Origin of the sequence: Comamonas aquatilis (genome assembly GCF_965139575.1) — a bacterium.
Lineage (GTDB): Bacteria > Pseudomonadota > Gammaproteobacteria > Burkholderiales > Burkholderiaceae_C > Comamonas > Comamonas aquatilis.
The window spans coordinates 1-55,433 of record NZ_CBCSIW010000024.1; the positions used below are offsets into that span (position 1 = coordinate 1).

The 55,433-nt window shown below is 62.0% G+C and carries 54 protein-coding genes (1 of these 54 running past the window's edge); 35 read left to right on the top strand and 19 right to left on the bottom strand.

Annotated elements, in window-relative coordinates; all coding sequences use genetic code 11:
* Positions 1-107 precede the first annotated feature (107 nt).
* Positions 108-983 (top strand): creatininase family protein, encoded by an 876-nt coding sequence (locus ACNAZA_RS19615; protein WP_415798244.1) that lies wholly within the window; start codon positions 108-110, stop codon positions 981-983.
* Between the two features lie 95 nt (positions 984-1,078).
* On the opposite strand, the gene ACNAZA_RS19620 is transcribed toward ACNAZA_RS19615, so the two are convergent.
* Together ACNAZA_RS19620 and ACNAZA_RS19625 are read right to left on the bottom strand one after the other, a co-directional pair.
* Entirely contained in the window at positions 1,079-2,059 is a 981-nt protein-coding gene (locus tag ACNAZA_RS19620; protein WP_120966078.1) for a Bug family tripartite tricarboxylate transporter substrate binding protein, read from the bottom strand.
* Between the two features lie 154 nt (positions 2,060-2,213).
* Complete coding sequence (locus ACNAZA_RS19625) at positions 2,214-2,888, bottom strand: histidine phosphatase family protein (protein WP_415798197.1); 675 nt, start codon at positions 2,886-2,888, stop codon at positions 2,214-2,216.
* A 290-nt stretch (positions 2,889-3,178) separates the two neighbouring features.
* Here ACNAZA_RS19625 and ACNAZA_RS19630 point away from each other — a divergent pair, with 290 nt between their 5' ends.
* From ACNAZA_RS19630 to ACNAZA_RS19640, 3 genes are all read left to right on the top strand, one after another.
* The gene (locus tag ACNAZA_RS19630) at positions 3,179-4,207 is read left to right on the top strand and encodes an extracellular solute-binding protein (RefSeq protein ID WP_415798198.1); all 1,029 of its coding nucleotides are present in this window, start codon (positions 3,179-3,181) and stop codon (positions 4,205-4,207) included.
* A gap of 205 nt (positions 4,208-4,412) precedes the next feature.
* A complete protein-coding gene (locus tag ACNAZA_RS19635; RefSeq protein ID WP_415798199.1) occupies positions 4,413-6,074 on the top strand; it encodes an ABC transporter permease in 1,662 nt (553 codons plus the stop codon).
* Between the two features lie 58 nt (positions 6,075-6,132).
* On the top strand, positions 6,133-6,789 hold the full coding sequence (locus tag ACNAZA_RS19640) for an ABC transporter ATP-binding protein (protein WP_415798200.1): 657 nt from the start codon (positions 6,133-6,135) through the stop codon (positions 6,787-6,789).
* Between the two features lie 16 nt (positions 6,790-6,805).
* Here the strand turns inward: ACNAZA_RS19640 and ACNAZA_RS19645 are convergent, their stop codons facing one another.
* Both ACNAZA_RS19645 and ACNAZA_RS19650 read right to left on the bottom strand, forming a co-directional pair.
* Positions 6,806-7,774: a PhzF family phenazine biosynthesis protein gene (locus ACNAZA_RS19645; RefSeq protein ID WP_415798201.1), complete on the bottom strand. Its 969-nt coding sequence runs from the start codon at positions 7,772-7,774 to the stop codon at positions 6,806-6,808.
* A gap of 178 nt (positions 7,775-7,952) precedes the next feature.
* Positions 7,953-9,131: an aminotransferase-like domain-containing protein gene (locus tag ACNAZA_RS19650; RefSeq protein ID WP_415798203.1), complete on the bottom strand. Its 1,179-nt coding sequence runs from the start codon at positions 9,129-9,131 to the stop codon at positions 7,953-7,955.
* 389 nt (positions 9,132-9,520) lie between these two features.
* Between ACNAZA_RS19650 and ACNAZA_RS19655 the strand changes: the two genes are divergently transcribed.
* Positions 9,521-10,984: an aminotransferase-like domain-containing protein gene (locus tag ACNAZA_RS19655; protein WP_415798204.1), complete on the top strand. Its 1,464-nt coding sequence runs from the start codon at positions 9,521-9,523 to the stop codon at positions 10,982-10,984.
* Positions 10,985-11,170: 186 nt separating this feature from the next.
* Here ACNAZA_RS19655 and ACNAZA_RS19660 read toward each other — a convergent pair whose 3' ends face one another.
* The 8 genes from ACNAZA_RS19660 to flgA form a co-directional block, all read right to left on the bottom strand.
* Positions 11,171-11,887: an RNA polymerase sigma factor FliA gene (locus tag ACNAZA_RS19660; RefSeq protein ID WP_120966093.1), complete on the bottom strand. Its 717-nt coding sequence runs from the start codon at positions 11,885-11,887 to the stop codon at positions 11,171-11,173.
* A 5-nt stretch (positions 11,888-11,892) separates the two neighbouring features.
* A complete protein-coding gene (locus tag ACNAZA_RS19665) occupies positions 11,893-12,780 on the bottom strand; it encodes a hypothetical protein (RefSeq protein ID WP_415798205.1) in 888 nt (295 codons plus the stop codon).
* The gene (gene flhF / locus ACNAZA_RS19670; protein WP_415798206.1) at positions 12,773-14,497 is read right to left on the bottom strand and encodes a flagellar biosynthesis protein FlhF; all 1,725 of its coding nucleotides are present in this window, start codon (positions 14,495-14,497) and stop codon (positions 12,773-12,775) included. Before flhF ends, ACNAZA_RS19665 begins: the two co-directional genes overlap by 8 nt.
* Positions 14,494-16,596 carry a flagellar biosynthesis protein FlhA gene (gene flhA / locus ACNAZA_RS19675; protein WP_415798207.1) on the bottom strand — a complete coding sequence of 701 codons (2,103 nt, stop codon included), beginning with the start codon at positions 16,594-16,596 and terminating at the stop codon, positions 14,494-14,496. The genes flhF and flhA overlap by 4 nt, the downstream gene beginning before the upstream one ends.
* The gene (locus tag ACNAZA_RS19680; RefSeq protein WP_415798208.1) at positions 16,593-17,789 is read right to left on the bottom strand and encodes an EscU/YscU/HrcU family type III secretion system export apparatus switch protein; all 1,197 of its coding nucleotides are present in this window, start codon (positions 17,787-17,789) and stop codon (positions 16,593-16,595) included. The genes flhA and ACNAZA_RS19680 overlap by 4 nt, the downstream gene beginning before the upstream one ends.
* A gap of 936 nt (positions 17,790-18,725) precedes the next feature.
* Complete coding sequence (locus tag ACNAZA_RS19685; protein ID WP_120966102.1) at positions 18,726-19,094, bottom strand: hypothetical protein; 369 nt, start codon at positions 19,092-19,094, stop codon at positions 18,726-18,728.
* A gap of 23 nt (positions 19,095-19,117) precedes the next feature.
* Positions 19,118-19,441 (bottom strand): flagellar biosynthesis anti-sigma factor FlgM, encoded by a 324-nt coding sequence (gene flgM, locus ACNAZA_RS19690; RefSeq protein WP_415798210.1) that lies wholly within the window; start codon positions 19,439-19,441, stop codon positions 19,118-19,120.
* A gap of 114 nt (positions 19,442-19,555) precedes the next feature.
* The gene (gene flgA, locus ACNAZA_RS19695; protein ID WP_120966106.1) at positions 19,556-20,305 is read right to left on the bottom strand and encodes a flagellar basal body P-ring formation chaperone FlgA; all 750 of its coding nucleotides are present in this window, start codon (positions 20,303-20,305) and stop codon (positions 19,556-19,558) included.
* A gap of 204 nt (positions 20,306-20,509) precedes the next feature.
* On the opposite strand from flgA, the gene flgB reads away from it, so the two are divergent.
* From flgB to ACNAZA_RS19755, 12 genes are all read left to right on the top strand, one after another.
* A complete protein-coding gene (flgB, locus tag ACNAZA_RS19700) occupies positions 20,510-20,911 on the top strand; it encodes a flagellar basal body rod protein FlgB (protein ID WP_415798211.1) in 402 nt (133 codons plus the stop codon).
* Between the two features lie 25 nt (positions 20,912-20,936).
* Positions 20,937-21,341, top strand: a complete 405-nt coding sequence (gene flgC / locus ACNAZA_RS19705; RefSeq protein WP_120966108.1) for a flagellar basal body rod protein FlgC — start codon at positions 20,937-20,939, stop codon at positions 21,339-21,341.
* Between the two features lie 16 nt (positions 21,342-21,357).
* Positions 21,358-22,020: a flagellar hook assembly protein FlgD gene (locus ACNAZA_RS19710; protein WP_415798212.1), complete on the top strand. Its 663-nt coding sequence runs from the start codon at positions 21,358-21,360 to the stop codon at positions 22,018-22,020.
* Between the two features lie 33 nt (positions 22,021-22,053).
* Entirely contained in the window at positions 22,054-23,316 is a 1,263-nt protein-coding gene (flgE, locus tag ACNAZA_RS19715) for a flagellar hook protein FlgE (protein WP_415798213.1), read from the top strand.
* Between the two features lie 145 nt (positions 23,317-23,461).
* The gene (locus ACNAZA_RS19720) at positions 23,462-24,202 is read left to right on the top strand and encodes a flagellar basal body rod protein FlgF (protein ID WP_415798214.1); all 741 of its coding nucleotides are present in this window, start codon (positions 23,462-23,464) and stop codon (positions 24,200-24,202) included.
* 18 nt (positions 24,203-24,220) lie between these two features.
* Positions 24,221-25,003 (top strand): flagellar basal-body rod protein FlgG, encoded by a 783-nt coding sequence (gene flgG / locus ACNAZA_RS19725; protein ID WP_415798215.1) that lies wholly within the window; start codon positions 24,221-24,223, stop codon positions 25,001-25,003.
* Positions 25,004-25,182: 179 nt separating this feature from the next.
* Entirely contained in the window at positions 25,183-25,890 is a 708-nt protein-coding gene (locus ACNAZA_RS19730; protein ID WP_415798216.1) for a flagellar basal body L-ring protein FlgH, read from the top strand.
* A 20-nt stretch (positions 25,891-25,910) separates the two neighbouring features.
* Positions 25,911-27,062 carry a flagellar basal body P-ring protein FlgI gene (locus ACNAZA_RS19735; protein ID WP_415798217.1) on the top strand — a complete coding sequence of 384 codons (1,152 nt, stop codon included), beginning with the start codon at positions 25,911-25,913 and terminating at the stop codon, positions 27,060-27,062.
* The gene (gene flgJ, locus ACNAZA_RS19740) at positions 27,059-28,039 is read left to right on the top strand and encodes a flagellar assembly peptidoglycan hydrolase FlgJ (RefSeq protein ID WP_415798218.1); all 981 of its coding nucleotides are present in this window, start codon (positions 27,059-27,061) and stop codon (positions 28,037-28,039) included. The genes ACNAZA_RS19735 and flgJ overlap by 4 nt, the downstream gene beginning before the upstream one ends.
* Positions 28,036-30,003: a flagellar hook-associated protein FlgK gene (flgK, locus tag ACNAZA_RS19745; RefSeq protein WP_415798219.1), complete on the top strand. Its 1,968-nt coding sequence runs from the start codon at positions 28,036-28,038 to the stop codon at positions 30,001-30,003. The genes flgJ and flgK overlap by 4 nt, the downstream gene beginning before the upstream one ends.
* A gap of 31 nt (positions 30,004-30,034) precedes the next feature.
* Positions 30,035-31,249, top strand: a complete 1,215-nt coding sequence (gene flgL, locus ACNAZA_RS19750; RefSeq protein WP_415798220.1) for a flagellar hook-associated protein FlgL — start codon at positions 30,035-30,037, stop codon at positions 31,247-31,249.
* 342 nt (positions 31,250-31,591) lie between these two features.
* Positions 31,592-32,851: an HDOD domain-containing protein gene (locus ACNAZA_RS19755; RefSeq protein WP_415798221.1), complete on the top strand. Its 1,260-nt coding sequence runs from the start codon at positions 31,592-31,594 to the stop codon at positions 32,849-32,851.
* A gap of 102 nt (positions 32,852-32,953) precedes the next feature.
* Here the strand turns inward: ACNAZA_RS19755 and ACNAZA_RS19760 are convergent, their stop codons facing one another.
* The 4 genes from ACNAZA_RS19760 to motA form a co-directional block, all read right to left on the bottom strand.
* Positions 32,954-33,571: a protein phosphatase CheZ gene (locus ACNAZA_RS19760; protein WP_415798222.1), complete on the bottom strand. Its 618-nt coding sequence runs from the start codon at positions 33,569-33,571 to the stop codon at positions 32,954-32,956.
* Between the two features lie 3 nt (positions 33,572-33,574).
* The gene (gene cheY, locus ACNAZA_RS19765) at positions 33,575-33,961 is read right to left on the bottom strand and encodes a chemotaxis response regulator CheY (protein WP_120966119.1); all 387 of its coding nucleotides are present in this window, start codon (positions 33,959-33,961) and stop codon (positions 33,575-33,577) included.
* Positions 33,962-34,034: 73 nt separating this feature from the next.
* Positions 34,035-35,105 (bottom strand): flagellar motor protein MotB, encoded by a 1,071-nt coding sequence (gene motB / locus ACNAZA_RS19770; protein WP_415798223.1) that lies wholly within the window; start codon positions 35,103-35,105, stop codon positions 34,035-34,037.
* A gap of 18 nt (positions 35,106-35,123) precedes the next feature.
* Entirely contained in the window at positions 35,124-35,984 is an 861-nt protein-coding gene (gene motA / locus ACNAZA_RS19775) for a flagellar motor stator protein MotA (RefSeq protein ID WP_415798224.1), read from the bottom strand.
* Positions 35,985-36,414: 430 nt separating this feature from the next.
* Here motA and ACNAZA_RS19780 point away from each other — a divergent pair, with 430 nt between their 5' ends.
* The 5 genes from ACNAZA_RS19780 to ACNAZA_RS19800 all read left to right on the top strand — a co-directional run bounded on the left by ACNAZA_RS19780 (position 36,415) and on the right by ACNAZA_RS19800 (position 42,127).
* Positions 36,415-37,908, top strand: a complete 1,494-nt coding sequence (locus ACNAZA_RS19780) for a flagellin (protein WP_415798225.1) — start codon at positions 36,415-36,417, stop codon at positions 37,906-37,908.
* 303 nt (positions 37,909-38,211) lie between these two features.
* Positions 38,212-39,708 carry a flagellin N-terminal helical domain-containing protein gene (locus ACNAZA_RS19785; RefSeq protein ID WP_415798226.1) on the top strand — a complete coding sequence of 499 codons (1,497 nt, stop codon included), beginning with the start codon at positions 38,212-38,214 and terminating at the stop codon, positions 39,706-39,708.
* Between the two features lie 166 nt (positions 39,709-39,874).
* On the top strand, positions 39,875-41,317 hold the full coding sequence (fliD, locus tag ACNAZA_RS19790) for a flagellar filament capping protein FliD (RefSeq protein ID WP_415798228.1): 1,443 nt from the start codon (positions 39,875-39,877) through the stop codon (positions 41,315-41,317).
* Between the two features lie 94 nt (positions 41,318-41,411).
* Entirely contained in the window at positions 41,412-41,825 is a 414-nt protein-coding gene (gene fliS, locus ACNAZA_RS19795) for a flagellar export chaperone FliS (protein ID WP_415798245.1), read from the top strand.
* Positions 41,826-41,827: 2 nt separating this feature from the next.
* Positions 41,828-42,127 (top strand): flagellar protein FliT, encoded by a 300-nt coding sequence (locus ACNAZA_RS19800; RefSeq protein ID WP_120970621.1) that lies wholly within the window; start codon positions 41,828-41,830, stop codon positions 42,125-42,127.
* Positions 42,128-42,356: 229 nt separating this feature from the next.
* Here ACNAZA_RS19800 and fliE read toward each other — a convergent pair whose 3' ends face one another.
* Positions 42,357-42,671, bottom strand: coding sequence for a flagellar hook-basal body complex protein FliE (gene fliE / locus ACNAZA_RS19805; protein ID WP_415798229.1), 315 nt, complete (start codon positions 42,669-42,671; stop codon positions 42,357-42,359).
* Between the two features lie 171 nt (positions 42,672-42,842).
* Here fliE and fliF point away from each other — a divergent pair, with 171 nt between their 5' ends.
* From fliF to fliR, 13 genes are all read left to right on the top strand, one after another.
* Positions 42,843-44,555, top strand: coding sequence for a flagellar basal-body MS-ring/collar protein FliF (gene fliF / locus ACNAZA_RS19810; protein WP_415798230.1), 1,713 nt, complete (start codon positions 42,843-42,845; stop codon positions 44,553-44,555).
* 39 nt (positions 44,556-44,594) lie between these two features.
* Positions 44,595-45,590, top strand: coding sequence for a flagellar motor switch protein FliG (fliG, locus tag ACNAZA_RS19815; protein ID WP_415798231.1), 996 nt, complete (start codon positions 44,595-44,597; stop codon positions 45,588-45,590).
* Positions 45,583-46,389, top strand: a complete 807-nt coding sequence (locus ACNAZA_RS19820; protein WP_415798232.1) for a FliH/SctL family protein — start codon at positions 45,583-45,585, stop codon at positions 46,387-46,389. Before fliG ends, ACNAZA_RS19820 begins: the two co-directional genes overlap by 8 nt.
* Before the next feature lie 74 nt (positions 46,390-46,463).
* Entirely contained in the window at positions 46,464-47,831 is a 1,368-nt protein-coding gene (gene fliI / locus ACNAZA_RS19825; RefSeq protein WP_415798246.1) for a flagellar protein export ATPase FliI, read from the top strand.
* Between the two features lie 27 nt (positions 47,832-47,858).
* A complete protein-coding gene (gene fliJ / locus ACNAZA_RS19830; protein WP_415798233.1) occupies positions 47,859-48,329 on the top strand; it encodes a flagellar export protein FliJ in 471 nt (156 codons plus the stop codon).
* Positions 48,326-49,663 (top strand): flagellar hook-length control protein FliK, encoded by a 1,338-nt coding sequence (locus tag ACNAZA_RS19835; RefSeq protein WP_415798234.1) that lies wholly within the window; start codon positions 48,326-48,328, stop codon positions 49,661-49,663. Before fliJ ends, ACNAZA_RS19835 begins: the two co-directional genes overlap by 4 nt.
* A 168-nt stretch (positions 49,664-49,831) precedes the next feature.
* Positions 49,832-50,380 carry a flagellar basal body-associated FliL family protein gene (locus ACNAZA_RS19840; protein ID WP_415798235.1) on the top strand — a complete coding sequence of 183 codons (549 nt, stop codon included), beginning with the start codon at positions 49,832-49,834 and terminating at the stop codon, positions 50,378-50,380.
* Positions 50,381-50,395: 15 nt separating this feature from the next.
* On the top strand, positions 50,396-51,400 hold the full coding sequence (gene fliM, locus ACNAZA_RS19845; RefSeq protein ID WP_120966134.1) for a flagellar motor switch protein FliM: 1,005 nt from the start codon (positions 50,396-50,398) through the stop codon (positions 51,398-51,400).
* Positions 51,390-51,818, top strand: coding sequence for a flagellar motor switch protein FliN (gene fliN / locus ACNAZA_RS19850; protein ID WP_120966135.1), 429 nt, complete (start codon positions 51,390-51,392; stop codon positions 51,816-51,818). The genes fliM and fliN overlap by 11 nt, the downstream gene beginning before the upstream one ends.
* Before the next feature lie 25 nt (positions 51,819-51,843).
* Complete coding sequence (locus tag ACNAZA_RS19855) at positions 51,844-52,221, top strand: flagellar biosynthetic protein FliO (RefSeq protein ID WP_415798247.1); 378 nt, start codon at positions 51,844-51,846, stop codon at positions 52,219-52,221.
* Positions 52,214-52,978 carry a flagellar type III secretion system pore protein FliP gene (gene fliP, locus ACNAZA_RS19860; protein WP_415798236.1) on the top strand — a complete coding sequence of 255 codons (765 nt, stop codon included), beginning with the start codon at positions 52,214-52,216 and terminating at the stop codon, positions 52,976-52,978. The genes ACNAZA_RS19855 and fliP overlap by 8 nt, the downstream gene beginning before the upstream one ends.
* A 149-nt stretch (positions 52,979-53,127) precedes the next feature.
* A complete protein-coding gene (gene fliQ, locus ACNAZA_RS19865) occupies positions 53,128-53,397 on the top strand; it encodes a flagellar biosynthesis protein FliQ (RefSeq protein ID WP_120966139.1) in 270 nt (89 codons plus the stop codon).
* A gap of 7 nt (positions 53,398-53,404) precedes the next feature.
* Positions 53,405-54,175, top strand: a complete 771-nt coding sequence (fliR, locus tag ACNAZA_RS19870; protein WP_120970623.1) for a flagellar biosynthetic protein FliR — start codon at positions 53,405-53,407, stop codon at positions 54,173-54,175.
* A 94-nt stretch (positions 54,176-54,269) separates the two neighbouring features.
* On the opposite strand, the gene ACNAZA_RS19875 is transcribed toward fliR, so the two are convergent.
* Together ACNAZA_RS19875 and ACNAZA_RS19880 are read right to left on the bottom strand one after the other, a co-directional pair.
* On the bottom strand, positions 54,270-54,899 hold the full coding sequence (locus ACNAZA_RS19875) for a response regulator (protein WP_415798237.1): 630 nt from the start codon (positions 54,897-54,899) through the stop codon (positions 54,270-54,272).
* 68 nt (positions 54,900-54,967) lie between these two features.
* Positions 54,968-55,433 carry the 3' portion of a hybrid sensor histidine kinase/response regulator gene (locus ACNAZA_RS19880; RefSeq protein WP_415798238.1) on the bottom strand. The gene runs 668 nt beyond the window's last position, so the window shows 466 of its 1,134 coding nt (coding positions 669-1,134); the start codon falls outside the window, past its right edge; the stop codon is at positions 54,968-54,970.

Genomic DNA, 55,433 nt, shown 5'->3' on the forward strand with positions numbered 1-55,433 from the left:
TTGGGGGTGGGTTTGGNGGGGGNGGGCATGGGCTGATTCTGGGGCCAGGCGGTACGGACGGCAACGCCTGTGCCGACACCCAGGCCGTGGGCCGCTACGATGGCGGCATGAATGCATCTGCCGCTTCTTCTGCGTCTTCTAGTACGCCCCAGTCCTTCTGGCCTTCACGCTTCTGGGCCGAGGTCTCGGCCCATGACTTTGCCCAGGCCCAGACCAGCGGCCTGGCTGCCAGCACCGTGGCCGTGCTGCCCGTGGGCGCGGTGGAGCAGCACGGGCCGCATCTGCCGCTCAATGTGGATGCCAAGCTGATCGAAGGCGTGATGGCCGCAGCCCTGCCGCTGCTGCCCGCCGATCTGCCGGTGCTTTTTTTGCCGCCGCAAAACATAGGCCTGTCGGTGGAGCACACCAGCTATGCCGGCACGCTGACGCTCTCGCCTGCCACGCTGATTGCGTTGTGGTCCGAGCTGGGCGCCTGCGTGGCACGCTCCGGCATTAAAAAGCTGTTGCTGCTCAACGGCCATGGCGGCCAGGTCAGCGTGATGGACATCCTGGCCCGCGAGTTGCGCATGCAGCATGGGCTGTTGGTCTATAGCGCTAGCTGGTTCGGTCTGGTGGACGATGCGGCCAATCAGCAGTTCTGCGCCCATGAACACCGCTTTGGAATCCATGGCGGCGAGGTGGAAACATCGATGATGCTGCATCTGGCGCCCGAGACCGTGCATATGGAGCGGGCGCAGAACTTTGCTTCCACGTCCGAAGTGCGCGCCGGCAAATACCACTTCATCGGCAATGGTCGCAGCGCCAAGCTGGGCTGGGCGATCGAGGACTACAACCCCGCCGGAGCCGTAGGCAACTCCGCTGCTGCAACGGCAGAGCGCGGTGCGGCCATGCTTGCCTCATCGGCCGAGGGCCTGGTCAGGCTGCTGGGCGAAATTCATGATTTGCCCCTGAGTACGGTGCAGAACAAACCGCAGCCGCTTTAAATTCAGGAGCGGCTCACGTAAAAACAGCCTGTGTTTACAGGCTGTTTTGCATTAAAAGCTCCTGTTTCCAGTCGCTAGCTGCTCCTGAAAAATACTTACTGCTTCGGAATTTTGGCCGCCGTGATCACATCGCCCCAGCGCTTGATTTCCGACTGCAGCAGCTTTGCGGTCTGCTCGGGCGTGCTGGCCTGGGCTTGCACGTTCAGATCGCGCAGCTTCTTGGTGACCTCGGGGTGGTTGACGGCGGCGTTGATTTCCTTGTTCAGGCGGGCAATCACCTCGGCCGGAGTCTTGCTGGGGGCTGCCAGAGCATTCCAGGAGGAGGCCACAAAGCCTTTCACGCCGGATTCCTGGGCCGTGGGCACCTTGGGCAGCAGGGGCGAGCGCTTATCGCCCGTTACGGCCAGCAGGTTCACGGCCTTGGCATTGATCTGGCCCATGATGGGCGTGAGAATTTCCACGGCCGCATCGATCTGCTTGCCGCGTAGAGCCGTCACCACGGCCGGCGTACCGTTGAAGGGCACGATCTGCACATCGATACCGGCCGTGGTCTTGAACAGCTCGGCCGCCAGATGCTGGGTACTGCCCACATTGATGCTGCCCAGATTGAGCTTGCCGGGATGGGTCTTGGCGTAGCTGACCAGCTCGCCCAGGTTCTTGAACGGCGATTGGGCATCGGTGATCACGCCAATGTCGAAGTAGCCCAGGGTGGAAATCGGGGTCAGGTCCTTGACCATGTCGAAGGGCAGATTGCTGAACAGATTGACCGTCACGGCGCTACCGTTGGACATGAGAAACAGCGTGTGGCCGTCCGGAGCGGACTTGGCCACGGTATCGGCCGCCACAATGCCGCCGGCGCTGGGCTTGTTGTCGATGACCACGGGCTGGCCCAGCTGGGTGGACAGCTGCTGGGCCACCACGCGGGCCGTCACATCGGCCACGCCACCGGCGCCAAAAGGCACGACGATGCGTATGGGGCGGTTGGACAGCCCCTGGGCGTGGGCGGCAAAACCTGCCAGCAAAGCTGCCCCCGCAGCGGTACTGATCAGGGTTTGGGTAAAAGTACGTCTTTGCATGCTGGTCTCGGCAGTCTCAAAATTTGATACGCCACAGTGTCGCTGGAGTCGCTCTTCTCCCATAGTGCGTCGCTGTTCTGTCAGCTATGCCCGCCGGTAATAGCTGAGTAAAAGCGCACTTACGCCTGCATGCGCACCATCTCAGGCTGGCGGCTCAGGCGCTGGTTACCCAGCTGCGGTGCTCCTCGGTATCGAGGTGGTTGAGCGTGTTGAAGGTCTGCAGCATCAGGCGCTTGGGGCTGATGCTGAACTCCGTCACCGCGCTATTGCGCAGCCGCATATTGAGGGCAATCGTCACCTCGGGCGAGGTGCCCAGCACCTGGCCTACGGCCGTGGATATGGGGCCGCCGCTGCTGACCAGCAACACATTGCGGCCGGCATGCTGGTGGCGGATTTGCTCCAGAACGGCGTGCACGCCGTCGGCGAACCCATTCCAGTCCGGCATGCCTTGCGGGCTGATGGTGCCGCCCATCCACTGGGCCAGCGCATCGCAGAGCAGGCGAAAGTGCTGGCGGTACAGTTCGGGCGTATCAGCCTTGGGCAAGGGAGCGGGGTGAATGGCGTGCAGCAGGGCGTCGCTGTCGTATTCGTTGAGCCCCGAGGCTGCTTGCACGGGCAGATCCAGGCCGCCCAGACCCTGGACGATGCCATGCAACGTCTGCTGGTGGCGCTTGAGCGTGCCGGTATAGACCGCGTCGAATTTCTGCCCTCGTTCGCGCCAGTACTGGCCCAGGCGCACGGATTGGGCGCGCCCGCGCTCACTGAGCTGATCGTAGTCGTCCGCACCAAACGAGGCCTGGCCGTGGCGCACAAGATAGAGGGTTCCCATGGGGCGGATTGTGTTGTGCCGCCGCCGGGCCGCGCTGTCATGCGGGCGACCAGCTGGCGCTTGGGCGACAGCGCGCAGGTTCGCATTTCCGCAACTCTCATCTGGATTGGCGTGCGGGCGGTGTTTGCCGCTCGGTTAAGATGGATGCGAGCGATTCTCAAAAACATAAAAACACGCTCCGCTTTCGGTACTGGTTCTTCGGTCTCTTGCATTAAGTTGCAGGAGGCTTGTGGGTTCTGAAGCGGAGCGTGTTTTTTTGTGTCTGCTGCTTTCATCTTCTGGAGCCTTCCATGTTTCGACGTCCCCTGTTTGCACTGGCCGCCGTTGCCAGCCTGTGCGCCCCCGCGCTGTCCGCTCATGCCGAGGACATCACGCTCTACACCACGCGTGAACCGGCGCTGATTCAGCCGCTGCTGGCCGCTTTCACGGCCCAGACCCAGATCGGCGTGAAAACCGTGTTCGTGAAGGACGGTCTGCTGGAGCGCGTCAAGGCCGAGGGCGAGCGCTCTCCCGCTGACGTGCTGATGACGGTGGATATCGGCAATCTGCTGGATCTGGTCGATGGCGGCGTGACCCAGCCGGTCAAGTCTGCGACGCTGGAATCGGCCATTCCCGCCCAGCTGCGCGATGCCGGCGGCCAGTGGTTCTCGCTGTCCATGCGTGCCCGCGTGCTGTATGCGGAAAAAGACCTGAAGATCGGCGCTTTCCGCTATGAAGACCTGGCCAGCCCCAAGTTCAAGGGCAAAGTCTGCTCGCGCGCCGGTCAGCACCCCTACAACACGGCTCTGATCGCGGCCATGATTGCCCATGACGGGGAAGCCAAGACCGAGCAATGGCTCAAGGGTGTCAAGGCCAATCTGGCACGCAAGGCCACCGGCGGCGACCGCGATGTGGCGCGCGACATCCTGGGCGGCATCTGCGATGTAGGCCTGGCCAACACCTATTACGTGGGCCATATGAAGGCCGCCAAGGAAGGCACGGACGCCCGCAAGTGGGGCGATGCCATCAAGGTCGTCAAGCCCACGTTCACCGACCCCAAGAGCGGTACCCACGTCAACATCAGCGGTGCCTCCGTGGCCAAGCATGCGCCCCACCGCGCCAGCGCCGTGAAGCTGCTGGAGTTTCTGGTCTCCGAGCCTGCGCAAAACCTCTATGCCCAGGCCAATTACGAACACCCTGTGCGCAAGGGCGTGGCACTGGACCCCGTGGTGGCCCAGAGCATTGGCGAGATCAAGATCGACCCGCTGCCGCTGACCGAGATTGCCAAGCACCGCAAGCAGGCCAGTGCGCTGGTGGATAAAGTTGGGTTTGATAAATAAGTAACACCCCTGAGGCGCTTTGCGCCTTCCCCCTCTCTTACGCGCTTTGCGCTAGGGGAGGGGGACGATGCCATCGCTGCGGGGCGGCCCTTGCTTGACATCCCTGATTGGGGGCATGCTTGATCAAGCGTTGTGTCCCTTGCGCTGCCCCTTCGATGGGGCATACCTGTTTCTGGGCTTTGGTCTTGGCGTGATTTAGTTGTTGATGTTTTCTTTTCTTCGTTCAGGGCTGCGGCCCGTGGGAGCTGTGTGGCAGGGCGCAAGCTGGTTGATTGCGCTGGGGGTGCTTGCGCCCATTGCATCGCTGGCCTGGCTGGCGCTAGGGGCGGATTTCGCCCACTGGCAGCATCTGCTGCGCTATGTGCTGCCCGATGCGGCGTTGAACACGGGTTTGTTGCTGGCGGGCGTGGGCCTGGTGGTGCTGGTGGTGGGCACGGGTTGTGCTTGGCTGGTGACGGCCTGCGATTTTCCCGGGCGGCGTTTTCTGCTATGGGCGCTGCTGCTGCCGCTGGCCATGCCGGCCTATATCGTGGCCTTTGCCTACCTGGATTTGCTGCACCCCATAGGCCCGGTGCAGGGCGCGCTGCGCTGGTTGCTGGGCTATGACAGTCCGCGCCAGTGGCGCCTGCCCGATCTGCGCTCCATGGGCGGCGCGATCTTTGTGCTGGGCTTCACGCTCTACCCCTATGTGTATATGACGGCGCGGGCCATGTTCATGACCCAGCCGGCTCACTTGATGGAAGCGGCGCGCACCCTGGGCGAGACGCGCTTTGGCGCCTTCTGGCGTGTGGCCCTGCCCATGGCGCGGCCGGCGCTGGCCGTGGGCCTGAGTCTGGCGCTGCTGGAGGCGCTCAACGACATCGGGGCCTCCGAGTTCCTGGGCGTGCACACGCTGACCGTGTCGGTGTACACCACTTGGATCACGCGCTCGGATCTGGCGGGGGCGGCCCAGATTGCCTGCTCCATGCTGGTGATGGTGGTGGCCCTGGTCTGGCTGGAGCGCAGAGGCCGCAGTCGCCAGCGCTTTGGCTCGGCCCAGCGCATGCGCGCGATTGCACCGCGCCGCCTGCGTGGCGGCTGGGCCTGGCTGGCCACGCTGGCGACCGGTCTGCCGGTGCTGATCGGCTTTGCCGCTCCTGCGGCCTATCTGGGCTGGGAAAGCTTCAAGCGCCTGTCGCAAGGTGCGGGCATCTCGGCCGGGCTCTGGGCCAGTCTGTACAACACGCTGGGGCTGGCATTGGGCGTGACGGTGCTGGCGGTGGCCGCTGGCTTGGTCGTGGCCTGGGCTACCCGCAGCGGCATCAGCACCCGTGCGCCCAGGCGCTGGCCGGCGCAACTGGCGGCTCTCGGTTATGCCGTGCCGGGCACGGTGCTGGCCATCGGCCTGCTGACGCCCGCGCTGGCGCTGGATGCCGGTTTTGCCCAGCTGTTCGGCATGGATGGCTTGCCGTTGATGGGGCTGGGCACAGTGCTGGTCGCTGCCTGCGTGATCCGCTTTCTGGTCATGCCCGTGGGGGGGATTGAGGCCGGGCTGTCTCGCATTCCGCCCACGCTGGAGCAGGCCTCGCGCCTGCTGGGCGAAACCAGTCTGGGCACGCTGCGCCGTGTACACCTGCCGCTGCTGCGCCCTGCGATTGCCACCAGCGCCATGCTGGTGTTTGTCGATGCAATGAAGGAGCTGCCGGCCACCCTCTTGCTGCGCCCGGCAGACTTTGACACCCTGGCCACCTGGCTGTATGCCGAGGCCGCGCGCGGCACCTATGAGGAAGGGGCGATTGCGGCCCTGGGCATTGTGCTGGCCGGCCTGGTACCGGTGATCCTGCTGGCCCGCAGCCAACTTTCGAGTCTGCGCCGGGAATTGGATTAAAAATGCCTGAAGTCCATGATTTTCATGCGCTTTATGCTATTGATTTTGAAGTATTTGAATGACTGCCTCTCTTCGCATCGCGCAACTGCATCTGGCCTATGAAACGCCAAAAGGGCTGCACACCGTGGTGCAGGGCTTTGATCTGCAGGTGCCGGCCGGTCATATCGCCAGCCTGCTGGGGCCCTCGGGCTGCGGCAAGACCTCGGTGCTGCGCGCCATTGCCGGGTTCGAGCCGGTGCGCGCCGGCAACGTGCATCTGGGCGAGGTACTGCTCTCAGGCCCCCAGGTGCATCTGCCGCCCGAGCAGCGCCATGTGGGCATGATGTTTCAGGAGTACGGCCTGTTTCCCCATCTGACGTCCGCGCAGAACGTGGGCTTTGGTCTGCGCCGCATGGCCAAACCTGAGCGAGTCCAGCGCGTGCAGCAGATGCTGGACATGGTGGGTCTGGCCGCTGCGGGCAGCAAGTTCCCGCATGAGCTGTCGGGCGGGCAGCAGCAGCGCATTGCACTTGCCAGAGCGCTGGCGCCAGCGCCGGCCCTGTTGCTGCTCGACGAGCCGTTTTCCAATCTGGATGCCACCACGCGCGAGCGCCTGACCCGCGAGGTGCGCGAAATTCTGCGCGCGGCCGGGCAGACGGCCGTGCTGGTCACCCACAACGCGCAGGAGGCTGAAACCATGGCCGATCAGATCTGCGCCATGACGCCCCACGCTTGAGCCGGTTTGCGTTGGATTACAGCAAGACCTGACCGCTGACCAGGGTCAGGGTGTGGCCGCCCACCCAGAGCTGGCCGTTGGCGCCGGTCTGCACATGGACTTGACCGTCGCGGCCCACGCAAATGCCCTGGGCGGCGACATAAGGCGTCTGCAGCAAGCCCTCGCCCGTCAGCCACTGGGCCAGCGCGGCGTTCAGGCTGCCGGTGACCGGGTCTTCGCTGGCGGTCTCGCCGATCAAGGCTCTGACTTCCAGTCGCGGTTGCAGTGTGGCTGCAGGTGCTTGTTCTGCCTCGGCCTGCTGTTTGGCAAAGGCACGGGCCTCGCGGCTGGAGCGGCCAATCAGCGGCGCCTCCTCCTCGGGTTCGCACAGCGCGGCCAGACCGGCCTTGGCGCCCAGCTGTTGCAGTGCCGCAAAGTCGGGCTCCACGCCCAGCACTGTGTCCGGATGATCCAGCAGCAAGCCCAGCCAGGGCGAGCCGTTGTACAGATGGCGGGCCGCCAGCAACTGCTCGCGCTCCAGCCCCAGGGCCTTCAGCACCGGGCCGAGTTCGGCTTCGCTCACCTCGCGCGAGTCCAGGCTTGGCGCCTCAAAAAACAGAGCGCCTTGCGCATTGGCGGTAATGGCTACCAGCCCTTTTTTGCATTGCTGCAGCACCTGATCGGCGTTGCGCGGCACACCGCCCTGGGCCAGCCAGGCATGGCAGCTACCCAGCGTGGGATGGCCGGCAAAAGCCAGCTCGCCGGCGGGCGTGAAGATGCGCAACTGGTAGTCGGCCCCGGCGGCCAGGCCTTCGGCCGTGGGCTGCAGCACAAACGTGGTTTCGGACAGATTGGTCCAGCAGGCAAAAGCCTGCATTTGCGCATCGCTCAGACCATTGGCCCCCAGCACCACGGCGACGGGATTGCCACGCAAGGCGGTTTGCGTGAACACATCCACGGTCATATAGGGGCGAGAGAGGGGACTGGTATGAGCGGGGGCAGACATGGGCAGGGATTGTCGGCAAAAAGCAAAACCGGCGCAGGGCCGGTTGATGAGGCATTGCGCATGCCACGGGGTATCAGAGACAGCAAGCAAGAGCCTAGGCGGCCCCGCCGCCTCGCGGCGAAGCTGTCGTCCCCCTCCCTAAGAGAGAGGGGGAAGGCGCGTAGCGCCTCAGGGGGAGTTATGCATAAGCTTTAATGGCTTCGGCCAGGGCCGCAATGCCCTTGTCGATCTGCTCGGCGGTCACCGTCACATAGGACAGGCGCAGCGTGTTGTTCTGTGGCTCGCCCGCATAGAAAGGCGCGCCGGGCACAAAGGCCATGCCGCGCTCCACGGCGCCGGCCAGCAGTTGCTGGGCGTCCATGCCTTCAGGCAGTTGCAGCCACAGGAACATGCCGCCCACGGGGCGAGTCCAGCTCACGCCCAGGCCGGCCATTTCGCGCTCCAGAGCGTTCAGCATGGCATCGCGCTGTACCTTGTACATGGCGCGGATGGTGGGCACATGGCGGTCCAGGAAACCGTCCTTGATCACCTCGGCCACCACGCGCTGGTTGAAGCTGGGGGTGTGCAGATCAGCGGCTTGCTTGGCCTGGGTCAGCTTGCCGTAGACCGAGGCCGGAGCCACGATGAAGCCAATGCGCAGACCAGGGGCCAGCACTTTGGAGAAAGAACCCATGTAGATCACGCCCTCGGGGTTGCGCGCAGCCAGCGGCAGGGCCGGTTCCTGCTCGTACCAGAGATCGCCGTAGGGGTTGTCTTCCACCAGGGGGATGTTCAGTTCCTTGGCCTTTTCCACCAGTGCCTGGCGGCGCGCTTCGCTCATGGTGCGGCCGGTGGGGTTCTGGAAATTGGGCAGCACATAGGCAACACGGGCCTTGTCGGCACCGCTACCCACCTGACGGGCAAAGTCTTCGATCAGCATGCCTTCGTCATCGCTGTCCACGCCCACGGCCACGGGCTCCATGGGGGTGAAGGCCTGCAGCGCGCCCAGGTAGGTAGGCTTTTCCACCAGCAGGCGGCTGCCCTTGTCCAGAAACACCTTGCCGATCAGATCCAGCGCCTGCTGGCTGCCGGTGGTGATCAGAATTTGCTCGGGGTTCACGTCCCAGGGCAGAAAGTCGGCGATCGCCTGGCGCAAAGGCGCAAAGCCTTCGGTGGTGGAGTATTGCAGGGCTGCGGCGCCATCGCGCTCCATGACGGACTGGCAGGCTGCGGTGAACGCGTCCAGCGGGAAGGCCTTGGGGGAGGGCAGACCGCCTGCCATGCTGATGATGCCGGGGCGATCCGTCAGCTTCAGGATCTCGCGGATCGCGGAGGAATTCATTTTGGCAGCACGTTCTGCCAGCGTCCATGTCGTCATAACAGTACTCGATCTTTTGATGGCCAGCCCTGCGGGGGCCGGCTGGTGTGCGGTCTCATGCCCGGGTAAGACATGTGTTGGCGGGAGCCACAGGCTCTTTTGCCACAGGGGCTGCAGCGGTGGCTGCGGCCTCTGTGCGCCAGCAATATAAGGCTTATTTTGTCGCGCCCGGTTTGCCTGTGTGGGCGGGTGGGCCATTGCGACTTTTTTGTGCACACCGGCCGGTGCAGCCGGTGCGCGTGGCCGAAGCCCTGTGTACAGGACGGCCAAGAAGGGTTGATGGCTTCAATATACGCTTGAGACCATTACAGTTCCTATACAGACAGTCCCACAATGATGCCAGCTGTATTGGTGTTTGAATCGGCACAGTTGCGGTTTCTGCTTTTCCTATGTCCACCTCCCTTTCCCGCCAGGGCTCGCTGACCCTGACCCAGCAGCTGGCCGAGCGTCTGGCCGAGCGCATACGCATGCGGCTCCTGCCCGCCGGCACCCGTCTGCCTTCGGTGCGCGAATGCGCGCGCCAGCAAAACGTCAGTGCCTATACCGTGGTCGCCGCCTATGACTTGCTCCAGGCCCAGGGCCTGGTGGAGGCGCGGCCGCAGCGCGGATTTTTTGTGCGGGATTTTGTGCAGAATCTGCCTCTGCTGCAGGACGGGCAAGCGCAGATAGCTATGAAATCCGCAGCGACGCAAATGCCTGCGGGCCTGACGCCCGGTGCACGCATCAATGCCTCCATGCTGATACGCGGCATGTTTGTGGAAAGCGTGGCCGGCAAGCCCCAGCCCGGCGCGGGCGTGTTGCCCGCCGAATGGCTGGATGTGGGATTTCTGGCCGCTGCCGTGCGCAAGGTCAGCAGCGGCCAGGGCTTGCGCGAATCCATGGTGCGCTATGGCGAGCCTATGGGCGACAGCAGCTTGCGCGAGGCGCTGGCCCGGCGCATGCAGCGCCTGGGCATTGCGGCCTCACCGGCGCAAATCATCACCACCATGGGGGCGACCCAGGCTCTGGATATCGTCAGCCGTGCCCTGCTGCAGCCCGGCGATCCGGTGATGGTGGAAGAGCCGGGCTGGGCCGTGGAATACGCGCGCCTGGCTGCCATGGGCATGCGCGTGCTGCCCGTGCCGCGCGGGCCGGAAGGGCCGGATCTGGCCGTGATGCAACGCTATTGCGAGACCATGGCCCCCAAGCTCTATGTCAGCGTCAGCGTGCTGCACAACCCCACGGGCTACAGCCTCAGTGCCGCCAGCGCCCATGAGGTGCTGCAGATGGCGCAGCGTCACGGCTTTTATGTGGTGGAGGACGACACTTACTGCCATATCGCCCCCGATCACGCCCCGCGCGTGACGGCGCTGGACCGTTTGCAGCGCAGCATTTATATCAGCGGTTTTGCCAAGGTGCTGGTGCCCAACTGGCGCATAGGTTATCTGGCGGCTCCGCCCGAGCTGGTGGAGCGGCTGCTCGACACCAAGCTGCTGTCCACGCTCTCCACTCCCACGCTGATGGAGCAGGCCATGGCCTTGTGCATGGAGCAAGGCCAGTTGCGCCGCCATGCCGAGCGTCTGCGCCAGCACCTGGCCCAGGCCCGCAGCCGCAGCGTGGCCCTGGCCCAGCAAGCCGGTTGCCGCTTTGTGGCCGAGCCCGCCGGCATGTTTGGCTGGGTGGACACTGGCGTGGACACCGAAACCCTGGCCCAGCGCCTGCTGGACGAAGGCTACCTCATCGCCCCCGGTGCCATGTTCCACGCCAGCCGGGGCGCCAATACCTGCATGCGCATCAACTTCGCCACCACCCAGGACGCCGCCTTCTGGCGCGTGTTTGAAACCGCGGTAAAGCAAATGCAGGACGCCGCTTGAGCTATCAAAACTGATAGCTACTTGCGCAATAGATAAAAGGGCTGAGATCGAAGAATGAGAGCTTTGCCAAAACTGGCACGAGCCAAGCCAGAGACGCCGTGCAAGGGCCGCCCCGCCGCACCGGCGTCGTCCCCTCCCGCGCAGCGAGAGAGGGGGAAGCGGCAAAGCCGCTCAGGGGGTGAACCCTCAATGCGCCCGCATCTTGGTCCGCAAGCGCGCAATCGCCTGGCTGTGCAGCTGGCAGACGCGGGATTCGGTCACGCCCAGCACGGCAGCGATTTCCTTGAGGTTCATGTCGTGCTCGTAGTACATGCCCATCACATGCTGCTCGCGCTCGGGCAGGGCCTTGATGGCATCGACCAGGGCCAGGCGCAGGCGCTGGTCGCGCAGCAGCGAAAACGGATCGGCACCGGCATCGGCCACATGGCGGTCGAGGTAATCGTCGCCCGCATCATCGCCGCCGCCTATGTCTTCCAGATACACCAGCTGCGTGCCGCGCACCTTGCCCAGCAGGGACTGGTAATCGTCCAGGTCCATGCCCAGCTCGCCGGCAATTTCGGACTCCAGCGGCGAGCGGCCCAGACGCTGCTCCAGCCGGTTCATGGCCTGCTCTATATCCTTCTGGCTTTTGCGCGAGCTGCGGCTCATCCAGTCGCCCTCGCGCAGCTCGTCCAGCATGGAGCCGCGTATGCGCTGACTGGCAAAAGTCTCGAATTGCACGCCTTGCTCGCTCTCGAAGCGCGACAGCGCTTCAGCCAGCCCGATCATGCCGACCTGGATCAAATCATCCAGCTCCACATTGGGCGGCAGTTTGGCGATCATGTGCAGGGCAATCCGACGCACGAGCGGCGCATGCTGACGAATCAGCGCGTCGCGGTCGAGTTGGCCTTTGGCGGTGTACATGGCTTTCAGTGACTCCAGGCTAACGAGGGCAGCGCAGCGGCGTCCGCACCCGGTACGGCTTGCAGGCCATGCTCATGCATGGGCAATATGCAGGCGGTTTTGAGCATATGCAGGGTCAGCTGATGCAAATCGCTGACCTGACGCCAGCGCATGCGCAACAGCACCGGTGCATCGCCCAGATGGCGCTGCGAACACTGTAGCAGCGCATCCAGTCGCTGTAAGCGAGTTTGCGAATCCTGTGCGGCGCTTTGGTGGCTGCTTTGCTTGCGGCTCCAGTCATAGCGCTGCGGGCCTTCGGGCGGGGCCGAGCCTTCCAGCGCGGCCAGGGTGCAATGGGTATCGGCAAACACGGCCAGATGTTTGATCTGGCGGTAGCTCTCGATCAGGTGCTCGGTATCGGGCGGCAGCACCAGCAGCGGCTGCAGGCTTTGCTCGCCCAGCAGCGGGGTCAAGGCCTCGGCACTGGCGTAGATCAGCACGGTGGAATAGCCGCGCACATAGCGCTGCAAGGCGGCCAGCGGCGCCAGGCCGTTGTCCTGCGCCGACTGGCGCAGTCTGGCCAGGCCCAACCTGGCGGGCAGGGTGGCCACGCGGCGGCTTTCGGTATTGCGTTCGGCCATGCTGCGCAGCTCGGTGGCGGCTTGCCAGGCGGTTTGGCTCAGCAGCTGGGCCAGGCCCGGCGTACGTGCCGATTCGTTCTGGCTGCCGTCGATGACCAGCACGGACTGGCCCAGGCGCTGTAGCTGGGCGCACAGCGGCCAGAGCAGGGAATGTTCGGCCTGGCTGGCGGCCGCATGGTGCAGCATGGCCATGATGCGCAGGCCCGAATCGCCGGGGCTGCCATGCAGATGCAGACCCATGCCCTGGTGAGGGGGGGAGTAAGACTCAAGCATGGGCGGTCTCGGCCAGCTCGGTGGATTGCGCCACTGGGGCTGCTTGGGCCGCTTCCGTGGGTTCGGTGGATGGAGCCGCCTCGGCAGTCTGGGGAGCGGCGGGGGTAAAGAAGAAATCCAGATCAAGGGCCTCGGGGTCGAAGGCCGATGGCGCGGTGGCACGCATGGAGGCCGAAGCCAGAGCCTGTGCGTTGGCGCGCTCCCAGTCTTCGGGTACGCGCTGACCGTTGGTCACGCCGCACAGCTGCATCTGGTGGCGGATCAGTGAGTCCACCGAAGGGCCGATCTTCACGGCTTCGTCGACCTTGGTCAGGATGGCATGCTGCGAGCCGCGGGCCTTGAAGGCGCGAATCACATCATCCTGGGCATCGCCCTGGGCGGCGGCATTGACGGCCAGCAGCTGCTGAACGCCTTCAATGTCCAGCACATCGATGATTTCGTCCTTGCGCGGATCGCGCGGGGCCACGCCCGTGGTGTCGATCAGCACGATTTTCTTGTTCTGCAGCAGACCCAGTAGGTCTTGCAGGGCGGCCTTGTCATGGGCCTGGTGGGCCACCATGCCCAGCATGCGTGCATAGCTGCGCAGCTGTTCGTGGCCGCCGATACGGTAAGTGTCCAGCGTGATCAGGCCCACGGAGGCGGCGCCGTGGCGCGCGGCGCACAAGGCGGCCAGCTTGGCCGTGGTCGTGGTCTTGCCCACGCCGGTAGCGCCCACCAGCGCGTAGACGCCGCCTCTGTCATACAGAGCTTCCTGGGCAGCATCGGTGCGCAGGTTGCGCTCCAGCACCTGCATCAGCCAGCGCAGGGCATCGGCAGCCGACAGGGTTTCGGGCAGCTTTTCGATCAGCGCGCGCGACAGCACGGGCGAGTAGCCGGCGCAGATGAGCTTGTGCATCAGGCTGGACTGAATCGGGTTCTGGCGGGTCTGGCCCAGCCAGGTCAAGGTGTTGAAGCGCTCTTCGAGCAAGTCCTTCATGGACTGCATCTCTTGCATCAAACCCTGCGGGCTGGCCGAGGCGGCCGCGGCAGCTGTCGCTGCGCTTGGCTTGACCACGATGGGCTCGGAGCGCAGCGGATTGTGGCGTGCAATCGGGGCGCCCGCGCTGGGCTGGACGGCCCGGGAGGCTGCAAACTGCGCGGGGCGCGCGGCCTCGTTCTGGGCCCGGGTGCGCTGGGCAAACGTGGGCAAAGGCTCGTCGGCGCTCAGCGAGGCTTCGTGGCGGCGGCGCAGCATGCGCTCGCGCACATAGTCCTGAAACGACAGTGTGCTCATGGACAGCTGTTCCACATCGTCCTGCACGGAAGTCTGTGCTGCGGCCTGCTCCGGCGCAGCCTCCTTGGCCGCCTGGCGCGCCAGCACATGCTCCAGCGTGCTCATGGCCGGCTTGGCGGGGGCGGCCGTGGTTGCGCTGGCAGATGGCGTGGCAGATGCGGCGGTAGGAGCCGGCTTTTGCGATGAAACAGGAGCGAAGTCCTGGTCGGTAAAGCGCTGCTTGCTACGAAAATCTCTAGGCTCGTCGATGGCACGGCGCTCGATGGCGGCGCGCAGTGGCGAGCCTGCATCCATGGGCTGCACATCGTCTTCGGCCGTGGCCATGACTTCCACGCCTTCGGGGGTCTGGCGATTGGACAGAATGAGGGTGCCTTCGCCAAAAGCCATGCGCGCCTTGGCCAGAGCCTCGCGCGAGGTGGGGGCGTAGAAGCGTTTGATGTTCATGCGGATGCACCTTTAAGAATCGGGCCTATGCGTATGGTGTGCGTCTCGGGAATCTCGCTATGCGAGAGCACCTGCAGACGTGGCGCCACACGGCGCAGCAGCTTGGCGATGGAGTTGCGAATGGCGTCGGGTACCAGCAGGCAGGCGGGCAGGCCCAGCTCTTCTTGCTGATTGACGACGTCCACGGCTTTTTGGGTGAGGATCTCGGCCACGCCCGGGTCCAGCGAGGGCGAGGCCGGGTTCGATAGTGCTTGCACCAGCAGGCGCTCCAGACCGGGCTCGATGGCAATCACGTTGAGCTCGCGGGTGGGGCCGTAGATCTGCTGCACGATGGCCGGTGCCAGTGCAATGCGCACGCGGCGGGCCAGCTCGGCGGGATCGGCGGTGGTGCTGGCGTTTTCGGCCAGGCTTTCGATGATGGTGCGGATATCACGAATGTGCACAGAGTCCTCCAGCAGCAGCTGGAGCACTTTCTGGAACGTTGTGATGGGCACCATTTTCGGGATGACTTCTTCTATGAGTTTGGGAGCCTGCTTGGCCACATGCTCGACCAGTTGCTGGGTCTCGGTACGCGAGAGCAGCTTTGCCGCCTGCACTTGCATCAAGTGTGACAAATGGGTGGCCATCACGGTTTCCGAATCAACGACGGTAAAACCGGCCATTTGTGCCGCTTCCTTTTGTCTCTCGTCTATCCAGTGGGCGGGCAGGCCGAAGGCCGGGTCGGTGGTGGCCGTGCCAATCAGCGGCGTGGTGATGCCGCCGGGGTTGATGGCCAGAAACATGCCGGGGAAGGCTTCGCCCTCGCCCACCATCACGCCGCGCAAGGTGATGCGGTAGGCGCTGGGCTTGAGTTCCAGGTTGTCGCGCACATGGACGGCAGGGGGCAGAAAGCCCACTTCCTGCGCAAACTTGCGACGCACTCCCTTGATGCGGGTCAGCAGGTCGCCCTGACGGTTCTTGTCCACCAGAGAGATCAGGCGATAGCCCAGCTCCAGCCCCAGCAGGTCCACGGGCTGCAAATCATCCCAGCTGGCTTCGCCGTCGTTTTGCGCGCTCTGTGGTGCCGGGGTAGGGGCTGCCGTGGCTGCTGCCTGCTGGGCCAGCTGCTTTTTGTGCAGCGCCCAGGCACCCCAGGCCATCAGGCCGCCCATGCTCAGAAACACCAGATGCGGCATGCCGGGAATCACGCCGATCAGCAGCAAAATGCCGGCCGTGATGCCCAGCACCTTGGGCGACAGGAACAGCTGCTGCACGATCTGGCGGCCCATGTCGGCATCCTTGCCCACGCGCGAGATCACCATGGCGGAAGCCACGGAAATCAGCAGACCCGGAATCTGCGCCACCAGCGCATCGCCCACGGCCAGCAGGATGTAGCTGTCGGCAGCCTGGCCGGCCGACAGGCCGTGCTGGGCCATGCCGATGGCAAAGCCGCCGATGATGTTGATGACCAGAATCAAGATGCCGGCAATCGCATCGCCACGCACAAACTTGCTGGCGCCATCCATGGAACCGAAGAAGTTCGCTTCCTCGCTGACTTCGGCGCGGCGGCGCTTGGCTTCTTTTTCGTCGATCAGACCGGCGTTCAGGTCGGCATCCACGGCCATCTGCTTGCCGGGCATGGCGTCCAGCGTGAAGCGGGCCGAAACTTCGGCAATGCGCTCGGCGCCCTTGGTGATCACCACAAAGTTGATGACCACCAGAATCGCAAACACGATCAGACCCACAGCAAAGTTGCCGCCAATCAGAAAGTGACCGAAGGCCTCGATCACGGCGCCGGCCGCACCGGGGCCGGTATGGCCTTCCAGCAGCACCACGCGAGTGGAGGCCACGTTCAGCGACAGACGCATCAGCGTGGTCAGCAGCAGCACCGAAGGAAAGGCGGCAAAGTCCAGCGGCCGAATCATGTAGGCCGCCACCATCATCACCATCAGCGCCACGGCGATGTTCAGGGTGAAGAAGGTGTCCAGCATCCACGGCGGCACGGGCAGCACCATCAGGCCGAGAATGGCCACCACCAGCAGCGGCGTGGTCAGGCCTTGCAAGGTCTTGGCATTGCTGCCCAGCCACTGCGGCAGGGCTTGTAGCGGGTTGGAATTCATCGGGATTTACCTTCTGGCGCCTGAGCGGCTGTCGGTTCCTGGGCCGCTGTCTCGGGGGTGTTGCGGCCGTGAAGCGGGTCAAGCTCCACCGGCACCACGGGCTCGCCCAGTTCGCCGGGCGCCGGGCCTTCGCCGCGCAGCGCGGCCTTCAGGCGATACACATAGGCCAGCACCTGGGCCACGGCGGTGTAGAGCGCGGCAGGAATGGCCCGATCCAGATCGGCGTGGGCATACAGCGCCCGCGCCAGCATGGGTGACTCGAGCACCGGGATCTGGTGTGCGCCCGCCACTTCGCGGATCTTCAGGGCCACCAGGTCGGTGCCCTTGGCAATCACCTGGGGCGCGGCCATGCTGGCATCGTCATAGCGCAGGGCCACGGCATAGTGGGTGGGGTTGGTCACCACAAAATCGGCACGCGGCACGGCGGAGACGCTGGCCCGGTCGGCAATCTCGCGCTGTTTTTGGCGCAGCTTGCTCTTGATCTGGGGGTTGCCTTCGGATTCCTTGTGCTCCTGCTTGACTTCCTCGTGGCTCATCTTCAGTCGCGACTTGAAGAGCACGGCCTGCAGCGGCACGTCGATCACGGCCACCAGCAGCACCACCACCAGCAGCAAAGCCGTGCCCGAAGTCAGCCAGGAGCCCACCATGGACAGTGCCATGGGCGAGGGCTGAGAGGAGACGGCCACAATTTCGGCAATGCGGCCGCTCATGAATTTCCAGGCCACAAAGCTCAGCACGGCCGTCATGAACACCATCTTGACCACGTTGGTCAGCTGTTGCTTGGAAAACAGGTTCTTGAGGCCGGACAGCGGATTGAGGCGGTTGAACTGGGGCTGAATCGGCTTGAGACTGAAGATCCAGCCGCCTGCGGCCACACCGGCCAGCACCGAGGCACCGGTGGTGACGGCGGCAAAAATCACGGCAATCGTCAAACCCAGGCCCAGCATGGATTGAAAGCGCTCCAGCATCAGCGCCGGCGTCTTGGCGCTGGCCGCATTGAAGACCAGCTGCCGGGCCATGGCCTCTTGCATATGCTGCATCAGCGGCCGGGTACCCATGAACATCAGCAGTGCGCCCATGCCCAGAATGGCCAGGTGCGACAAATCCCGTGAGCGCGCACCCTGACCGTCCGCACGCGTTTTTTGCAGCTTGCGTTCGGTAGCCGGCAGGTTTTTGTCTTGACTCGATTCCATGGCGCAATGACGGATAGGGTGCCGTGATTTTGCGCAGGACCGGAGTTTTCAATGCGTGGATAAGAGGGGGGCTGGCCTTGTTTATGGGCGGCTTGGCTTGCGGGTGTTTCCGGTTTCAGCCGCAGGACAGCGTTGCATCGTGCTTTGCATTGGCCGCATGCCTGATTTGCTTTCAGAGGGCGGGTCTCGGCCCGCCTGCCGAGGTACTTTTCTTTGCTTCGCCAAAGAAAAGTACCCAAAAGAAAGGCGACCCTACTGCCCCCGACCCCTTCGCTGCGCTGCGGGGCAACCTGCGCCGTCAAGCGCTTGGGGCGGTGCGGCAAAACTCACTTCGAGCTTCGCTCTCCGTTCAAACAGGTTGCCGCAAGTCAGATGACGATGCAGTTGCACTCTGCGGTGCAACTGCCCGCCCCAAGCACTTGCCGTCACAGGCGTGGGCACAAGGGCATTGGGAATAAGCGCTAGAGGCCAATTTCGTTACAAATCCCGCAGGCCGTCCGTTCCCATCCCTTTTGGCTGCGCCTGTGGTACGCGGTCCAGGCTGCGGGCATTGGCACCGCAGAGTGCCAATGCTTTGTGCTCTGATTGGCCGCCGTTTGTTCGAGCGGCGCGCGCAGCGCAAAGCGAGTTGGGCGGCCCCGCAGACTGGATTGTGTGCCGCAGGTTTGCCCGTAGCGAAGCGCAGGGACCCAGACAGCAGGGAAAGCGCTCTTTGCCTACTTTCTAGCGCGCTAGAAAGTAGGTCGCCTGCCGGGGCGAGACCCGGCCTCTGTCTCGGGCAATATCAAGAAATAGTTTTTGATAGCTGCTACCGTAAGCAGGTATTGGGATATAGGCTGATTTCATCAAAAATTTATCTGCCAACCAGATCCAAGCTATCGCACCGCCGCCAACAAAAAGCCCCGCAAAGCGAGGCTCTCAAAGCAACAAAGAAAATCAGCTGGCCGCGTGATAAATGCGCGCTCGGCCCTGGCCGGAGGAGGGCTTGTTGCCCAGGCTGCGCTCATAGGTGGCATCGTCGCCCATGGGCACCAGGGCTTGGGCACGGCGCTGGGCCAGCACGTTCATGCGGGCGGTCTGATCGCGCAGCAGATTCAGAGCTTCGCCCAGGCGGGCGGCGCGCTCGCGCAGCTCGGGTGTCCAGTCGTCGGGGCCAAAGCGGCGCACCAGCTGGGAGAAAGCCACCATGGCATCGCGCATGCGGGTGCTCGATTGCTCCAGTGCCGCAGGGTCCTGGGCTTGCATGGACGCCGACACCATCTGAACCACCGCGTCCAGCGAATCGAGCATTTCTTGCAAAGTCATGGGAGGGCCTGCTTGTCAGAGGTTCAGCCGCGGGCGTGAACCAGGAATTCTTCGGTATTGGCCAGCAGCTTGTTGGCCACGGCTTCGGCGTTGACGCGGAAGCTGCCGTTGGCAATGGCTTCACGCATGGCCTTGACGCGATCGGCGTCAAAGTCGGTATTGGCGCGGCTTTGGCTGTCCAGGGCGCGGGCCGAGGAGGAGAAAGACACGGGCACACCGGCGGCGCGCTCTGGCAGACCCCGGGTGGATTCTTCGGCAGCAACAGTGGTCGCAGACTTTGGGGCCTGCTTGGCGGCCTGGGCTGCAGCACCTGTCTGGGGCAGCTCCGGCTTGTTTCCTATTTTCATAGTGGTTCTCCAATCGCCCTGGCGGCGTAGGGCGTTGTAGCCGTGGTTTCGACCAATGTGCGCAGAACTTGAGATATTTTTTGCATGGACTCGGGGTATGGAGCCGGGTTTGCGCTATTGGACGACAACGACGCCGTTGGCATTGACGGTGCCAGTCACCAGGCGGCCATTATCCATGCGAACCCTGACTTGCTGCCCCTGGCCTGCGGCCGACATGGCCTTGCCGGAGGAGGAAATCGTGAAGCCGCCGCCGTTGACCATGACCTGCACTGGCGAGCCTGCCGTGAACAGATTGGGCGGGCGCAACATGTTCTGGCGCAGCGCCTGGCCGGCGTTCAATGTGCGGGCTGCGACCTGGCCAACCCAGTCCTGGGCATTGGCATAGACGGGGGCGCTGTCTTCGGCCCAGTCCACTTCGGCCTGAACCGCATCCTCTGCCGTCAGCATCTTGCCGGCGGGAATGCCGGTTTGCACCACCCAGGCCGGGCCGTAGGCGTGCACGGTGATGGGGAGAAACACATTCCAGTGCACAGCGCCTTCCAGGCAGCGCAATCCCAGGCGGGTGCGGCCCCACAGGCGGCTGCCAGCAGGCAGATAGGGTTCGACCCGGGAGCAGGCGGCCAGACGCAGGCGGGAATCCAGCTGGCCGGTCTGCACCTGCATGCGCAGCGGCATATTGCCGGCGGGCTTGTCCGTGTCCTGCTGCAGGGCCTGGTCCAGAAAACGCTGGCCGATCTGCAGCAGCTGGCTCGTGCCGTCTTGCTGTGCCCATGCGCTCTGTGCCAGCAGGGCAGCCACGCCGACCACGGCGCAGCGCCGCAGGGCAAGAGCAGATGAAGCAATCAAGGAAGGTGGCACAAGCATGGTGTGAAGTGGGTGATCTGCACGCACTCTGCGGCAGATCCTGGCTGCAAATATAGGGCGGTACGCCGGTCTGCAATGCACCGAAGTACGCAGCCAATCCCGCTTTCTTCGCGCTTTAGCTTTTGGGTGTGATTTTCATAATCAGCGCATGCCGCAGTCCGTGCCATGGAGTGCGCCACCCGAATTCACCCAAGCGAGGCTGCGATGCTGAACAAACTGACCGAACGGCTGGACTTCCAGAGCCAGGCACTGCTGCTGCGGGCCGAACGCCAGCGCACCATTGCCAGCAATATCGCCAATGCCGATACGCCCGGTTATGTAGCCCGCGATTTCAACTTCCGTCAGGCCTTGCTGTCGGCCACCGGCGGTCCTTCGACTCTGGCCACGGCCGGTGCCACGGCAGCCGGTCATATGCCCTTGCCCGGTGCTGATGCCGCTCAAGGCATGGGCTATGCCGTGCAGACCCAGCCTGCCATAGACAACAACACCGTGGATCTGGACCGCGAGCGCGCCAACTTTGTGGATAACTCCGTGCGCTACGAGGCCACGCTGCGCTTCATCAACGGTCAGGCCAAGACCATGCTCAGCGCCATTCAGGGCCAGTAAGCGCTGCGCCCAAAGGAATCGTCATATGTCCATGTTCTCCATCTTCAATATCTCGGGCAGCGCGGTCAGCGCCCAGTCGCAGCGCCTGAACGTGGTGGCCTCCAATCTGGCCAACGTCGATGCCGTGGCCGGTCCCGATGGCAGTGCCTACAAGGCGCGTCAGGTGGTGTTTCAGACCGTGCCCATGGGCGCCGATGGCAGCGCCGGCGTGCGTGTGAATGCCATCAATGAAGACAACACGCCGGGTCGCCGCATCCACGACCCGGCCAACCCCATGGCCGGTGCCGACGGCTATGTGACCCATTCCAACGTGAGCGCCGTGGACGAGATGGTCAACATGATCTCGGCCTCGCGCTCTTATCAGAACAATGTGGAAGTCATGAACACGGCCAAGACGCTGCTGCTCAAGACCCTGCAGATGGGCCAGTAAGCCCGGGAGCCAACACATGATTTACGGCGCAGGCAACGTGGACGCCGCCACGGCAAAAACCGGCAGCAACAGCAAGACCGCAGGTACTGATCCCAATGAGGCGCAGGACCGCTTTCTCAAGCTGCTGGTGGCGCAGCTGAATAATCAGGACCCCATGAACCCCATGGACAACGCCCAGATGACTTCGCAGATGGCGCAGATCAACACGGTGACGGGGATTCAGCAGCTCAACCAGACCATGGCCTCCATGTCCAGCCAGTTCATGGCCATGCAGGTGCTGCAGGGCACGTCCATGATTGGCCGCACGGTGCTGACCGAGGGCAACACACTGGGTACTGCCGCTGACGGCACGCACACCGCTGCGTTCGATCTCGCCGGCTCTGCGGCCAACGTCAAGGTGCAGATCACCACGGCCAGCGGCGAGCTGGTGGACACGATTGAGCTGGGCCAGGGCACGGCTGGTCGCAACTACTTCACCTGGGACGGCAAGGACAAATACACCGGCGACGCTTCGCAGCTGCGCTATGTGGTGCAGGCCACCAATGGCGCGAGCGCCGTGGCTGCCACCTCGCTGTCACCCCACGCCGTGATTGCGGCCAGTTCCAGCAACGGCCAGCTGATGCTGGAGCTGGATGACGGCAGCAGCCTGGCCCACTCCGCCGTCAAGGCCGTGTACTGAGTTTTCGATATCAACGTTCCGCAGGAGAACATCATGAGCTTCCAACAAGCCCTGTCGGGCCTGAACGCCGCAGCCAAGAATCTGGACGTGATCGGCCACAACATCGCCAACTCTGGAACCGCCGGTTTCAAGAGCTCGCGCACGGAATTCGCCGAAGCCATGGCCAGTGCCGCCGGCTCGGCCAGCGGTCAGACCGTAGGCATCGGCGTGAACGTCGGCTCGGTGAGTCAGCAGTTCCAGCAAGGCAATATCAACGTCACCGGCAACAATCTGGATGTCGCCATCAATGGCGACGGCTTTTTCGTGCTGCGACAGCCTGATGGCAGCGCGGCCTATAGCCGTGCAGGCAATTTCCATCTCGACAAATTCGGCAATCTGGTCACCGTTGGCCGCGACCAGGTCATGGGCTACCCGGTGGACCCGGCCACTGGCAAGGTGCAGACCGGCATACAGGCGGTTCCCATGAACTTCCCTTCGGGTCAGTCGATTCCCGCCCGGGCCACCACCAAGGTGGAGATTGATCTGAACCTTGACGCCCGCGCTCACGACGCAGTCGGCGACCCGAACGCGACGCCGCCGGTTCCCGCCACGCCGCGTGCCACCTACGGCACATCGATGACTGTCTACGACAGCCAGGGCATAGGCGCGCCCATGTCCATGTATTTCGAGAAAAACGGCTCCAACAGCTGGGATGTCTATGACGGCCTGGATGATCCGACCGCCACCCCTCCTGTGGTAGCCAACAAGCTCACCACCCTGGTGTTCGATGCCTCGGGCAAACTGCTCAGCGGCAGCCCGGTCACCAACGCCTCCATCCCGACCAACAACCCCAATTCGCCCACGCCCGGTTCCATCACCGGCGTGAACATCGATTTCTCGGGGGTTAGCCAGTTCGGTACCAAGTTCGCCGTCTCCGATCTCACGCAGGATGGTTACACGGCTGGTGTCATGACGGGCATCAATATCAGCGGTGACGGCTCCATTGTGGCCTCCTACTCGAATGGCGTGTCGCGTGCGGAAGGCATGCTCACCCTGGCCTCGTTCAGCAATCCCCAGGGCCTTGCCGCCACGGGAGGCAACAAGTGGGTGGAGACTGCCGACTCGGGCCTGGCCATCAACGGCCTGCCCAAGACGGGCACGATGGGGGCGCTGCAGTCCGGTGCGCTGGAAGACTCGAACGTGGATCTGACGGCCGAGCTGGTGAACATGATGACTGCGCAGCGCGCCTACCAGTCCAGCGCCCAGGCCATCAAGACGCAGGACCAGGTGTTCTCCACCTTGGTGAATCTGAAGTAAGTCCCTAAGGCGCTTGGCGCCTTTCCCCCGAAAGGGGGCAACGTCCTCGCTGCGGGGGCAGCCCTGCGTTGGGGCGCGTGGGTTTCGAGTGGCAGTCGCCAATACGCAGCACCACGAATGATTGATTCGAGCAAAGGAAGCCAGCATGGATCGCATGATTTACACCTCGATGACGGGGGCCAATGCCGCTGCACAGCGTCAGGCCGTGCTGGCGCACAACCTGGCCAATGCGGGCACCAATGGCTTTCGCGCCGAGATGTCGGCGTTTCGCTCCGTGCCGGTGCAAGGTGGCGGCTCTGGCACGCGCGTGTTTGCACTGGAGGCGACTTCGGGCTATGTGGATGCGGCGGGCCCCGCCCAGCGCACCGGCCGCGCGCTGGATGCCATGGCCATGGGCCGCGCCTGGTTTGCCGTGCAGGGAATGGACGGCCAGGAAGCCTATACCCGCAACGGCGTGTTTGAAGTCTCGCCCCAGGGCCAACTGGTCAACAGCAATGGCATGGCCGTTCTGTCGGACGGCGGAGCCCCCATCGATATTCCACCCGAGTCCACCATCACGCTGGGCTCCGACGGCACGCTGACGGCCAAGACCGGCAATCAGCTGCCCGTGGCCGTGGCCAGAGTCAAGCTGGCCACGCCGCCCGAGGATGCACCTCTGGTGCGCGGTGACGACGGCCTGTTTCGTGCGGCGCAAGGCGATGCTCTGCCCAATGACGAGACGGCGCGTCTGCTGTCGGGCTCGATTGAAGGCTCGAATGTCAACAGCGTGGAGACCATGGTGGGAATGATTGCCGCCTCGCGCCAGTTCGAGCAGCAGATGAAGCTGCTGCAGACCGCCGAAACCAACGATAAATCTGCCAGCCAGCTGCTGAGCTTGAATGGCTGATAGCCCAAGGAATACGTCATGATCAATTCGCTGTTCATCGCCAAGACCGGCATGGAAGCCCAGCAAACCCAGCTGGACGTCATCTCGCACAATCTGGCCAACGTCTCCACCACCGGCTACAAGCGCGCCAATGCGGTGTTTGAGGATCTTATCTACCAGAACCTGCGTCAGGTGGGATCGCAGACCACCGAACAAAACCAGCTGCCTACCGGTCTGCACCTGGGTCTGGGCGTGCGCACCGTGGCCACCACGCGCAATTTTTTGCAGGGCAGCCTGCAGCAGTCGAACAATGCGCTGGATGTGGCCATCAATGGCAATGGCTTTTTCGAAGTCAACATGCCCGACGGCACCATGGCCTATACCCGTGACGGCTCGTTTCAGGTCAATGCGCAAGGCCAGCTGGTGACCTCCAGCGGCCTGCCCGTGGCCAACGGCATCACCATTCCCAATGGCGCGACTGCCGTGTCCATCAGCGCCGACGGCGTGGTCAGCGCCACCATGCCCGGCCAGGCAGCGCCCCAGCAGGTGGGCAATATTGCGATGAGCCAGTTCATCAACGCCGCCGGCCTGGAGCCGCGCGGTCAGAATCTCTACGTCGAGACGGCGGCCTCGGGCCAGCCCCAGCAGGGCACGCCAGGCACCAACGGGCTGGGTGCCATTCAGCAAGGCTATCTGGAAGCCTCGAACGTGAACGTGGTGCAGGAGCTGGTGACCATGATCCAGACCCAGCGCGCCTACGAAATGAATTCCAAGGCCATACAGACTTCCGATCAGATGCTGGCCAAGCTGGCACAGCTCTGATTTTCACTATGTATTGAGAAGCTGCAAGCGCTCTATTTCATTGAAATTTCGATGAGTTTTTCATTGAATTCAATATTGGAGGAGCGTTGGATGCTTTGTTTTTGATAGCGTGCATTGCGCACGCCAGAGGCAGAGAATGCCGCAGCCCGCTGCGGTTGGTTTGCCAAGGACTTGACGCTATGTTCAAAACCATTGTTTCTCCGTGTGCCACAGCGGTCGCCATTGCTGCGGCCTTGATGGTTTCCGGCTGCGTCTCGCTCAATCCACCGCCGCCGGTGGACATGCCTGCTACCGCGCCGCCGGTGCTGCAGCCGCGTGAGCCTGTGGCGCAGGCGCCCTCGGGCAGTCTATTCAATGCCAGCCGCTACCGCCCGGCGTTTGAAGATCAGCGCGCGCGCATGGTGGGCGACACGGTGACGGTGACCATTGTGGAGCGTGTCTCTGCCAGCCAGAGCACGGACTCCAAGGTGGGGCGCAACAATGATATGAGTACCGGCATCAACAGCTTGCCGCTGCTCAAAGGCGGTGCCGAGAAGGTGCTCGCGGAAGCTTTGACGCTCGGTGTCGGAAGCAAAAACGACTTCAAGGGCTCGGGCTCCACCTCCAGCAGCAATACCTTTACCGGTTCCATTGCCACCACGGTGGTCGATGTGCTGCCCAACGGCCATCTGGTGATTGCCGGCGAAAAGCAGATCGGCGTGAACCAAAACGTGGATGTGCTGCGCTTTACCGGCTCGGTCGATCCACGTTCGCTGCGCCCTGGCAGCACGATTGCGTCCACGCAAGTGGCCAATTTGCGTGTGGAATCGCGCAGCCGTGGCCAGGCCGGAGAAGCCCAGTCAATTGGCTGGTTGTCACGGTTCTTTTTGAACGTTACGCCGTTCTGATTCTTCCGAGAATGGGCAGTATGAAAGTACTGTCCACGCTCCTGACACTGCGCCCCGCAGCACGCACTTGCCTGTGGGCCGCCCTAGCCGCTGGCGCAACGCTGCTGGCCTTGCCCGTCGAGGCCACGCGCATCAAAGAAGTCGCGGCCATTCAGGGCGTGCGCAGCAATCAGCTGACGGGCTATGGGCTGGTGGTGGGCCTGGACGGCACGGGCGACCAGACCACGCAAATGCCTTATACCAAGCAGGCGCTGGCCAATTACCTGGAACAAATGGGCATCTCGCTGCCGGCCACGGGCAATGCGGCGCAGCTGCAGCTCAAGAATGTGGCCGCCGTCATCGTGACGGCCGAGCTGCCCGCCTTTGCCCAGCCCGGGCAGGGCATAGACATCAATGTGTCCTCCATGGGCAATGCCAAGTCCCTCAAGGGCGGCACCCTGGTGGCCACGCCGCTGCGCGGCGCGGACGGTGAAATATATGCCCTGGCCCAGGGCAATGTAGTGGTCGGCGGTGCAGGTGCGTCCGCCGGCGGCTCCAAGGTTCAGGTCAACCACTTGAGCGCGGGCCGTGTGCCCCAGGGCGCGCAGGTGGAGCGGGCCGTGCCCACGCCCATCAACGAAGGCAACACCATCACGCTGGGCCTGAACACCACGGATTTCCAGACCGCAGACAAGATGGTTCGCGCCATCAATCAGCGCATGGGCAGCGGCACGGCCATGGCCATGGATGGGCGCACGGTGCGGGTGAATGCGCCTACGGACCCGGGCTCACGCGTGCGCATGATTGCCGAGATTCAGGAAATGCCGATCGAGACCGCCAAGCCCGCGGCCAAGGTGGTCATCAATGCGCGCACCGGCTCCATCGTGCTCAACCAGGCCGTCACCCTGGGTGCTTGCGCCATTGCCCACGGCAACCTGTCCATCACCATCAGCACCACGCCGGTGATCAGCCAGCCGGGGCCGTTCTCGCAAGGGCAGACGGTGGTGGCGCAACGGTCCGATATTTCGGTCAAGAACGAGCCGGGTCAGGTGATCCACATGCCCAACTCGCCCCAGTTGACGGACGTGGTGCGGGCGCTGAACTCTCTGGGTGCTACGCCCCAGGATTTGCTGGCAATCTTGCAGGCCATCAAGGCCGCAGGTGCGCTGGATGCGGAGCTGGAGGTGATATGAGCCTGTCCTTGCCTAGTACTGCTTCTCTGGCGGCCAACAACGCGTTGGCCGTGGATGCACGCTCGCTCAATGCGCTTAAAACGGCGGCGGGCGAGAACAACCCGCAGGCCGCGCGCGAGACGGCCAGGCAGCTGGAATCGTTGTTCATGCGCGAGATGATCAAGAGCATGCGCGAGGCGACCATGAAGTCCGGCCTGCTCGACAGTGCACAGGGCAATCTGAGTACCGACCTGCTCGATCAGCAGCTGTCCGTGGCCATGGCAGGCCAGCCCGGCGGGTTGACCGAAGCCATCACCAAGCAGCTGGCGCGCAGCATGGGCGTGGAGGCGGCCGAAGACGCAGAGATTGCCGTGCCGTCCACGCTCAGCCTGAGCCGCAGCGCGTGGCGCGGCAGCAGCGGCATCAGCACGGGGGCCGGCAGCCGCAGCGCGCAGCTGCAGTCCATCAATGCCTACGCCCCTGCACCCAAGGGACGGGACAATTTTGTGGGCTTTCACGCCTCTGCCGCTGAGCGTGTGGCGCGTGACAGCGGCATTCCCGCGCATTACATGCTGGGTCAGGCCGGGCATGAGACCGGCTGGGGCAAGAGCGAGATCCGCAACAGCGACGGCAGCAACTCTTTCAACCTGTTCGGCATCAAGGCCGGCAAGGGCTGGACGGGCAAGGTGGCCGAAGTCACCACCACCGAATACATCAACGGCGCGCCCAAGAAGATTACGGCCAAGTTCCGTGCCTATGGCTCGTATGAAGAGTCGTTTCGCGACTATGCGCGCCTGATAGGCAGCAATCCGCGCTACGAAAAAGCCATGGGGCAGACGGGCTCGGCCACCGCCTATGCCGCCGAGCTGCAAAAAGCCGGCTACGCCACCGATCCCGCCTATGCCCAAAAGCTGGGCCGCGCCATACAAAGTGCGGCGCAAGCCGCATCCAGCACCGCGCAAGCCAAGCTCAACCGCACCAACGAGAACCAGACATGAGTCTTTTGAACGTGGGCGCACGCGCCCTGATGGCCAACCAGATGGCCCTGCAGACCACGGGCAACAACATTGCCAATGTCAACACGGCAGGCTATTCGCGGCAAAGCGTGGCCTTCCAGACGGCGACGGGTCAGAACATGGGCAATGGCTACATCGGCAACGGTGTCGATGTGGCCACCATCATGCGCAATTTCAGCGAGCTGCTCAGCCGCCAAGCCACAGCGGCCACGGCCGTCAGTGCTTCCGATACGGCCAGGTCGCAGTCGCTCAACCAGATGCAGGAGGTCTTCTCGGGAGGGAAGTCGGGGCTGGGTACGGCGATCAGCGACATGATGAATGCCTTTGGTGATGTGGCCAGCGCGCCCTCCGATGCGTCGGCGCGACAGGTGGTGCTGACCCGCATGAACGAACTGGCTGCGCGGTTTCGCGGCGCTTCGGCTCAGCTCGATGAGCTGGACTACAGCACCCGCCAGCAGATGAGCAACGATGTGAACGTGGTCAACAGCCTGGCGGAACAGGTGGCCGCGCTCAATGCACAGATCAGCCGCGCAGCGGCCACCGGTCAAACGCCCAATGATTTGCTGGACAAGCGCGATCAGCTGGTGCGCGATATCAACAAGTATGTGCAGACCTCCACGGTGGATGGAGGGGATGGGTCCATCAGCCTTTTCATTGGCGGCAGCCAGCCGTTGGTGTTGGGCCAGAGCACGGCTAAGCTGAGCCTGCAGGAGTCCAAGGAGTACCCGGGCAGCGGCAAGATGGCTGTGTATTTTCAGCAGACGGGCGGGCAGTCCATCGAGCTGACGTCGGCCATGATAGGCGGCGGCGAGGTGGCCGGCTTGCTGCAGTTTCAGAACAACGATCTGAACGAAGGGCGCAATCTTCTGGGGCGCATGACGATTGCCATTGGCGATGCGCTCAATACGCAAAACCAGTTGGGCCTGACCTTGTCGGGTGAAAAAGGCGGGGCGCTATTCAATATTCCGCTGACCACCTCGGGCGTCACGACTGGCGGGCAATGGGCCCAGCCCAACACGCCGTCCGTGACGGTGACGGACTCTACTGCGCTCAATGCTTCTGATTACAAGATCGTGTTTGGCGATGATGCCCCCAGGGGCAAGGTGGTGCGCCTGTCTGACGGCAAGACCACGAGTTTCAACGATATGGCCGATCTGAACAGCAAGCGCATCGATGGCTTGCAGTTCGAGCTCAAGGCTGAGGGCGCGCGCGGGCAGTCAGTGCTGTTCCAACCTCTGCGCACCGCGGCTCAGCAGGTGCAGTCCATGGTGCATTCCGGCAATGATCTGGCCGCTGCCAATCCGGTGGCCGCCAGCATCAGGTCGCTAGGCGATGCCGGGCTGCGCATGGGCGGCATCCAGGTGGGTAAAGGTTTTGAGGCTGCCGCTTTGCCGGATCCGACCACGCTGTCGTTTTCCAAGGATGCTGATGGCAAGGTGAGCTACACCATCACGCCCGCGCCTACGCCTGCTCCCCCCGCACCTGGTGGCATTGCCAGCACCGGCACCTATATCTCGGGCCAGGCCATCGAGCTGGCCGCCGGCCTGAAAGTGAGCTTGACAGGCACGCCCGCCGTGGACGGCGGCGAAAGCGATACGGTGAGCTTTGGCGCCAATACCAATTACAGCGCCGATACCGGCAATGCCAGCTCGTTTCTGGCGCTACGCGATGCCGTGGTATTTGATGGCTCCACCACGCTCAGCGATGGTTTTTCCGCTGCCATGGCCCAGGTCGGCACCCGCACCCAAAGTGCGCAGTATGCGGCCACGCTTTCGGCGTCCATCGTCAAAAATCTGGAGGCCGATCGCATGGGGGTCTCCGGCGTCAACCTGGATGAGGAAGCGGCCAAGCTGCTGCAGTTTCAGCAGGCCTATCAGGCATCCGCCAAGATGCTTCAGGTGGCCCAGGGGATTTTTGACAGCGTCATTTCCGCCGTCGGCCGCTAAGGCCTGCGTGCGATTGCATGGGAGATAAGACATGAGCATTGCACGCATTGGCACGGCCAGCATGTATGACAGCACCATCAACAATCTGAACTCGCGCCAGAGCTCTCTGGTGGACTTGATGGAAAAGACCACGGCAGGCAAACGCGTGCTGCGGGCCAGCGATGACCCGGTGGCGGCCGCTCAGGCCGAGCGTGCGCGTACGCGTATTTCGCGCTCGGAGAACGACCAGCGGGTGCTGGGCGCCCAGCGCGATGTGATTGCCCAGGGCGAATCGGTGCTGGGCACGGCCCAAAGCGCTTTGCAGGAGTTTCGCGATCTGGTACTGAAGGCCGGCAATGGCTCCTTTAACCAGGAGGCTCGCGATGCGCTGGTGCAGCAGATGAACAGCTTGCGCGACCAGATTCTGGGCTATGCCAATACCAAGGATTCCAACGGCCTGCCGATTTTTCGCGGCCTGGGCAGTGGCAGCGACCCCATCCAGAGCACGCCGCCTGGCTCCACCGGACAGCTCAATCCCGGTCAGAACACGGGGGCAGACAACGGCCTGCCGATTTCTCTGGACGGCCATGCCGCCTGGCTGAATGTGCCCACGGGCAACGGCGTGTTCACCGTCGGGGGAGAGGCTGGCAACAGCGGAACGGCCTGGGCCGATGTGGGCAGCGTGACGGATCCCAGCAAAGTGACGGGCGATAGTTACAGCCTGGTTTTCAGCAAGGACGCGACGACGGGCGCTGTCAGCTATGTGATCAACTCCAGCGCGGCAGGGGTCGTCAACCCCATCAAGCCCAGCCAGCCCTATACGGCCGGTCAGGCCATTACGGTCAATGGGCAGCAGATCACCATCAAGGGCGAGCCCGCCGACGGCGATCAGTTTGTCATGGAGCCCAGCACGCGCACCGATTTGTTCAGTGTGCTGGATCAGGCCATCGCTGCGGTCAAGCAAGGAACCAATGGCAGCACGGCGCTGCAGCAGGCGATAGGGCGTTCGCTCAGCGAGATCGATGCGGGCATGAACCGCGTGCAATCCATGCGCAGCTATGCCGGCGATCAGCTCAATCGTGCCGACCGACTGGAATCGGGCATGAAAGACCAGGCACTGACGCAGGAGGGTGCACGCTCGCGCGCAGAAGATATAGACATGATCACGGCGCTGTCGGATGTGGAAACGCAAAAAGTGGGGTTGCAGGCGGCTTTGCAGTCGTATGCGCAGATCCAGAAGCTCTCTCTTTTCAATTACATAGGCTGAATGCAGGTGTAAGAACGTGCTTACGATCTCTACGATGTCGCGTTGAAGCGCAATCGGGATGAGTTTGAAGCGATGTGGAGCAGCTTGCACCGGGGTGCAAGCCAGCCGCAGCGCGAAGAAATCGCCCGATTTCGCCTCAACCCTTCGGGCCAGTGCCTTTGCGGGCGCTCTGCGGCGTTACGAATCCTCGCAATAGCATGGCTATTGCTGCGGTATCGCGCCTAGCATCCCATCCCGCAAAGGTACTGGCGCGGCGCCGAGGAGATCGTAAATACGTTCTAAGTGCTGCCCTTCTTCGTGGCACACTTTTGCTTGTTGAGTCGTCACTATCAAAGCGTTTCCATGGTGCAGTCCGTTCTGAATTCCTTGACCCTGGGCTATAGGCCGTTATGGAGTCGCGCCCGGCGTCTGGCCGGAGTTCAGTTGTTCGTGCATGAAGAGCCGGGCCGCAATGCCGATATGCCGCACCTGTTGCGCACCTTGGCGGAAATGTGGAACAACCAGGCGCCGCCACTCTTGCTGTCGCCACAGTCGCGGCAGGTGCTGTGCAATCTGCTGGAGCATGCGCCCCAAGGCAGTCCGTGGATTGAGGTCAACGGCAGCTGGTTGCGCCAGGATGAGGGCATTTTCGAGCTGGTGGAACAGGCCAAGGCTCGCGGGCTGACGCTGGTTTGGAGCGGAGCGCTGAATCAGCTGCCCGATGCCGATGCGGCCCAGGGCTTTGTCAGCAGCTTGCTGCGCCTGCCGCCCGAAGGTGCACAAGGGGTGCGCAACGAGCCGGATTTTTCAGATATGCCATCGTTCAAAGCCGCTGCCGTGTCTTTGGCCGCCCAACCTTTGAACCTGCTCGATGGGCAGATGTACGAGGGACTGCAAAACCTGGAGCTAGCCCGGCTGTGTCTGGACAGTCATGACGCCGGGGCGGTGGCGGGTTGGCCGGTGGTGGACACCGTGCGTGCCTTTCGCCTGCAGCAGCCGCAACCTGCGCGCGATAGCGTGCGCAGGTTGATGCAGGCCATCGATGGCGAACAGTCCATAGACCAGTTGGAGCATCTGCTGGGCGAGGACCCGGTGCTGGCCTATCGCTTCATGCTCTATACCAACTCGGCAGCCCTGGGCCTGCGTCGCGGTGTGGACTCGCTGCGTCGCGGCCTGGTCATGATGGGCCTGGGCACGCTGCAGCGCTGGTTGTCCGATCAGCTACCCCATGCCTGCACTCACGCCGATCTGGTGCCGCTGCGCACGCAGATGGTGGTGCGCGCCCGTCTGGCCGAAGAGTTGATAGAAGCCGGTGTGAGCCTGGAATTGCAGCGTGAGATGTATCTGTGCTGCCTGTTCTCTCAGCTGGATTTGCTACTGCACGAGCCTCTGGCCACCTTGCTGCGCCGCATGCCGCTGTCGGAGCGGATTTTTGACGCCGTCATCAACAACACCGGTCCTTATGCCGAAGTGCTGCAAATGTCGGCGGCACTGGCAAGCACCGATGCTGCCACGATTCGCCGTCTGCGTGAGCAAGGGCAATGGGAGGCCGAAGAACTCAACCGCATGTTGCTGCGCGTTCTCAGCGATCTGAAGCTGGGAATGCCGGAAAAGCTGGCCTGAGTTTGATCTTGTTTGTATAGCTTCAAGCGCTTGTTGAATAGGCGTTTGAAGCGGATTTGACTTGATTTTTGTGGCTTCTGCGCAGAAAGCAGAGGTGGCGTATCAAAAGCCCAGGCTCGCCAGCAGATCATCCACTTGCGATTGGGATGTGACCACATCCGGGGTGTTTTCCGGATCGACGACCGGCCCTGCCAGTTTGACCTGCTGCTCCACTGGTGCCAAAGCCGGGGCCAGCTCGGATTCAGGCGAAGTCTGAATCAGCAGCTCCACCAGCTGGGTTTCCAGATCTGCGGCCAGGGCGACCACCCGGGCAATCACTTGGCCGGTCAGATCGTGAAAGTCCTGGGCCATCATGATTTCGGTCAGGCCGCTGCCGGTTTTTTGCGTGCCTTCCTCCACCTCCTGGAGAAAGTTCATGATGTGACCCTTGGCCACGGCGGCCACGGGGTCCTTGATCAGATCGGCACGCATGGCACGTGTGCGTTCGGCCAGCGCCTCTTGCTGGCTTTGCGTGACTTCCACCTGGCCCAGCACTTTTTCGGCCGCTTCACCCGTGAGACGGGCGATATAGGACAGGCGGCTCTGGGCATCGGGCAGCTCGGTGACGCTGCCCCGCAAGCGATCCGCATAACCGAGTTCGTTGAGCGAGTTGTGCAACTGGCGCGTCAGAACCCCAATCTTGTAATGCACGTCGGCGGTGGCAACCGGGCTGCTGCTCATGACTTACAGGTCGAGTTTTTTGATGATGAGGTTGACCTTCTCTTCCAGCGTGGCCTTGGTGAAGGGTTTGACGATGTATCCGGCGGCACCACCCTGGGCAGCGGCCACGATGTCTTCCTTGCGGGCTTCGGCGGTGACCATCAGCACGGGCAGCTGCTTGAGCTTTTCATCCTGCTTGATTTCGGTGAGCAACTGAAAGCCGTTCATATTGGGCATGTTGATGTCGGTCACCACGAAATCAAACTTGCTGGAGCGCAGCTTGTTCAGCGCAACCACACCGTCTTCGGCCTCATCCGCATCGGCAAAGCCGCTTTCCTTGAGCAGATTGCGCACGATACGGCGCATGGTGGAGAAGTCGTCAACAATCAAAAAACGCAGGGCATTAGCCACGAGAGGCCCTTTCGGTCGAAATAGGTGCGTGGGAGAGAGGCATGAGCCGTTGATAGTAACAATTTGTCAAAAATCAAGGCGCTGGGCGTGCATTGTCAGGCTTTTCGGCAGCTTCGGCAGCAACTTCAGTCGTTGTTACAAACTCTTCCTTGGGGCCCAGGGATTGCGCGAGAGGCATGGCTGTGGTTTTTGCAAGACTCGGAGTCTTGGCCTGCGCGCTGCTGGCTGCCACTCCGGCCTTGATATCGGCACTCAAGGCTTCGCTGCTACCGCCTCGGCCAAAGCCCAGCACGCGGCGCTCGGCTTCCTTGGTCAGCACGGTGATGGTGATGCGGCGGTTTTGTGGGGCACGTGGTTCATTGGCTACCAGCAGATCGCTGTCAGCCAGACCCACCACGCGAGCCACTTGCTGCAAGGGCATGCCGGCAGCCACCAGTTCGCGGCGCGAGGCATTGGCGCGGTCGGCAGAAAGCTCCCAGTTGCTATAGCCACGGTCTGCATTGCCGTAAGGCGCGGCGTCGGTATAGCCTGAGAGGCTGATGCGATTTTCCGCATCGGTCATGGCTGCGCCCACCTCGCGCAGAATGTCGCGCATATAGGGCTTGACCGTGGCGCTGCCGCTATCGAACATCGGGCGGTTTTGCTCGTCAATGATCTGAATCAACAGGCCGTCCTGCGTGATTTCGGTGCGAATCTGAGCCCGGTACTCGTTGAGCTTGGTGCTGTTGGCGATCATGGAATCGACCTTGGCCTTGAGCTCAAGCAGGCGTTTGGCATCCTTGGCCGTGTCTTCTGCATGACCGGCTGCCTTGCTGGCGCGGCGGTTGGCGTTGTCATCGGCCTCGGAGCGGCGCACCTGTCCGTGCACCTTGGACAGGTCATTGCCCCCGCCGGGCACCACGCTGGAGCTATTGCCCGAGCCATTGCCGCCCGACATGGCCACCTTGAGCGGTGAATTGAAGTAGGCCGCAATCCCCTGTAACTCGCCCTGGGCCGTAGAGCCCAGCAGCCACATCAGCAGGAAGAAGGCCATCATGGCTGTCACAAAGTCGGCGTAAGCAATCTTCCAGGCACCGCCATGTGCGCCATGCTGCACCTTCTTGATGCGCTTGACGATAATGGGCTGCAGCTTTTTTTCAGCCATGGCAAGACTCCAGAAGTATCACTTCTTGCCCTTGACGTGGGCTTCCAGTTCCAGAAAACCGGGGCGCTCGGTAGAAAACAGCACCTTGCGGCCAAACTCTATGGCCGTGGAGGGGTTGTAGCCCTGCATGCTGGCCAGCAGCGTGACCTTGATGCACTCAAACTCCTTGGCCGCGTCCTGAACCCGCTGCTCCAGCAGGGCGGCGATGGGCTCCACCAGCCCATAGGCCAGCAAAATGCCCAGAAAGGTACCGACCAGAGCGGAGGCAATCATGCCGCCCAGCACCGCCGGCGGCTGGCCCACAAAAGCCATGGTGTTCACCACGCCCAGCACGGCGGCAATGATGCCGAAAGCCGGCAGAGCGCCGGCCAGGCGGGTGAGCGCCGCCACGGGGCCATGGGCCTCGGCATGGTGGGCCTCAATTTCGCTGTCCATCAAGGACTCGATCTCGTGCGAGTTCAGATTGCCCGAAACCATCATGCGCAGATAGTCTGTGAGGAACTCCACCACATGGTGATCGGCCAAAAGCTCAGGGTAGTTCTGAAACACCGGGGATTCATTGGGCGACTCCACATCGGATTCGATGGACATCAGCCCTTCCTTGCGGGCTTTCTGCAGCAGCTCGTACAGCAGCGCCATGATCTCCATATAGCGCGCCTTGGTGTAGCGCGAGGACTTGATCGCCGACGGGATAGCCTTGAGCGTGGCCTTGAGCACCTTGGGCTGGTTGCTTACGATAAAAGCCCCCAAAGCACCGCCGCCAATGGTCACCATCTCGAACGGAAGGGCTTTGGCAAGCACCGACACGCTGCCGCCGTGCAACACATAGGTGCCGAAAATGCAGCCGAAGGCAACGATATAACCAATGAGGACAAGCATGGGAGTCGATTGTGGGGTGGGCGGCCCGTCTGCATTGGCAGGAAAAGCTGGGCCTTTGCGCTGTAGATCGGCAGCTTGCGCTATTTATGTAGCTCGCTGCCTACTTTTTCTGGGTATTTGCTACAGGCATGTCCATGAAGGCCATGCTGCCATGACCAGAGTGGTCTCTATGGCTGTGCAGCGGTTATGGCAGCAAACGCTTCATCTTTTTACATTTTGAGAAATATTTGCACGCTGCCCCTAAAGTTTGGCGCCTAGCCCTCCGATAACAGCTTCAACAGGGAAAAAAGCCCTGTGACCAGCGAGCCACAGCAGCAAAACCATAGGACTGCCGGCTGGGGTGCTGGATTGGGCTGCCGCCGCCGCCCACCCTGAGAGGTCTCAGGTCACTGTGGCGGCGACGTTTTGATCTCACGAAGGAGTTTGCACCATGGCCATGACCATCAACACCAATATCCAGTCGCTCAACGCACAGCGCAATCTGGGCACCTCGCAATCTTCGCTGTCCACCTCCATGCAGCGCCTGTCTTCCGGCATGCGCATCAACAGCGCCAAGGATGATGCCGCAGGTCTGGCGATTGCCGAGCGCATGGGTGCCCAGGTGCGCGGTCTGAACCAGGCCGCTCGCAATGCCAATGACGGTGTTTCTCTGGCACAAACGGCTGAAGGCGCTTTGAGTACCATTGGCGGCAATCTGCAACGTATTCGCGAGCTGGCAGTGCAATCGCGCAATGCCACCAACTCCACGGATGACCGCGCAGCACTGCAAAAGGAAGTGAGTCAGCTGACCAGTGAAATTGATCGCGTGTCCAAGGACACATCGTTCAACGGCACGAACCTGCTCGACGGCAGCTTTACTGCTAAAGCCTTCCAGGTGGGTGCGAACCAAGGTCAGCTGATCAATATTGATTCCATTGTGGATGCAAGCACAGACAAGCTGGGCGAATGGCGCAGCGTGGATGTTCCCGCTCGCACGGAAGGTGATACGCTCAAGGCTGGTGTTGCTTTGGCGACGTCGGCCACAATGACAGCCTTTACTGGTGGTGCAGCAAATGGTGCGGCCACCTTGGAAATCGGCGGCGTGAATGTTTTCTCGAAAACAGTCACAGCCTTTGCTACCGATGCTCCGACTGCTGCGGATATCGATGCAGCTTTGAAGGATAGCAAAAGTGATCTGGCAGCCAAGGGCATCAGCTTTACGGGGACCGTTGCTGGCGGTAACTTGAGCGTGAAGAAGGCCGACGGTACGGATTTCACGATGAATGCATCTGCTGCCCTGGGTACACTCACCGGCATTACGAATGGCACCCAGACTGGTGGCACCATGGCATTCCCCGCGACGACTGCCGGTCAACTGACGATCAAGGTGGGCTCTTCCGCCGCGGTTAGCATTCCTGCCATTGCTGGCGCGACCACGGCCAAGGAATTTGGCGAAAACGTGACCAAGGCCATCGAAACGGCATTTCCTGATGGCAGCGTGAAGGCTTCTTTCGTCGGTGGCAAGCTCATGCTTTCCAGTGATACGGATAAACTGACGATTGCTGGCTCTAAGCCTGACGTTTTTGGTTTGAAGGCTGGCTCCTATGAGTTCGTGTCGGGAACCGACAAAGAAGGTTTCAAGGACGTGGATGTTTCCACCGTTGAGGGTGCTGACAACGCCATCCTGGCCATGGACGCAGCGCTGAAGTCTGTGAACTCTGCACGCGCTGATCTCGGTGCCATGCAAAACCGTTTTGAATCCGTAGTGTCTAACTTAAACGTGAACAGCGAAAACTTGTCGGCTTCCAAGTCCCGCATCACTGATGCTGACTTTGCCGCTGAAACTGCCAATCTGAGCCGCTCGCAAATTCTGCAGCAAGCCGGTACGGCCATGGTGGCCCAGGCCAACCAGCTGCCCCAAGGTGTGCTGTCGCTGCTGCGTTAATTGCATCAAGCTGCGTACCGGCTACAAGCCGGTGCGGCGCTCGCAAATCAAGGCCTCCTTCGGGAGGCCTTTTGTATTTCCTTTTCCCTGCCTGCGCGCTGCGATGTAAGCGTCAATTGAACAAATGGCGGTGGTTTTGGCCTCTTATCGGTCTTATGTGCGTTATGGCTTGCCTCAACAATCCTCGTACCCGCAATACCAGACTTCGGTCCGCGTTTTCGGTCACGTGGGCCAGCTTCGTCGCTGGTCGTGAAAACGGCTAGTACGTCGCCGGTTTACTGGCTTGAAACAGGAGTACACGCTATGGCAGCCATCATCAATACGAATATTCAGTCGCTCAATGCTCAGCGCAGTCTGAGCTCCTCCCAAAGCCAGCTGGCAACCTCCATGCAGCGCCTGTCTTCGGGCTTGCGTATCAACAGCGCCAAGGATGATGCAGCAGGGCTTGCCATTTCTGAACGCATGACTACGCAGGTGCGTGGTTTGACGGTCGCCATGCGCAATGCCAATGACGGAATTTCGCTGGCGCAGACGGCTGAAGGAGCCTTGAACTCTCTGGGAGGGAATTTGCAGCGTATTCGCGAGCTGGCAGTTCAGTCGCGTAATGCAACAAACTCCGCTGAAGACAGAGCAGCCCTTGATACTGAAGTCCAGCAACTCAAGGCAGAAGTGTCTCGAATTGCTCAGCAAACCAGCTTTAATGGAACCATGTTGCTGGACGGATCGTTTACCAATATGGCATTCCAGGTTGGGGCTAATCAAGGTCAGACGATTGATGTGAGTGCCATTGTGAACGCCAATGTTGATGCATTGGGTTCTTGGAAAAGTGTGGATGTGCCAGCAACGGTCAAGGGTGATTCTCTCAAGGCGGGTATTGCCACACCTACAACATCGACTGCATCTGGGGTATTTACTCCGGCCTTACTCGCAGACGCAGGAAATGCGAAGCTGGTTGTGGGTGGTGTAGAAATTATTAACAAAACCACGACAACGGCGGGTGAAATAACCGCCGCGGACATTGATGCAGCATTAGCCCTCAAAAAAGATGAACTGCGGGATGCAGGAATCTCATTTTCTGGAAAGGCAGTGGGCTCTGGTGATTTAACCTTCACCAAGGCTGACGGAACATCATTTGACATTACGACTACAGCGGCTTTGGGTAGTTTTGTTGGAGCAGACTTCGCTGCAGGCACAAATCCCGCAACAACCAAAGGAACCACCGCTTTTCCTCCGTATGTGGCGGGGGATCTTGTTATTAATGGTAAAAATATCATCCTGTCTGAAGCAACAAATGCTGTGGACCGTGGCAAGCAAATGGTTGAGGCAATCAACACTGCATTTCCGGACGGCTCAGTGAAAGCATCGCTTGTTGGAGGGCGCTTAACACTGGTTGGATCTACGGATGTCACTGTGGGTGGACCGAAAGCGGCAGATGCAGGGCTCAGCGAAACAACAACAAAGTTCATCGCTGGAAAGCCGGAAGTGGGTTTTGGCGATGTGAATATCAAATCAGCAGAGTCTGCCGATAACGCAATCCTTGCAATGGACGCTGCATTGACTGCGGTCAACGGTGCAAGAGCAACGCTAGGTGCGATCCAAAGCCGCTTTGAGACCACGGTCGAAAACCTAAGCGTCAATGCCGAAAATCTTTCGGCCTCCCGCAGCCGTATCATGGATGCCGACTTTGCCGCTGAAACTGCCAATCTGAGTCGCACACAAATCCTGCAGCAGGCCGGCACGGCCATGGTGGCCCAGGCCAACCAGCTGCCGCAGCAGGTGCTCAAGCTGCTACAGGGCTAATACTTATCAAGAAGTGAGGTTCTGCCTCAAGTGTGTTGGCGATTTGCCGATACACCGTGTGCAGCGCTGTACACGCGGTGGCTGGGCTGGTGCATGCCCGGCCGCTGTTCAATGACGCAAGCCATGCGTGCTGTGCGCAGCTGCGTTGGCGGCGAGGGAGATTGTTATGGGTATCAGCTCGGTAGGTCTTGGCAGCGGCCTGGATGTTGAAAAAATTGTCACACAACTGGTGGCGCTGGAGTCCAAGCCACTGGCCACGCTGCAGACCAGGGCTGCGGGCATCAATACACAGATTTCGGCTTTTAGCCAGCTGAAATCGCAGATTGCCAATCTGCAGGAGCAGGCGACCAAGCTCACCAAAAAAGAGACCTGGCTGGGCAATACCTTGACTTCGTCCAATTCGGCTACGGTCAGCGGCACGGCTACGGCGGCTGCGGTGCAGGCAACCTATGACCTGATGGTCTCGCAAATGGCGGCAGGCCAGACGATAGGCTCGGGTCTGGTTCCTACCGGAACTGCATTGGGTACGGGCAAGCTGACCATTACCATGGGGGAGTGGGGTAGTACCAATTCCTCGGGTGTGTCCAGCGATTTCAAGGCCAATACCAAGGATGGCAAGGACGTCAGCTTTGAAGTAGAGATTACTGCCGCAGACGATTCGTTGGCCAAGATTGCTGCCAAGATCAATGCGGCCAAGGGTGATGTCAGTGCCACCGTGCTGAAGGATCACACGGGTGAACGCCTGGTGTTGCAATCCAAGACCACGGGCGTCAATTCGGCTTTTCAAGTGAAGGCAGAAGGCACGGAGCTGCAGCGGTTTGCCTATGACGGCGGCAATACCGTTGGTGGCATGAACCGCTCGGTTCAAGCTCAAGACACCTTGGCCACCATCAACGGCATTCAGATGGCATCTCACACCTCCACCTTCACGGATGTGGCGGAAGGGGTGACGCTGACGGTTTCCCAAAAAATGGAAGACAAAGCCGCGCCTGTACGCATCACGATTGCCAATGACAGCGCTGCGGCCAAGACGGCGCTCAAGAATTTTGTGGAATCGTACAACGCCTTGAGCAACGCGCTCACCACGATGACGGCTTACAACAAGGACGCCAAGACTGCGGGCACGCTGCAAGGCGATTCCACGGCGGTGAATCTGCAATCGGCCTTGCGCCGCATTGTCTCTGGCCCGGGTGGCGAGGGCGGTGCATTTGCCAGCTTGTCGCAGGTGGGCATTGCTTTTCAGAAGGATGGCACGCTCAAGATCGACGACACCAAGCTGGACAAGGCGCTCAAGGATCCGGAGAGCATGTCCAAGTTCTTTGCCGTAGATGTGGAAGACGCCAATCTGGACGGTTTTGCCGTGCGACTGAAGGATTTCACCACCGGCTTGTTGGCGACGGATGGCACTTTTGCCACCAAGGACACCTCGCTCAAAGACTCGCTCAAGCGCAATACCTCGGATCAGGAGCGTCAGACAAGCAAAGTTGCAGCGTATGAAGTGCGCTTGCGCGCCCAGTACTCGCGTCTGGATACGCAGATGGCCAGCCTGTCTGCGCTGGATACCTATATCACCCAGCAAGTAGCGGCCTGGAACAAGTCCGGCAGCTGATTTGCCAAGGGCAGAAGATAGGACTTAATTCCCTCCTGAGTCTGCCGATAACAAATGCAGTGATCTGAGAAACTGCAAACAAGGAGTGGTCGTGATGTTTACCCCAGCCAGTGCGCGCGCAATGTCGGCTTACCGCCAGGTGGGTGTGCAATCCATGGTGGATGGTGCATCGCCCCAGCAGCTGATCAAGATGTTGTTTGACGGTCTGGTGGCGTCCATCAACGCCGCGCGTGGAGCCATGGAACGTGGCGATGTCGGCGAAAAAGTGCGCCATATCGGCAAAGCCGTGCGCATTTTGCAAGAAGGCTTGCTGGCGGTGCTGGACAAGGAAAAAGGCGGCGAGCTGGCGGACAACCTGGCTGCACTCTACGACTACTGCACCACGCGTTTGACCTTGGCCAATGCGCGCAACGATGTGGCCATGGTCAATGAAGTGGCGCAATTGGTGGGCACCGTGGCGCAAGGCTGGACCGAGATGACAAATGCACCGGCACCTGCTGGGGCTTGATGATGGAGCACACTTTGATCGATTTCTACCGTGCCATAGAGCAAAGCAGCGCCAAGATGCTGCAGGCGGCCCAGGATAAAGATTGGGAGGGCGTTGCGCGTTACGAGGGCACTTGCGCCGTGCTGATCGAGCAGTTGCGCTTTCGCTCCCGTGAGGAAAAGCTGGCCCCCGAACTGCGCAAGGAAAAAGCGCGCATCATGCAACGTATCTTGCGCAACGATGCCCAGATTCGCGTGCTGGCCGAGCCCTGGCTGGCCAATTTCGAACACCTGTTTGACGGCCAGCCGCATGTGATGCACTGAGAGCCAGACCTTCGGCTCAAGATGAAAAGCCCTGTCGCAGCAATGCGGCAGGGCTTTCTTGTTGGTGCTCAAGGATTCTGAATGAAATCGGTCTTAAGTGATTTGCCGGCAAGCGCTTGCAGCTATCGAATCAATGAGCGTTGCGTGGATACGGGAAAGCAAAAAGCCCGCATGTCATCACAACCTGCGGGCAAGCCTTGGAGGGTAAAAGCGTTGGTGTGAGCTTCGCTCACACCTGCATATTCATTACATCGGTATAGGCCTGTACCAGGCGGTTGCGCACATGCAGCGTGGCCTGAAAGCCGATCTGTGATTTCTGCATGGCCAACATGGTCTGCTCCAGGCTGACGGCCGGGTTCTCCAGCTGCACTTCGCGTTGCAGCTGGCCGGAATGGTTCTGGGCGCTGCTGACTTCCTTCAGTGCGCCCTGCAGGGCCTGACTGAATCCGCCGGCTGCCACGGCAGGGCTGCCGGTGGTGGCAAGGCCTTTGGTGAGCGGGCTGCCGCTGACGGGGGAGGTGAGGCTGGGAATTCGCAAGTCCATATAGATTCCAACAGGAGTTGGTGAGATGGCGTGATCCTAGGTTTTTGAGAGCGCGGCAGACGGGCGATAAGTGGGGGGTTTGGCGCGCTTATCGGGGGAATGTGAAAGCCGGCAGTCCGAATAATCCACAGGACGCTAGACCTCGTGTGGGGTCTGACACATGGAACTCAAATGTCTGCTGTTGCTGAAGTACCCAACCCTGTCGCCGCACCTGTTGCCCGCCCTGCCGTCATGCAGCGCTGGAATGCGCTGGACCGTGCTCAGCGTCTGCGATGGGGTGCGCTGGCGGCCCTGGTAGCGGTTGGTCTGGTAGCTGCTGCCGTGTTTTACCGCCAGCCTGATTACAAGCTGCTGTTCTCCAATCTGAGCGACAAGGATGGCGGTGCCATCGTGGCCCAACTCAGCCAGCTGAACGTGCCCTACCAGTACAGCGAAGGCGGTGGCGCCATCATGATTCCGGCCGACCGGGTGCACGATGTGCGCCTGAAGCTGGCCACCCAGGGCCTGCCCAAGGGGTCGGTGACGGGCTTTGAACTGATGGAGAACAGCAAGTTTGGCATCACCCAGTTTCAGGAGCGGCTGAATTTTCAGCGCGGTTTGGAAGGCGAGCTGACGCGCTCCATTCTGGCCTTGAGCGCGGTGCAAAGCGCACGCGTGCACCTGGCGCTGCCCAATCAGAACGGTTTCTTTCGCGAGCAGCAAAAGCCTTCGGCTTCGGTGTTGTTAAGTCTGCACCCGGGCCGTGTGCTGGATCGCACCCAGTTGGCGGGCATCGTGCATCTCGTGGCATCCAGCGTGCCCGAAATGCAGCCTGAAGCGGTCAGCGTCCTTGATGACTCGGGCAAGCTGCTGTCGCAGTCGCCCGACAGCAGCGGCAACAGCCTCGACATGCAGCAGCTCAATTACACGCAGCAGATCGAGCAGCAGTATGTGCGTCGCATTCTGGAAATTCTGGAGCCCGTGGTGGGTAAGAACAATGTGAAGGCCCAGGTCTCGGCAGAGATGGACTTCAGCCAGACCGAGCAGACTTCCGAGCAGCATCGCCCCAATCAGGCGGCCGATGGTGGAGCCATTCGCAGCCAGCAAGTGGTGGAGAGCCTCAACGATGCCAAGCCGCCCATGCCTACCGGCGTTCCCGGTGCTGCCAGCAACCAGCCGCCACCCAATTCCACGGCCCCCATCAACGGGGCCAACCCGGCGCCGCAGGCCGCCGATGGCCAGCAAGGCCAAAGCCGTGGGCAAGGCAACGGCAAGCGCGAATCCATTACCAACTACGAGGTGGATAAAACCGTGCGCGTCACCCGTGGCGGCAGCTCGGGAGCCATCAAGCGCCTGACGGCAGCCGTGGTGGTCAACGCTCCCCTGGCCGTGCCGGCCGGTACCGATGCAGCCACCGCCGCCACTGCGGCAGCCGCTACCAGCGGCCTACGTGCCTTGAGCGCGCAGCAGCAGGAGCAGCTTCTGACCTTGGTGAAGCAAACCGTGGGCTTTAGTACAGATCGCGGTGACTCGGTGAATCTGGTCAGCGCGCCTTTTGTGGATGTGGTGGCCGCACCCGTGGAGCTGCCGTTGTGGAAAGACCCGGAAATGCAGGCCATGGCCAAGGACCTGGGCGTGCCGATTGCACTGGCCTTGTTTGGTGCACTGGTGCTGTTGGGCCTGGTGCGTCCGTTGCTCAAGGGTCGAGGGGGCGAGCAGGCTGGTCTGCGCATTGATGCGATTGAAGGCGAATTGGTGGAGCGTCCCGCTCTGCCGGCTCCTGCGGCGGACCCGTCAGCGAGCAAGGAGGGGGCCCGCATGGAGCAGGCACGCCTGTTGGCCAAGCAAAACCCGATTGCGGTGGCCAATATCGTCAAGACCTGGATTAACGGCGAGAGCGCCTGAGCCTTGATCCCTGTGGATAACTGAATAGAGAGTGCGAATATGGATGACCGAGGCCTGAACGACGCTGCCATTTTGCTGGTCTCCCTCGGTGAGGAAGAGGCGGCCGAGGTATTCAAGCACCTGAGCCCCAAGGAAGTGCAAAAGCTGGGCGAGACCATTGCCCGCATGCGTGGCGTGACGCGTGAAAAAGTCGATTTCGTGATCGAGCGCTTTGCCAGCGATGCCGCCGCACAAAGCCTGCTGGTGGACGATGCCAGCGACTATGTGCGCTCGGTGCTCAAGCGTGCCCTGGGCGATGACAAGGCCGCGCTTTTGATTGACCGCATCTTGCAAGGTGGCGATATCTCGGGCATTGAAAGCCTCAAATGGATGGATCCGCTGTCGGTAGCCGAACTGCTGCGCGGCGAGCACCCGCAGATCGTGGCTGCCATTTTGGTGCACCTGGAGTACGAGCAGGCGGCTGCCGTGCTCATGCAGCTGCCCGAGCGTTTTCGCAGCGAAGTCATGCTGCGCGTGGCAACGCTGGAAGGTATTCAGCCCGCCGCGCTCAAGGACCTCAATGAAGTGCTCTTCCAGGTGCTGGCCGGCGGCGACAAGGTGCGCAAGACCTCGCTGGGCGGGGTGAAGACGGCGGCCGAAATGCTGAACCAGCTGGGTGGCAATTCGGATGTGGCCGTGCTTGATTCCATTCGCAACTACGACCCCGAGCTGGCCCAGAAGATCATGGACCGCATGTTTGTCTTCGATGATCTGGTCAAGCTCGACGACCGCTCGATACAGATGGTGCTGCGTGAGGTGGTTATGGAGACGCTGATCGTGGCGCTCAAGGGCGGCTCCATGGAGGTGCGCGACAAGGTCCTGGCCAATATGTCCATGCGTGCTTCCGAGTCGCTGCGCGAGGATCTGGAGTCGCGCGGCCCCATGCGCTTGTCCGAAGTCGAAGCCCAGCAAAAGGAAATCCTCAAGATCGTGCGCCGTCTGGTCGAGGAAGGCCAGATCACCATAGGCTCCGGCCCGGAAGACAGCTATGTCTAATCCTGTGAACCGCAGTCATTCGCGCTTTATCCCGCAGGAAGAAATTGACGACAAGGCCGTGACACCCTGGCGTTTTGATGCCGTTGATGCCCATGCCGGCGGCTTGGCACCCGTCACGGCCGCGCAGTTTCAGAGCTTTAGCGCGGCCGCCTTCATGCCTGCAAAGCAGCTGTCTGCCGAGGTGGTGGAGATGCCGGAGCCGCAAGCGCCTGCGCCAGCCGAGCCGGCCTTGGCGCAGGAGCAGTTGCAGCAGATGCTGGAGCAGGCCCGTGCCGAAGGTCTGGCTCAGGGGCTGGCCCAGGGCAAGGCGCAGACCACGCAGGAATGGCAGCGTCGCCTGGACGACTATGTGGCTGGCGTGGGCCGCGACAATGTTCAGCGCGTGGATGCCGTGCTGCAGGGCCTGGATGCCGGCTTCAAGCAAATGCAGACCGGTGTGGCCAGCGAACTGCTGGACCTGGCTTGTGAAATTGCGCGTCAGGTGGTGCGCCAGGAGCTGCGCAGTCAGCCCCTGGCCCTGCTGCCCGTGGTACGCGAGGCGCTGGACATGCTGGCCGCCGAAAGTCGTCTGGCCACGGTGCGCCTGAACCCGGCAGACTTTGCCGTGCTGGACGGGGCTTTGCGCTCCGAGCATGGAGAGCACAGCAAGATTCAATGGCTCAGTGATGCCTCGGTGGCGGCCGGTGATGTGAAAGTGGAATCCGGCGGCGCTGAAATCGATGCAGGTCTGGACAAGCGCTGGCGTCGTGCCGTGGCGGCCCTGGGTCTGGTCTCCACCTGGTATGACGGAGCGCCGTGATGCAAGAGACTGCGCCAAGCAATACCTCGGACCAAGACTCGGACCACAGCGCGGAAAACCCCTGGCTGCAATTCATGGCCAATGCCCAGGCGCGCTATGCGCAGCCCGTGGCGCTGGAATGTCAAGGCCGTCTGACCCGCCTCACCGGTCTGGTGCTCGAAGCCAGCGGCCTGCGCGTGCCCGTGGGCGCGCAATGTCATATCCGCCAGCCCGGGCAGGAGCCGGTGTTGGCCGAAGTGGTGGGCTTTTCCGGCGAGCGTGCCTACCTCATGCCGGCCGGCGATATTCAAGGCCTGTCCAGTGGAGCCATGGTCACGCCGGTCGTGCCTTCGGTGCCGCTGCCGCCATTTGGCGCAGGGCCGGAAGTAAGGGTCTCCCGCTCCGTCGGCGTTCTGCGCCTGCCCATGGGCGATGGCCTGCTGGGCCGCGTGGTGGATTCGCAAGGCACGCCTCTGGATCATGGCGGTGCCTTGAGCGATGTGCTGGCGCAGGAGCTGGACCGCAGCCCCATCAATGCCATGGAGCGCGACCCCGTCCGCGAACCGCTGGATACCGGCGTCAAGGCCTTGAACGCCTTGCTCACGGTGGGCAGGGGTCAGCGTCTGGGCCTGTTTGCCGGCTCGGGGGTGGGGAAATCCGTGCTGCTGGGAATGATGGCCCGCTACACCCAGGCCGATGTGATCGTGGTGGGCCTGATAGGCGAGCGTGGCCGCGAGGTCAAGGAATTTGTGGAAGACATTCTGGGCGCCCAGGATCGCAGCCGCGCCGTGGTGGTGGCCGCGCCGGCCGACGCGCCGCCGCTGCTGCGCATGCAGGGCGCCAGCTACGCCACAGCCATTGCCGAGCATTTTCGGGACAAGGGCAAGCATGTGCTGCTGCTCATGGATTCGCTGACCCGTTACGCCATGGCCCAGCGCGAGATCGCCCTGGCCATTGGCGAGCCGCCGGCCACCAAGGGCTATCCGCCATCGTGCTTTGCCAAGCTGCCTGCCCTGGTAGAGCGCAGCGGCAACGGCTTGAACGGCGTGGGGTCGATCACGGCTTTCTACACCGTGCTGTCCGAAGGCGATGACCAGCAGGACCCGATTGCCGACGCCGCCCGTGCCATCTTGGACGGCCACGTGGTGCTGTCGCGGGCGCTGGCCGAAACCGGACATTACCCCGCCATCGATATCGAGCAGTCGGCCTCGCGTGTCATGCACAACGTGGTCACACGTGAGCATTTCGAGCTGGCGCGCCGCTTTCGTGCCGTGTATTCGCGCTACCAAAAAGGCCGCGATCTGGTTCAGGTTGGTGCCTATCTGGCCGGTTCCGACCCGCAGATGGACGAGTCCATTCGCCTGCAGCCTGCGATGACGGCTTTTCTGCAGCAAAGCATGTTTGAAAGCTCCGACATGGAGCACAGCGTGGCAGGCATGGCCCAGGCCGTGCAGGCCGCGTAAATCGAATAACAACCAGGGAGTTGCAACATGTCATCCGTGAACGCTTTGATGGTGGCCATTGATGCCGCCGTGCGCAAACGCGACGCCGCCCGCACGGGTTTGCAGGAGCGCCAGAGTGCCCAGCAGGCGGCACAGGTCCAGATGGACCAGTTGCAGGCCTATATGCAGGAAATGCAGACCCGCTGGGGCGCGCAGGACGGCCTGGCCGTGCAGCCCGAAGTCATGCATCACCACTACCAGTTCATGGATCGGCTGCAACATGCCATCAGCCTGCAGACCTCGGTGCTGGTCGATGTGCGGATTCGACTCGAAGCCGCGCAGCAGGCCTTGCTGGCTGCCGAGCTGCGGGTGAGCAGCCTCAACAAGGTGGTGGATGTGCGCAAGCGCGACATGGCCCTGGTCCAGATGCGTCGCGAGCAAAAAGAGACCGATGAACGCGCCGCCCTGCAGTTCTTCCGGCGCAGCCTGGGCTTGCAGATGCAGGAGGCGGCACCATGAGCGATACCCGTATTGAACCCCGGCTGGCCCAGCAGACCATGGCGACTTCCCGCAGCGCGGGCGCGAGCACAGAGCAAGGTGTGGCAGGAGGCTTTTCCTCGGTGCTGGCGGCTCAGGGCGCCGGGGCTGCCGGCTTTTCTCTGGCACCGGCCGAGCCAGGCGGTGCCAGCCTTGGCTTGGCTGCCAACCTTGCGCCACTCAGGTCCGTCGCGGCCGACGAGGATTTGCCGTCTGTGCCGTCTGCCGAGGCGTTGATGCTGGCCGGCCAGGTGCATGCACCCTGGATGAGCCTGGTGGGGCAGACCGCCGCGCAGGATAGTCAGGCCGATACCGACTTGCGCCAAGGTGTGGCCACGGACTTTCTTTCGGGCCGGGGTCATGCGGGCCTGCTGGCCCAGCGACAAAGCCTGGAGCCGAAGGCGAGCGGAGCCAATGCCGCGGCTCATGCGGCATTTATGGCGGTGGATTCAAAGCAGAACGTGCCTCAAACCCAATATCCGAATGCGCAAGCTGCTATTAATGTTGATGTTTCTGCTGCCAATCTGGCGGATACAGCGGCTGACGCGTCCGGGAGCAAAAATCAGGCTGTGCTGACCGCAGATACTTTGCAAAGTGCTGCGCAACAGACGACCGAGGTCCGTCATACCGCGCAGTCCATGGCGCAGCACGGTGGCAGCCTAGGCTTGCAAGGTATGACGGCGGTGCAGCCGCAGGAGCTGGCAGGACTCAAGGAAAGCTTGCTGGCGGCCATGCAGCGCGGCAAGGGGGCTGAAGATCTGGCAGGCAGCGGTGATCGGCCAGCAGCGCAAGGCGGCCACGATGCGCTGGCCGCCGCCATGGCTGCTGGGACGTTACAGGCCGGCATGCAGGCGGGAGCCCAAGCCGGCGGACAGGATGCTTCGGCTTTTGCCCAGACGGAAGACGGCCAGGCCGCACCGGCGGAGCGCGAGCAGGAAATATCCGAACAGGTGGCTTTCTGGGCACATCAGAAAAATCACCATGCTGCCCTGTCCATAGAGCACGAAGGCAAGCCGATTCAGGTGCAGGTGCAACTGAACGGACAGGAGGCCCATGTGCGCTTTGCTGCGAACGATGAACAGGCGCGCCAACTGCTGGCCGACGGCCAGTCCCAGTTGCGTGAGCTGCTGCAGGCCCAGGGCCTGCAACTGGTCGGGGTCAGCGTGGGCAGCGGCAAGGCCGATTCCCAGGGCAATAGTCAGCGTGACGAGGGGCGCAGCACCGCCAAGCAGGCGCGTGTGCAGCTGACGACCGATGTGGGGGGCGCCCCCGTGGCTGCCAGACCCAAAAGCGCGGGTGTGGATGTATTCGTCTAACGCGGTTTGAATGCTGCAGGCTCATCCGAGCCAGGGAGAAGGCGGGGTTTAGCGCTTTTATTCGGGCAATGCCTCTGGCGGTACGTGTCCAATAATTCAGGCGTGGACCTCCCGTGCATGGTGCAGCGAATGCCGGTCGTGGTCTTTCTTTAGTAAGGAATATCCGCCGTGTCAGCCAATCCCAATGCCGCTCCCGCAGCCCCTGCTCCGGCCAAGAGCAAAAAGTTGATCCTGATCATCGGCATCGTCGCGTTGCTGCTCATCGTGGCCGCTGCCGCTTACATCTGGATGGTGCAGCGCCAGCACAGCAGCGCGGATGGCGAGGATGAGGTCAAAGTCGAAGCCACGGTGCCAACGTTCTTGCCGCTCGACAATATGGTGGCCAATCTGGCCGACCCCGGCGGCGATCGCTTTGTGCAGCTGGGCATCACGTTGGAGCTGGCGGACGAAAAGACGGCCGGCACCGTCAAACAATATTTGCCCAGTATCCGCAACGGCATTCTGATGCTGGTGTCCCAGCGCAGCTCCGATGAGCTGCTCACGCGCGAAGGCAAGGAAAAGCTGGCTGCCGATGTGCTGGCCGAAGTGGCTGCGCCGCTGGGCTATAACGCTCGCCCCAAAAAGCGTTCGCAGGACGATGATGACGAGGAGCGTCCCAGCAAGGCCGGCAAGAATCCCGTGCGCCGCGTGCTGTTCTCCAGCTTCATTATTCAATGATCCTGGAGCCCAAGCATGAGTGACTCATTTCTCTCCCAGGAAGAAGTGGATGCCCTTTTAGAGGGCGTCACAGGCGAAAGTCAGAAGTCCGAGGTGGCCGAGGTCGATATCGGCCTGATCCGCAACTACGACATTTCTAGCCAGGAACGCATTGTCCGCGGTCGCATGCCGACCATGGAAATCGTCAATGAACGCTTTGCGCGTAACTTCCGCATTGGCCTGTTCAACTTTATTCGCCGCAGCCCCGAGGTTTCGGTCGGTACGGTCTCGGTGCAGCGTTACAGCGCTTTCCTGCGCGAGCTGGCCGTGCCCACCAATTTCAATATCGCGGCCATTCGCCCTCTGCGCGGCAGCGGCCTGGTGGTTTGCGAGCCCTCGCTGGTCTTTGGCGTCATCGACACCTTGTACGGCGGTACGGGTCGCCTGCAAACCCGTATCGAGGGGCGTGATTTCTCGCACACCGAGCAGCGCGTCATCAACCGCCTGGTCAACGTGATCTGCGAGGAATACAAAAAAGCCTGGCACGGCATCTATCCGCTGGAGCTGGCCTATCAGCGCTCGGAAATGCAGCCCCAGTTCGCCAATATCGCCACGCCCAGCGAAATCGTGGTCTCCACGGCTTTTCAGCTGGAGATCGGTGATATCTCAGGCTCGATCCACATCTGCATGCCCTACGCCACGCTGGAGCCCATCCGCGACGTGCTGTATTCGTCCACCCAGGGCGATGCCATCGAGGTGGACAGGCGCTGGGTCAAGGTGCTGACGCGGGAAATCCAGTCGGCCGATGTGACCCTGGTGGCCGAGCTGGCCCGGGCCGATGCCACGGTGGAGCAGCTGCTGGCCATGCGCCCCGGCGACTTCATCGAGCTGGATCGCGAGCCGCTGATCCGGGCCTCGATTGGCGGGGTTCCGATTTTCGAGTGCCAGTACGGCACGCACAACGACAAATATGCAATCCGCGTGGAGCATTGCCTGCGCGGCGGTGATTCCGGCTGGACGGGAGAGAAAAATGGCAATTGACGACAGCAACAAGAGCGCGGGCGACGATCCCTTCTCGGGCTGGGCCGAAGCGCTGGAAGAGCAGCGCGCCCACGACGGCGCAGACGTTTCCGAACAGGGGGGACCGCTCTCCGGCGAAGCACAGCGCCCCTATGGTGGCGCCGATGTGCCGGTGCACGATATCAACATGGTGCTGGACATTCCGGTGCAGCTCTCGGTTGAGCTGGGCCGTACCAAGGTGCCTATCAAATACATTTTGCAGCTGGCCCAGGGCTCGGTGGTGGAGCTGGATGCGCTGGCCGGCGAGCCCATGGACGTGCTGGTCAACGGCTATCTGATTGCCCAGGGCGAGGTGGTGGTTGTCAACGACAAGTTCGGTATCCGCTTGACGGATGTGGTGACGCCGTCCGAACGTTTGCGCCGGGTCAGCCGTGGTTGACAGCACGGCGGCGGCTGCGCCCTCCATGTGGCCCACGCTGGTGCTGGTGGCGCTGTTTGTCGCCGCCATGGCAGCTTTGCCCTGGCTGGTGCGCCGGCTGCAGCAAAAGAATTTGCTGCCCCGCGGCATGGGTATGGCGCGTGGCGCGGCCCCGCTGCCGTTGCAGACTCTGGGATCGCTGTCCATAGGCCAGCAGCAGCGCGTGGTGACGGTGCAAGTAGGCGAGGGCGATGAAGCCGTGCGCCTGGTGTTGGGCGTGACGACGCAGCAGATTCAATGCCTGCATGTGCTTGCAGAGCGCAAGGAATATACGCCGGCAGCTATCAAAAGCGAGGCATCGCAGTTTGCCGATGTCATGGCCCAGGCTCAGCGCCAGGCATCGCAGGATCAGGGACATGTCTAAGTTCGTATCTCGCCGTACGGTTGCAGCCCTTGTCTGCCTGCCATTGTGGGGCGCGCCTTTGCTGGCTACCGCCCAGGGGGCTCCCGCCAGCTTGCCGTTGCTGGTAGGGCAGGGGGCTGGTGGTGCCAGCTATTCCGTGCCCATTCAGACCTTGCTGTTTTTTACGGCACTGTCGTTTCTGCCGGCCATTTTGCTGTTGATGACGGGCTTTACCCGCATCGTCATCGTGCTCAGTCTGCTGCGTCAGGCGCTGGGCACACAGTCTGCTCCGCCCAATCAGGTGGTGATCGGCCTGTCGTTGTTTCTCACGCTGTTTGTGATGGGGCCCACGCTGGACAAGGTCTATCAGGATGCTTATGTGCCTTACACCAGCAACAGCATCAGCTTTGAGCAGGCGGTGGACAGGGCCGAGGCGCCCATGCGCTCCTTCATGCTCAAGCAGACGCGTCAGTCGGATTTCGCGCTGTTCAAGCGTCTGGCCAAGCTCGATGAAGCCGTGACGGCGGAGACCGCACCGCTGCGCGTGCTGGTGCCGGCCTTTGTGACCAGCGAGCTCAAAACGGCTTTCCAGATCGGCTTCATGATCTTCATCCCGTTTCTGGTGATCGACATGGTGGTGTCCTCCATCCTCATGTCGCTGGGCATGATGATGCTCTCGCCGGTGCTGGTGGCGCTGCCGTTCAAGCTCATGCTGTTTGTGCTGGCCGACGGCTGGAATCTCATCATCGGCTCGCTGGCCGCAAGTTTTGCGACATGAAGCTCCACCTGAATCGCTTCGCGCCTTCCCCCTCAAGGGCGACGGCAGCCTTTGCTGCGGGGCGGCCCTTGCTGGCTGCCTCTTTGATGTGCAGTGTCTATTTCAAGCAGATCTGACGCTGCAAGCGATGTAGAGAGAAAGAGGAACCCATGACCTCTCAATTTGTTCTGACCTTTGGCCGCGAGGCGCTGACCCTGCTGCTCATGATCTCCATGCCTGTGCTGGGCGTGGTCATGGCCGTGGGCCTGGTGGTCAGCGTGTTTCAGGCCGTGACCCAGGTGCATGAAGCCACGCTGGCTTTTGTGCCCAAGCTGCTGGCTGCCGTGCTGGTGTTTGCCGTGGCCGGGCCGTGGATGCTCTCCACGCTGGTGGATTTCATTCGCCGCACCATCGAGAGCATTCCCGGCTCGATTGGGTGAATCGCGGGTGATATCGATCAGTGAAGCCCAGTTGGTGGCCTGGCTCTCGCCGGTGCTGTGGCCGTTTGTGCGCGTGCTGGCACTGTTTTCGGTGGCGCCCGTGTTTTCGCAGCGTGCCATCCCCTTGCGGCTCAAGGTGGGGCTGGCGCTGCTGGTCGCCATCTGCGCCCAGCCCGTGTTGGGCGTGCAGCCGGTGATTTCCATCAATTCGGCCCAGGCATTGGGCACGGTGGTGCAGCAGGTGGTGATCGGGCTGTCCGTGGGTTTTGCCGTGCGCCTGGTGATGGCCGCCGTGGAAGTGGCCGGTGAGGTGATTGGCCTGCAGATGGGCTTGAACTTTGCCTCCTTCTTCGATCCCACCAGCAATGCCCAGCTCAGCGCTGTGGCGCGCTTCATGGTGCAGATCGCCACGCTGCTGTTCATTGTGATCAACGGCCACCTGCTGGTGCTGATGGCGGTGCTCAAGAGTTTTGAAGCTTTTCCGGTGGATGGCAACTTTCTGCAGGCCATTGCCCAGATGCGCCTGCATGAGATGGGTAGCGCCGTGTTTGCCAGCGCTTTCTGGATTGCCCTGCCCATGATTGCCATGCTGCTTTTCGTCAATCTGGTGCTGGGCATCATCTCGCGCGTAGCGCCGCAGATGAATATCTATGCCGTGGGCTTTCCCGTCACGCTGACCGTGGGCTTGCTGGGGCTGGTCGCCACTCTGCCTTTGCTGGAGCAGCCCATGGTGGCCTTGCTGCAAAAAGGCATTGCCATCTTTGGTGTGGGCAGCTGATATAAAAAAGATAGCTGCAAGCGCAAGGCTACAGACTTGTTTAGATCTGAATAGGCCTGAAATCCAATTCAGTCATGCACAAGCAGCTGCGCTTTTATATCAATTGGTTGTGAATGGCATAGGCCGTCAGCTCGGCATTGCTGCTCATGGAGAGTTTTTCCAGCACGCGGGCCCGGTAGACGCTGACGGTCTTGGGGCTGAGCATCAGCTCTTGGGCAATGTCGGTCAGGCGCTGACCGTTTGCAATCTTGAGCAGGGTCTGCATTTCGCGCTCGGACAGGCTTTCATGCGGTACAGGAGTGGCGGGCTGGGCCAGGCTTTCGGCCAGCATCTGCGCCACTTCGGCGGTCAGGTATTTGCGGCCGCTGAATACGGTGCGTACGGCTTCGATCAGCAGCACCGGGTCGCCCGCCTTGTTGGCATAGCCTTGAGCGCCGGCCTTGATGCTGCGCAGCGCGTACTGATCCTCGGGATACATGGAGACCATGATGACGCGAATGTGCGGATTGGTCTCGCGCACGCTGGTCAGCACTTCCAGGCCGCTGCGGCCGGGCATGTTGATGTCGAGCAGCAGCACGTCACAGGTCGCAGTCCGTAGTTGTTCGCGCAGCTCGGCGTAGCTGGCCGCTTCGCCGGTGACGGTGATGTCCGTGGCTTCGGCCAGCGTATCGCGAATGCCCCGGCGCAGTACCGCATGGTCATCGCATAACACCACGTGGATCAAGTTGGGTCTCCTGAAAAGTCAAAAACTGAGGCTTGCAAGGCAGCAGCGGATCGGTGCCCAATGGTAGGTCATGCCTGCACAGACGTGGCGCTGGCATCCAATGGGATGGAAATAATGATGGAGGTACCGCAGCCCGCCTGGCTGCTGATGTCGAGCCAGCCATGGACGGTACGTGCGCGCTCACTCAAGCCGCGTAGGCCAAAGGATTGGGGTTTTTCGCGAGCACCTGCCGAAAGTCCGACGCCATTGTCCGTGACTTCCAGGGTCAGAAAACCTTCCTGATCGGACAGTTCTATATCCACACGGCTGGCTTGGGCGTATTTGCTGATATTGGTCAAAGCTTCTTGTGCCGTGCGGTAGGCCACCAGCTGCAAGGCGGGAGCGATATCCATATGCTCGCGGCTGAGGCGCAGCCGCACAGGCACGCCGCTGCGGCGCTCAAAATCGCTGGCCAGCCATTGCACCGCGGCCACCAAGCCCTGATCCAACACCGGAGGGCGCAGGTTTTGCATGATGCGCTGGCTGGCCCCCAGA

What these genes read in the sequence shown, in the direction of transcription:
- ACNAZA_RS19615 (WP_415798244.1), top strand. Translation starts at nt 108, where the DNA reads ATGAATGCATCTGCCGCTTCTTCTGCGTCTTCTAGTACGCCCCAGTCC.
- ACNAZA_RS19620 (WP_120966078.1), bottom strand. Translation starts at nt 2,059, where the DNA reads ATGCAAAGACGTACTTTTACCCAAACCCTGATCAGTACCGCTGCGGGG.
- ACNAZA_RS19625 (WP_415798197.1), bottom strand. Translation starts at nt 2,888, where the DNA reads ATGGGAACCCTCTATCTTGTGCGCCACGGCCAGGCCTCGTTTGGTGCG.
- ACNAZA_RS19630 (WP_415798198.1), top strand. Translation starts at nt 3,179, where the DNA reads ATGTTTCGACGTCCCCTGTTTGCACTGGCCGCCGTTGCCAGCCTGTGC.
- ACNAZA_RS19635 (WP_415798199.1), top strand. Translation starts at nt 4,413, where the DNA reads ATGTTTTCTTTTCTTCGTTCAGGGCTGCGGCCCGTGGGAGCTGTGTGG.
- ACNAZA_RS19640 (WP_415798200.1), top strand. Translation starts at nt 6,133, where the DNA reads ATGACTGCCTCTCTTCGCATCGCGCAACTGCATCTGGCCTATGAAACG.
- ACNAZA_RS19645 (WP_415798201.1), bottom strand. Translation starts at nt 7,774, where the DNA reads ATGTCTGCCCCCGCTCATACCAGTCCCCTCTCTCGCCCCTATATGACC.
- ACNAZA_RS19650 (WP_415798203.1), bottom strand. Translation starts at nt 9,131, where the DNA reads ATGACGACATGGACGCTGGCAGAACGTGCTGCCAAAATGAATTCCTCC.
- ACNAZA_RS19655 (WP_415798204.1), top strand. Translation starts at nt 9,521, where the DNA reads ATGTCCACCTCCCTTTCCCGCCAGGGCTCGCTGACCCTGACCCAGCAG.
- ACNAZA_RS19660 (WP_120966093.1), bottom strand. Translation starts at nt 11,887, where the DNA reads ATGTACACCGCCAAAGGCCAACTCGACCGCGACGCGCTGATTCGTCAG.
- ACNAZA_RS19665 (WP_415798205.1), bottom strand. Translation starts at nt 12,780, where the DNA reads ATGCTTGAGTCTTACTCCCCCCCTCACCAGGGCATGGGTCTGCATCTG.
- flhF (WP_415798206.1), bottom strand. Translation starts at nt 14,497, where the DNA reads ATGAACATCAAACGCTTCTACGCCCCCACCTCGCGCGAGGCTCTGGCC.
- flhA (WP_415798207.1), bottom strand. Translation starts at nt 16,596, where the DNA reads ATGAATTCCAACCCGCTACAAGCCCTGCCGCAGTGGCTGGGCAGCAAT.
- ACNAZA_RS19680 (WP_415798208.1), bottom strand. Translation starts at nt 17,789, where the DNA reads ATGGAATCGAGTCAAGACAAAAACCTGCCGGCTACCGAACGCAAGCTG.
- ACNAZA_RS19685 (WP_120966102.1), bottom strand. Translation starts at nt 19,094, where the DNA reads ATGACTTTGCAAGAAATGCTCGATTCGCTGGACGCGGTGGTTCAGATG.
- flgM (WP_415798210.1), bottom strand. Translation starts at nt 19,441, where the DNA reads ATGAAAATAGGAAACAAGCCGGAGCTGCCCCAGACAGGTGCTGCAGCC.
- flgA (WP_120966106.1), bottom strand. Translation starts at nt 20,305, where the DNA reads ATGCTTGTGCCACCTTCCTTGATTGCTTCATCTGCTCTTGCCCTGCGG.
- flgB (WP_415798211.1), top strand. Translation starts at nt 20,510, where the DNA reads ATGCTGAACAAACTGACCGAACGGCTGGACTTCCAGAGCCAGGCACTG.
- flgC (WP_120966108.1), top strand. Translation starts at nt 20,937, where the DNA reads ATGTCCATGTTCTCCATCTTCAATATCTCGGGCAGCGCGGTCAGCGCC.
- ACNAZA_RS19710 (WP_415798212.1), top strand. Translation starts at nt 21,358, where the DNA reads ATGATTTACGGCGCAGGCAACGTGGACGCCGCCACGGCAAAAACCGGC.
- flgE (WP_415798213.1), top strand. Translation starts at nt 22,054, where the DNA reads ATGAGCTTCCAACAAGCCCTGTCGGGCCTGAACGCCGCAGCCAAGAAT.
- ACNAZA_RS19720 (WP_415798214.1), top strand. Translation starts at nt 23,462, where the DNA reads ATGGATCGCATGATTTACACCTCGATGACGGGGGCCAATGCCGCTGCA.
- flgG (WP_415798215.1), top strand. Translation starts at nt 24,221, where the DNA reads ATGATCAATTCGCTGTTCATCGCCAAGACCGGCATGGAAGCCCAGCAA.
- ACNAZA_RS19730 (WP_415798216.1), top strand. Translation starts at nt 25,183, where the DNA reads ATGTTCAAAACCATTGTTTCTCCGTGTGCCACAGCGGTCGCCATTGCT.
- ACNAZA_RS19735 (WP_415798217.1), top strand. Translation starts at nt 25,911, where the DNA reads ATGAAAGTACTGTCCACGCTCCTGACACTGCGCCCCGCAGCACGCACT.
- flgJ (WP_415798218.1), top strand. Translation starts at nt 27,059, where the DNA reads ATGAGCCTGTCCTTGCCTAGTACTGCTTCTCTGGCGGCCAACAACGCG.
- flgK (WP_415798219.1), top strand. Translation starts at nt 28,036, where the DNA reads ATGAGTCTTTTGAACGTGGGCGCACGCGCCCTGATGGCCAACCAGATG.
- flgL (WP_415798220.1), top strand. Translation starts at nt 30,035, where the DNA reads ATGAGCATTGCACGCATTGGCACGGCCAGCATGTATGACAGCACCATC.
- ACNAZA_RS19755 (WP_415798221.1), top strand. Translation starts at nt 31,592, where the DNA reads ATGGTGCAGTCCGTTCTGAATTCCTTGACCCTGGGCTATAGGCCGTTA.
- ACNAZA_RS19760 (WP_415798222.1), bottom strand. Translation starts at nt 33,571, where the DNA reads ATGAGCAGCAGCCCGGTTGCCACCGCCGACGTGCATTACAAGATTGGG.
- motB (WP_415798223.1), bottom strand. Translation starts at nt 35,105, where the DNA reads ATGGCTGAAAAAAAGCTGCAGCCCATTATCGTCAAGCGCATCAAGAAG.
- motA (WP_415798224.1), bottom strand. Translation starts at nt 35,984, where the DNA reads ATGCTTGTCCTCATTGGTTATATCGTTGCCTTCGGCTGCATTTTCGGC.
- ACNAZA_RS19780 (WP_415798225.1), top strand. Translation starts at nt 36,415, where the DNA reads ATGGCCATGACCATCAACACCAATATCCAGTCGCTCAACGCACAGCGC.
- ACNAZA_RS19785 (WP_415798226.1), top strand. Translation starts at nt 38,212, where the DNA reads ATGGCAGCCATCATCAATACGAATATTCAGTCGCTCAATGCTCAGCGC.
- fliD (WP_415798228.1), top strand. Translation starts at nt 39,875, where the DNA reads ATGGGTATCAGCTCGGTAGGTCTTGGCAGCGGCCTGGATGTTGAAAAA.
- fliS (WP_415798245.1), top strand. Translation starts at nt 41,412, where the DNA reads ATGTTTACCCCAGCCAGTGCGCGCGCAATGTCGGCTTACCGCCAGGTG.
- ACNAZA_RS19800 (WP_120970621.1), top strand. Translation starts at nt 41,828, where the DNA reads ATGGAGCACACTTTGATCGATTTCTACCGTGCCATAGAGCAAAGCAGC.
- fliE (WP_415798229.1), bottom strand. Translation starts at nt 42,671, where the DNA reads ATGGACTTGCGAATTCCCAGCCTCACCTCCCCCGTCAGCGGCAGCCCG.
- fliF (WP_415798230.1), top strand. Translation starts at nt 42,843, where the DNA reads ATGTCTGCTGTTGCTGAAGTACCCAACCCTGTCGCCGCACCTGTTGCC.
- fliG (WP_415798231.1), top strand. Translation starts at nt 44,595, where the DNA reads ATGGATGACCGAGGCCTGAACGACGCTGCCATTTTGCTGGTCTCCCTC.
- ACNAZA_RS19820 (WP_415798232.1), top strand. Translation starts at nt 45,583, where the DNA reads ATGTCTAATCCTGTGAACCGCAGTCATTCGCGCTTTATCCCGCAGGAA.
- fliI (WP_415798246.1), top strand. Translation starts at nt 46,464, where the DNA reads ATGGCCAATGCCCAGGCGCGCTATGCGCAGCCCGTGGCGCTGGAATGT.
- fliJ (WP_415798233.1), top strand. Translation starts at nt 47,859, where the DNA reads ATGTCATCCGTGAACGCTTTGATGGTGGCCATTGATGCCGCCGTGCGC.
- ACNAZA_RS19835 (WP_415798234.1), top strand. Translation starts at nt 48,326, where the DNA reads ATGAGCGATACCCGTATTGAACCCCGGCTGGCCCAGCAGACCATGGCG.
- fliM (WP_120966134.1), top strand. Translation starts at nt 50,396, where the DNA reads ATGAGTGACTCATTTCTCTCCCAGGAAGAAGTGGATGCCCTTTTAGAG.
- fliN (WP_120966135.1), top strand. Translation starts at nt 51,390, where the DNA reads ATGGCAATTGACGACAGCAACAAGAGCGCGGGCGACGATCCCTTCTCG.
- ACNAZA_RS19855 (WP_415798247.1), top strand. Translation starts at nt 51,844, where the DNA reads ATGTGGCCCACGCTGGTGCTGGTGGCGCTGTTTGTCGCCGCCATGGCA.
- fliP (WP_415798236.1), top strand. Translation starts at nt 52,214, where the DNA reads ATGTCTAAGTTCGTATCTCGCCGTACGGTTGCAGCCCTTGTCTGCCTG.
- fliQ (WP_120966139.1), top strand. Translation starts at nt 53,128, where the DNA reads ATGACCTCTCAATTTGTTCTGACCTTTGGCCGCGAGGCGCTGACCCTG.